Below are 57,671 nucleotides of genomic sequence, written 5' to 3'. Positions count from 1 at the left end.
CGTACGAAGGCCGAGTGGGAGTGGATGAAGTGGCTGCCGCACGTGCAGCACCCGGCGATCGTCGACGGCATCGGGCAGATGCGGATGATGGCGGGCTCGCTGGCCGAGGTCGAGCAGATGCTGGACGAGCAGTTGCGCGACCGGCAGCGGTTCACCCGCAACGCGCCGCCGCCCGCCGACCAGCCGCACGTGGTGATCCTGATCGACGACGGCGACGTCACCCGCGAAGAGCAGATCATCCTGGAGGAGGGCCTGGTCGGCGTCACGCTGCTCGACCTGTCCGAGTCCCTGGGCAACCTCACCGCCCGCCGCGGCCTTCGGCTGGTGATCGAGGACGGCAAGCTCGGCGCGCGCAGCGCCAGCGGCGTCGAGTGGTTCGGCGGCCCGGACTGGCTGAGCGTGGTCGAGGCCGAGGCGCTGGCCCGGCGGATCTCGCCGTACCGGATCGGCGGCGTGGACGCGGGCGGCAGCGACGAGGACCCGCTGTCGATGAGCAACAACCCGCCGCTGCTGGAGTTCCTGGGCATCCCCGGCGACCCGATGACCTTCGACGTGCAGGCGGCGTGGCGGCCGCGACCGGTGCGCGACCGCTACCGGGTGCCGTTCGGCATCGGCGAGTTCGGTCAGCAGGTCGAGCTGGACATCAAGGAAGCGGCCATGGAGGGCATGGGCCCGCACGGCCTGTGCATCGGCGCGACCGGTTCCGGCAAGTCGGAGTTCCTCCGCACGCTGGTGCTGGGCATGCTGGCCACGCACTCCTCGACCTCGCTCAACATGATCCTGGTCGACTTCAAGGGTGGCGCGACGTTCCTCGGCCTGGACAAGGCGCCGCACGTCGCCGCGACGATCACCAACCTGGCGGGCGACCTCACGCTGGTCGACCGGATGAAGGACGCGATCGCCGGTGAGGTGTCGCGCCGCCAGGAAGTGCTGGCCAAGGGCAACTACAAGAACGTGTGGGACTACGAGAAGGCGCGCGAGAACGGCGCCGACCTCGACCCGCTGCCGGCGTTGTTCATCTGCATCGACGAGTTCTCCGAGATGCTGACCGCGAAGCCGGACTTCATCGACATCTTCCTCCAGATCGGCCGCGTCGGCCGGTCGCTGCAGATGCACATGCTGCTGGCCTCGCAGCGGCTGGAGGAGGGCAAGCTGCGCGGTCTGGACACGTTCCTGTCCTACCGGATCGGTCTGAAGACCTTCTCCGCCGCCGAGTCGCGCGCCGCGATCGGCGTGCCGGACGCCTACGAGCTGCCGCCCATCCCGGGTTCGGGGTACCTGGGCGTGCAGGGCTCGCCGCTGACCCGGTTCAAGGCGCTGTACGTGTCCGGCCCGTACCGGCCGGCCGGCTTGCAGGTCGCGGGCCCGTCCGCGCCGGTGACCAGCGACAAGCGGCCGCGCTACTTCGTGCCGGACTACATCGAGATCCCCAAGGAGCCGGTCCGGCCGATCGAGCCGGTCAAGCAGGAGAAGAAGGAGGACGACTCCAACGAGCCGTCCGAGCTGGAGGTCATCGTCGAGCGGCTGGTGGGCCAGGGCCCGCCCGCGCACGAGGTGTGGCTGCCGCCGCTGAACGAGCCGCCGTCGCTGGACACGCTGCTGCCGCCGTTGCAGGCGACCGAGGACCGCGGTCTGACCGCGCCCGGGTTCTTCTCCAACGGCAAGCTCCAGGTGCCGCTCGGCGTGGTGGACAAGCCGTTCGAGCAGCGGCGCGACCTGCTGTGGGCGGACTTCTCCGGTGCGGCCGGTCACGGCGCGATCGTCGGCGGTCCGCAGTCGGGCAAGTCGATGATGCTGCGGACGCTGATCACGTCCATGGCGTTGACGCACACCCCCGAGGAAGCGCAGTTCTACTGCCTCGACCTCGGTGGCGGCACGCTCGCCTCGTTGGAGAACCTGCCGCACGTCGGTGGTTTCGCCAGCCGGTTGGACGTGGACAAGGCGCGCCGCATGGTGGCCGAGCTGTCCGGCCTGATCTCCGAGCGCGAGCAGCGGTTCCGCGCGCAGGGCATCGACTCGATGGTCGAGTTCCGCAACCGCAGGCGGCGCGGCGAGATCCGCGACGACAACTTCGGTGACGCGTTCCTGATCGTGGACGGCTGGATGAACTTCCGGCAGGAGTTCGAGGCGCTGGAGCCGATGGTCCAGGCGCTGGCCGCGCAGGGTCTGTCCTACGGCGTGCACGTGGTCGTGGCGGCGAACCGGTGGGCGGAGATCCGGCCCGCGATGAAGGACCTGCTCGGCACGCGGTTCGAGCTGCGCCTCGGTGACGTCAGCGAGTCCGAGGTGGACCGCAAGGTCGCGGTCAACGTGCCCGCGGGCCGCCCGGGTCGCGGCCTGTCGCCGCAGAAGCTGCACTTCCTGACCGCGCTGCCGCGCGTCGACGCGTCGTCGGACGCGGAGAACGTGGCGGCGGGCGTGCAGGACATGATCGCCAAGGTCCGCGCCGCCTGGCGGGGCAGGCACGCGCCGCAGGTCCGCCTGCTGCCCGACCTGCTGCCGTACCAGGAGTTCATGGCGCAGGTGCAGCAGCAGCGGCCCAACCGCGGCCACCTGGTGCCGATCGGTGTCAACGAGGACGAGTTGGCGCCGGTGTACCTGGACTTCGACGCCGACCCGCACTTCATGGCGCTGGCCGACGGCGAGTCGGGCAAGACCAACCTGCTGCGCGCCGTCGTGCGCGGCATCATGACCAGCTACACCTCGTCCGAGGCGCTGATCATGCTGGTCGACTACCGGCGCACCATGCTGGGCTTCATCGACACCGACCACCTGCTGTCCTACGCGGTGTCGTCGGCGCAGCTCACGGACATGATCAAGGACGTCCGCGGCTCGATGGTCAACCGCCTGCCCGGCCCGGACGTCACGCAGGAGCAGCTGAAGAACCGCTCCTGGTGGAAGGGTCCGGAGCTGTTCGTGGTGGTGGACGACTACGACCTGGTCGCGCCGCAGGGCGGGCAGAACCCGTTGGCGCCGCTGGCGGAGTTCATCCCGCAGGCCAAGGACGTCGGTCTGCACATCGTCGCCGTGCGCCGCATGGGTGGCGCGTCGCGCGCGATGTACGACCCGATCCTGGGCAAGCTGAAGGAGATCTCGGCCCCGATCATGGTGGGTTCCGGTTCGAAGGAGGAGGGCGCGATCGTGGGCAACCTCAAGCCGTCGCCGCAGCCTCCGGGCCGGGGCACGCTGGTCACCCGCAAGCTGGGGCAGCAGCGCATCCAGCTGGCGTGGATCGACCCGGACTGAGTTGGATGGCCGCTGCTCCGCAGACGGCGACGTGGAAGGCCTCGCTCCGGCGGGGCCTTCCGCGTTTCCCACCCGAGTGGACGGTCCTCATTCGACACCCGCTGACCTCGGCGTTGTCGGTGCCCTGGCTTAAGCTTCGCCCCGCACTCAAGGGGGTGGCGTGGAGACTGGGTTCAAGGTGCTCGGGCCCCTGGAAGTCTGGCACGGCGGTGACCAGGTCGCGTTGCCGACCGGCAAGGCGCGGGTGCTGCTGGCCTGCCTGCTGCTGCGCGCCGGCCGCGTGGTGCCGGTGGACCTGCTGGCCGACCGGCTCTGGGACGACGGGTCGCTGAACCCGGCCCGCACCAGGGCGACCCTGCACATGGTGGTGACCCGGCTGCGCCAGGCGCTCGGCCCGGCGAACGTGGTGCGCACCGCCACCGGCGGGTACGTGGCGGACGTGCCGCCGCGAGCGCTGGACCTGCACCGGTTCCGCGACCTGGCGGCCGCCGGGGAGTACGCCGAGGCGCTGGAACTGTGGCGCGGCGCGCCGTTGTCGGACGTCCGGTCGGACGTCCTGCACCGGGAGGAGGTCGCGCCGCTGTTGGAGGAGCACCTGGTGGTGCTCGAACGCCGCATCGACGCCGACCTGGACGCGGGCCGGGCGGGCGAGCTGGTGGCCGAGCTGCGGACGCTGACCGGGCAGCACCCGTTGCGCGAGCGGTTCTGGGGTCAGCTGATGCTCGCGCTGTACCGCTCGGACCAGCAGGCGGCGGCGTTGGCGGCGTTCCGCGCGGTGCGCGCGATGCTGGTCGAGGAGCTGGGCGTGGACCCGGGCCCGACGCTGACCGACCTGTACGACCGGATCCTGCGCGACGACGTGCCGGGCGGCCCGGTGGTCGCACCACCGCGCCAGGCGCTGCGCCACGTGCCGCCGGCGGTGTCGCCGTTCGTCGGCCGGGAACGGGAACTGGCCGCGCTGGACGAAGCCGCGCGCGAGCCGGGCGCGGTGGTGCTGCTGCACGGCACCGGCGGTGTGGGGAAGACCGCGTTGGCGTCGAGCTGGGCGAACCGGCGGCGCGACCGCTTCGGCGACGGCGACCTGCACGTGAACCTGCGCGGGTTCGACGCCGCCGGACGTCCGGTCGAGCCGGCGGGCGCCGCCGAGGCGTTGCTCGTGTCGCTGGGCGTGCGGCCGGAGGACGTGCCGTCCGGGCTGGAGGCGCGCACCGCGTTGCTGCGCGCCACCCTGGCGGGCCGCCGGGTGCTGCTCGTGCTGGACAACGCGGCCGACAGCGACCAGGTGCTGCCGCTGCTGCCCGGCACCCCCACCGTCACCGTCCTGGTGACCAGCCGCAACCAGCTGCGCAGGCTCACCGCGCACCACGGCGTGCGCCGGATCGCGCTGCGCGAGCTGTCCGCGGCCGAGTCGACCGAGCTGCTGTCCTCGGTGCTGGGCCGTGACCGGATGAGCGCCGACCCGGTGGCGGGCAGGCAGGTCGTCGAGCGGTGCACCGGGCTGCCGCTGGCGTTGCGGGTCTTCGCCGAGCGGGTGGCCCGGTTCCCGGGCACGCCGCTGGGCGCGTTCGCGGCGGAGCTGGCCGACGAGCGGTCGCGGCTGGACCACCTCAGCGCCGACGACGGCGACGACACCGACGTGCGCTCGGTGTTCTTCTGGTCCTACCGCGCGTCGACCCCGGACGTCGCGCGCATGTTCCGGCTGCTGTCGGTGCACCCCGGTCCCGACATCGGCGTGTTGGCCGCCGCCGCGCTCGCGGGCGTGCCCGGACCGGCCGCGCGCCGCCAGCTGGAGCGGTTGGCCGCCGACCACCTGCTCGACTCCCGCACGCCCGGCCGGTACGAGTTCCACGACCTGCTCCGGGCGTACTCCAGGGAGTTGTCCGACACCGAGGACGACCGCACGGGCGCCCTGCGCGCCCTGGTGGAGTGGTACGTCCGCGCGGCCGAGGCCGCCGCCGCGCGGACGCCGTCCTACCGGCCGCGAGCCGGTGCCGCGCTGCCCGCCGAGGCGGCCGAGTTCGACATCGGCCCGGTGGCCGACCCCGGCGAGTGGGGGCGGTACGAGCTGCTCAACCTGGCGGCCGTGACCAGGGTCGCGGCCGAGCGCGGGTGGCACGAGCAGGCCTGGCGCATCAGCGACGCGGTGTGGTGGATCGTGGACCTGCTGCCCAGGGGTGACGACCTGGTGCAGATCTTCCTGACCGGCCACGACTCGGTGCGCGAGACGTCCCTGAGCCACCTGAGCGGCATCGCGACCAACCACCTCGCCTGGATCTACTCGCAGGTCAACCGGCACGACGCGGCGGTGGAGGCCTACCAGCGCGGTCTCGCGATCGCGGTGCGGGACGGCGACCGGCGGCTGGAGGGCGTGATCGAGGCGAACCTCGGCGGCGCCTACAGCCGGATCGGCCGGTACGAGCAGGCCGTCGAGCACCTCTCGCGCGGGCTGGCCGTCGCGCAAGGCCAGGACGACCACCACCGCCAGGCGGCGGCGCACTTCAACCTCGCCTACGGCCTGCTCCGGCTCTACCGGTACGAGGAGTCGCTGGAGCACGGCCGCCGGGCGCGCGCGCTCTTCGAGGGCCAGGGTGACGAGTACCACTCCGCCCGGACCACCAGCGTCACCGCGGCCGCGTGCCGGGCGATGGGGCGGTTCACCGAGGCGGAGTCGTTGCTGCGCGAGGGGATCTCGGCGCTGACGGCGTTCGCGGACCCGCTCGGGCAGTCCTACCTGTTCGACGAGCTGGGCACCGTGCTGCTGTGCCTGGACCGCCGTGCGGAGGCCCTGGAGTCGTGGCGGCGGGCGCTGGCGATCTACGACGAGTACGAGCGCGACCTGGCCGGGGTGGTGCGGTCGTGGCTGGACGACCACGAGCGGTGCGGCGCCGACACCGCGGGGCCCTCAACGGGGAGGAGCTGAGGACACCCGCGGGTCCGTCGTCACCGCGGCGTGGGGCCGGGCCGGTGAGCCGCCCCCCGACGGCCCACCACGCTCCCGGGCCGGCGCCCCCCTCGATCGGACCTCCGGCTCCGCGCCCGCTGGGGTCGCGGCGGTGAACGTGTCCACTGTGCGCGAAGCGCCTCACATTCGGCTCACGGCCGGCTCACCCGGATGCCGGGTGCGGGCGGAATCGGCGCGACACCGAACGGTGAATTCCGGTACACCTGCCCCCGTCCGTGCGGGGGCCGCCGGGTCGCGCCGAGTCGCGTCCGCGCCGAAAGTCGTAAACTGACACGTCCGGGGGGAGGGGTAATGGCGACTGGTTCCACGCCACCGGCGCTCCTTCGTCAGGCTCGGCACGGTGGCCGTCGGCGCGGTGGCCCGCGGCACGTCCCGCGGCACCGGGGCGGGCGGTCGGTGTGACGGCGCTGCGGTTCAACGTCCTCGGCCCGCTGGAGGTGTGGCACGGCGACGGGCAGGTCCCGATCCCGGCCGGACGGGCGCGGGTGCTGCTGGCGACCCTGCTGATGCACGCCAACCAGCCGGTGTCGGTCGACGTGCTGGTCGACCGGCTGTGGGAGGGCGGCGTGCCGAACCCGGACCGGGTCAAGGCCACGTTGCAGATGGTGGTCCGGCGGCTGCGCCAGGCGCTGGGCGACGCCAACGTGGTCCGCACCACCACGAACGGGTACGTCGCCGAGGTCGAACCCGGTTCGCTGGACCTGCACCGGTTCCGCGAGCTCGCGGCGAACCGCGAGTACGCCGAGGCGCTGGCGCTGTGGCGGGGCGCGCCGCTGTCGGACGTGCGGTCGGACGTGCTGCACGCGGAGGAGGTCGAACCGCTGCTGGAGGAGCGGTTGGTCGTCCTGGAACGCCGGATCGAGGCCGACCTCGCGGCGGGCCGCGCCGGCGACCTCGTGCCCGAGCTGCGCTCGTTGACCAGGGCGCACCCGCTGCGGGAGCGGTTCTGGGGCCAGTTGATGCTCGCCCTGCACGGCAGCGACCAGCAGGCCGAGGCGCTGGCCGCGTTCCGCGCGGTGCGCGAGCTGCTGGCCGACGAGCTCGGCGTGGACCCGAGCGAGTACCTGCGCGCTGTGCACCGCACCGTCCTGGTCGGTGACGCCGAGCCCGCGCCCGCGCTCACCCCGTGGACCGCCCTGTGCCAGCTCCCGCCCGACACGGCGGACTTCATCGGCCGCGACGACCTCTACGCGGAAGCGTCGGCGCTGCTCACCTCGGACCCGACCGGGACGGCCGTGCCGGTGCTCGCGATCACCGGCGCGCCGGGCACCGGCAAGAGCACCCTGACGATCCGGATCGCGCACGCCCTGCGGGCCAGCTTCCCGGACGGCCAGCTGTTCGTCCGCCTCGACGGCGCGGGCAACGCGCCGCGCGACCCGGCCGAGGTGCTGGCCGAGCTGCTGACGGCGGTCGGCGTGAGCCCGTCGGCGGTGCCCGACCGGTTGGAGGCGCGTGCCGCCGCGTTCCGGTCCCACCTCGCCGACCGCGCGGTGCTGCTGGTGCTGGACGACGCCGCGGGCGTGGACCAGGTGCGGCACCTCCTGCCGGGCACCGCCAGCAGCGCCGTGCTGATCAGCAGCAGGCACCAGCTCGGCGGCCTGCCCGGCGTGCGGAGCCTGCGGGTGCCGCCGCTGGCCGCGCCGTCCGGCCTGGACCTGCTGGCCCGGATGATCGGCGAACGCCGGGTCGCCGACGAGGCGGAGGCCGCCGCGGCGATCGTGGAGGCGTGCGGCGGCCTGCCGCTGGCGCTGCGCATCGTGGGCGCCCGGCTGGCCGCGCGGCAGTCGTTGCCGCTGGCGAAGCTGGCCGTCCGGCTCGCCGACGAACGCCGCAGGCTGGACGAGCTGGCCACCAGCGACATGGAGGTCCGGGCCAGCCTGGAGCTGAGCTACGAGGCGTTGCCGCCGGACGCGGCGCTGGCGTTCCGCAGGCTGGGGCTGCTCGGCGCGTCCGACGTGGCGTCCTGGGTGGCCCGGGGGCTGACCGGGCTCGACGACCCCGAGCACGCGGTCGAGCAGCTGGTCGAGGCCAACCTGCTGGAGGACGTCGGCCGCGACGCGACCGGCGAGCCGCGGTACCGGCTGCACGACATCCTCGCCGTCTACGCCGCCGAACTGGCCCGCGCGGAGGAGGTCGAGTGCATCGACGAGGCCCTGCGCTGCTACGTCGAGGCGTTGCTGACCCTGGCCGACGCCGCGTCGCACCGCCTGCCGTCCGTGGTGGACGAGCTGCCGCCGGACCCGATCGAGCCGTCCCGGCTGCTGCCCGCCGCGGAGGTGGTGCGGCTGACCGCGGACGGCACGAGCTGGTTCCTGGCCGAGCAGGTGCACCTGGCCCAGGCGGTGGAGATCGCCGCCCACCGCGGTTGGGTCGCGCTCGCCGTCGCCCTGATCGAGCGGACGATGACGCACCTCGACGTCTACATCCCCCTCGACCGGGTGATCGAGCTCTACCGGTTGGTCGGCGACACCGCGGCCGAGGCGGGTGCGGACCGGCTGCGGTGGCGGATGGCGCTGGGCGAGTCGACCCAACGGGTGAAGCGGGCTTTGGACGAGTCGTTGCTGGCCGACATCGCGGCGTGCGCCGAGGGCTTCCGGGCCATCGGCGACCTGTCCGGCGAAGCCATCGCGCTGGCGGCGGTCGTCCACTACGGCTACCTGCACAGCGGGACCCCCGACATCGACCTCGCCCGCCGGGCGGCCGAGGTGGCCGAGCGCAGCGGCGTGCACAACGTCTACTGCTCGGTGCTGCGCGAGTACGCCTCGATGCTCGCCGCGTCCGGCCGGTACGCCGAGTCGTTGCCCCACTTCGCCGAGACGCTGGAGCTGACCCGCGCGTTCGAGGACCCGCTGCCCGCGGTGGGCGTGCTGTACCGGATCGCCCGGTACGCCATGGACAACGACGACCTCGACCGCGCGGTCGAGACGTCCGACCGGGCCATCGAACTGCTGCGGGGCGTGGACGACATGCGCGCGGTCGGGTACGTGTCGAGCCTGGCCGCCAGGGTGCGGCTCACCGTCGGCCGCGCCGCCGACGCGCTGCCCCTGGCCGAACGCGCCTACCGGATCTTCGTCGAGGTCGGTGAGAGCATCGGCGCGCCGGACGCGGTCGCCTCGATCGCCGAGGCCTGGCTCGGCCTCGGTCGGCCGGGAGAGGCGTTGCGGGTGCTGGAGCCCGCGCTGCGCCGGTACCACGACGTCGGGGCGGCGGAGGCGGTCGAGCGGATGCGGAAGGCCTTCGACCGGGCGCAGGAGGCGATCTCAAGACCAGCCGACGAACCGTCGGTGTCGTGAGGTATGCATATGCAGGCCCGCCCCGGCCGACGAGGGGATGACGGATGAGCTTGCACGTGGCGGTGGACTTCGGCACGTCCAGCACCTGCGTCGCCATGTCGCTGCACGGCCGGGAACCGCAGGTCGTCGTGGTCGACGGCCAGCCGATCGTGCCCTCCGCGGTGTTCGCCGCGGCGGACGGCACCCTGTTCGTCGGGCAGGAGGCCGAACGCCAGGCGGCGGTGGACCCGTCCCGCTACGAGCCGCACCCCAAGCGCCGCGTCGACGAGGGCGAGTTGCTGCTCGGCGCCAGCGTGCTGCCGGTGGTCGACGTCGTGCGGGCCGTGCTGACCAGGGCCGTCGACGAGGCGCGCCACGTGGCGGGCGGCGCGCGGGTCGACCTGCTCGTGCTCACCCACCCGGCCGACTGGGGTGCGATCCGCACCAGGGTGCTGCTCCAGGCCGCCCGCGGGCTCGGCCAGGAGCTCCGCCTGGTGCCCGAGCCGGTCGCGGCCGCGGTGTTCCACTCGGCGACCCACGCCATCCCCGACGGCGCGGCGCTGGCCGTGCTCGACCTCGGCGGCGGCACGGTCGACGCCAGCGTGGTGGCCCGCCAGGGCGGCACGTTCCGCGTGCTGGCCACCAAGGGCGACCCGGCCTTCGGCGGCGCGGACGTCGACCAGGCGCTGCTGGAGCACGTCGGCTCGCTCGTCTCGCCCGGCGACCCGCAGGCGTGGCGGCAGCTCGTGGAGGGCCGGGAGCTGTCCGACCGCCGCAAGCGCCGGGTGCTGCGCCAGGACGTGCGCGGTGCGAAGGAGACGCTGTCCCGGCACGCCTACACCGACGTGCCGATGCCGCCGCCGTTCCCCGACGCCCACGTCACCCGCACCGACCTGGAACGGCTGATCAGCACGCCGCTCAACCGCGCCGCCGCGCTGCTGGTGACCGCGGTGCGGGACGCCGGGCTCGACCCGCGCGGGCTCGCGGGGGTGTTCCTGGTGGGCGGGTCGAGCCGGATCCCGCTGGTGGCGCGCCTGGTGCTGGAGCAGTCCGGCGTGGTGCCCACGAGCATCGACCAGCCGGAGACCGTGGTGGCCCGCGGCGCGCTGCGGGCGGTGAGCGTGGACCCGTTGCGCACCGGCGCGCTGCCGGCGGGCCAGGGCGAGGTCACCCGGAAGATCACCGACGACCAGACCCGCAAGATCACCCGGCGGATCACCCCGCCGCCCTCGCCGCCGGGCGGGTTCGCGCAGCCGTCGTTCTTCCCCTCGCCCGTGCCCGCGCCGCCACCGCCGCGCCGCAGCCGGGTGCCGCTGCTCGTGGTCGCGGTCGTCGCGGTGGTCGCCGTCGTCGGCGGTTCCGTGGCGTACGCGCTGAGCCGCAACGGCGGCACGAAGGGCGGGGCGACCACGCCCAGCGCGTCCGCCACCACCACGTCCGGCGAGGCCGAGGGCAAGATCGTCGCGCAGTACGACTACCGCTTCGTCGCGCCGACCGGGTGGCAGCAGACCGGCGGCCAGGTCGAGGCCCGCCGGGTGCTGCTCAAGCCCGAGTCGCCGGAGTCCAACCTGGACGTCATCGCGGTGGAGGAGCGGTTGCTCAACTACAACGCCACCGAGGACCGGGCGCGGGCCGAGACCGAGCTGCGCGGCCAGTACGACCAGCGCGCCAACGTGTCCGACTTCGACGCTTCCGCCGACTTCGCCACCAAGGATGTCGTTTACTACCGGGAGGCGACGGACTCGGCCACCATCGACTGGTACGTGCTGTTCCAGGACGACGTCCAGGTCAGCGTCGGGTGCCAGTACGCGCAGGACGGGCGCGACCGGGTCCGCCCCGCGTGCGAGCAGGTCGTCCGCACGCTGACCGTGACCAGCTGACCTTGTGGGGAATGTGATGACCGGCACTCCGGAGGCGTTCGCCCGGTTCCGCGCCGACCTCGACGCGGCGGTGACCAGGGGACGGCGCGCGGCGGCGGCCGCGGGCGCGAAGGCCGCGGCCCAGCGCGACCGGAACCGGGAGTTGGCCGACCGGGCGAAGGCCAGGCAGGTCCAGCCGGACCGGCACGCGCCGACTTCACCGGACGTTCAACGGGTCGCCACCGGTTTCCGCCACCACCGCGGCCTGCCCGTGGAGCAGTTGCCTTCGGGCGCGGAACTGCTCACCCCGGAGAAATCGCGAGAGCAAACGGACGCGAATGCAAATTCAGTTCCGCCGCGCCCGGTGCTCGGTTCCCGCGCGGTTGCGGGTCCGAGTGGGCAACTGCCGCCCGACAGGGGCGATGACGAGGACTTTTCGCAAGCGCGAATCCTCTACTGAGCGCCATCCGCCACCCGGTGCGTTTACAACCGCAACGACTTCCCAAGAAGTCGCGACAGCGTGGAACCGGTCATGGCAAGGTCTGCGTCGTAAGAGGCGTACGAAGCAAGAACGCCTGATCTCATCGACCTAGGGGGCTCACCCAATGGCTGGTTACTCCACCGGACATCCCGAACTGATCGGTGCCGCCAAGGACATCGTCAGCACCAACGAGGGCATCCAGGGCATCCTGGGCCAGCTCGGGAGCACGATCGACGGTCTGGCCCCCGCCTGGAAGGGTGGCGCGGCCGAGGCGTTCGCGAAGCTGATGGAGCGCTTCCGCGAGGACGCCGACAAGCTGCAGAAGGCCCTCATGGACATCGCCGAGCAGATGGACCAGGGCGCGGCCACCTACCTCGCGCAGGAAGAGGAGCAGGCGGCGGAGATGTCGAACATCACCAGCCGTCTCGGCATGTGACCAGACGCATTCGTCTGAACGTTCTGCCAACAAGCACCTTTTTCCGCTCTTTTTCTGACTTCACTTCCAAGGGGAGACCATGGACATCAAGGTCGATTTCAGCGCCCTGAGCAGCGCGGCGGGCGACATCACCGGCCAGGCCGGCAAGGTCGATTCCGAGCTGGACAACCTGAAGAGCCGCCTCCAGCCCGTCATCGCGCAGTGGGAAGGTGGCGCTTCGGCCGCCTACCAGGACGCGCAGAACCGCTGGGACCAGGCCGCCGCCGGCCTCCAGCAGGTGCTGGCCCAGATCGGTTCCGCCGTCGCCTCCGCGACCGAGGCCTACCAGGCCGCCGAGCGCAAGAACGAGGGCCGCTGGGGCTGATCTGCCTCGCGACCCATCGCGGGCCCCGGGATCCTGGTGGATCCGGGGCCCGCGGGCGTGTTCCGGCCCGGTTCGCCAGGGGCGTTCGAGCCGGGTCGGGAGGGGTGGAGGGGGGTCGTTTTGACCCACGTCCACCCCAACCGGTATCTTCCTACGTTGTTGTGCGGTAACTGGTGCGCTCTACGCGTGCCTCGTGTTCTGGTCCTCTGCCCACCTGGGGTCTCTGGCCTGAGCAGCCGCCGCAATGACCCCAGACGCAAGTGACGACGAGGTAGACCCGTGCGCACGTACAGCCCGAAGCCCGGCGAGGTGACCCGAACCTGGCACGTGATCGACGCCCAGGACGTGGTGCTCGGTCGGCTCGCCACCCAGGCCGCGACGCTGCTGCGCGGCAAGCACAAGCCGACTTACGCCCCACACGTTGACACCGGTGACTTCGTCATCGTCATCAACGCGGACAAGGTGGCGTTGACCGGCAAGAAGCGTGATCAGGAGTTCGTGTACCGGCACTCCGGTTTTCCGGGCGGCCTGAGCCAGCGCTCGTTCGGCGAGGTGCTCGACACCCGCGCCGACCGGCTGGTCGAGAAGGCGATCAAGGGCATGCTGCCCAAGAACCGCCTCGGCCGCGCGATCGCGGGCAAGCTCAAGGTCTACACGGGCCCGAACCACCCGCACGCTGCGCAGCAGCCGCAGCCGTTCGAGATCAAGAAGGTCGCCCAGTGACCGAGCAGCAGACCGAGGACATCGACGTGACGACCCCTGAGGCCGAGCTCGACGCCGTCGAGGCGGACGCCACCGAGGCCGAGGCCACCGAGGCTCCGGCCACCGAAGCCGAGACCACCGAGGCCGACGCCCCGGAGGCCGACGGCACCGAGGTCGAGGCGACCGAGGCCCCCGCGGCTGAGGGCACCGACGCCGAGACCGCCGAAGTCGAGGCCACGCCCGTCGTGCGGCACACCCTCAACGCGGGTGCGCACCACCTCGCGCAGACCGTCGGCCGGCGCAAGCAGGCCATCGTCCGCGTGCGGCTCCTCCCCGGCACCGGCAAGTTCACCCTGAACGGGAAGTCGATGGACGACTACTTCCCGAACAAGGTGCACCAGCAGCTCATCCGTGAGCCCCTGGTGACGACGGAGAAGCCGGAGACGTTCGACGTCATCGCGACCCTGCGTGGCGGCGGCACCACCGGCCAGGCCGGTGCGCTGCGCCTCGCGATCGCGCGTGCGTTGATCGCGGTCGACTCCGAGGACCGCCCGGTGCTGAAGAAGGCCGGCTTCCTCACCCGTGACCCCCGGGTCAAGGAGCGGAAGAAGTACGGTCTGAAGAAGGCCCGCAAGGCGCCTCAGTACAGCAAGCGCTGACCTTTCCAGGTCAAGCGAGCACCATCCTGCGGGAGCAGTCAGTTCTTCGTCGAACTGCTGCTCCCGCAGTGCTTTCTCCCCGGTTGTGTGTGCACATGGAGGTCACGGCGATCATGGCTCGGCTGTTCGGCACCGACGGCGTACGCGGTCTCGCCAACGCGGACCTGACCCCGGAACTCGCGCTGTCCATCGCCGCGTCGGCGGCACGCGTGCTGGCCGAGCACGACCGCTCGCACCGCCCGGTGGCGGTGGTCGGCCGCGACCCGCGGGCCAGCGGCGAGATGTTGGAGGCGGCCGTGGTGGCCGGCCTCACATCGGCGGGCGCGGACGTGCTGCGGGCGGGCGTGCTGCCCACCCCGGCGGTCGCCTACCTGGTGTCGGCGCTGGGCGCGGACGTCGGCGTGATGATCTCCGCCTCGCACAACCCGATGCCCGACAACGGCCTCAAGCTGTTCGCCGCGGGCGGGCACAAGCTCCCCGACGCGGTCGAGGACGAGATCGAGCAGAAGCTGGGCGACCGCGACCACCGCCCGACCGGTGCGGGCATCGGCCGCGTCCGCGACATCGAGGACGCCGAGGGCCAGTACGTGCAGCACCTGCTGAAGGTGACGCCGCACCGCCTGGACGGCCTGAAGGTCGTGGTGGACTGCGCGAACGGCGCCGCGTCCGTGGCCGCGCCGGACGCCTACCGCCGTGCGGGCGCCGAGGTGGTCGAGATCCACACCGCGCCCGACGGGCTGAACATCAACGACGGCTGCGGCTCCAACCACGTCGGCCTGCTGCGTGCCGCGGTGGTCGAGCACGGCGCCGACCTGGGCATCGCCCACGACGGTGACGCGGACCGCTGCGTCGCCGTCGACGCCGACGGCAACGACCTCGACGGCGACCAGGTCATGGCGGTGCTGGCGCTGGGCATGCAGGAAGCCGGCGAGCTGACCGACAACACGCTGGTCGCCACCGTGATGAGCAACCTCGGCCTGCACCTGGCGATGCGCGAGCACGGCATCGACCTCAAGACCACCGCCGTGGGCGACCGCTACGTGCTGGAGGAGCTGCGCGCGGGCGGGTTCGCGCTGGGCGGCGAGCAGTCCGGGCACGTGATCCTCCCGGCGCACGCCACCACCGGTGACGGCCTGCTGACCGCGTTGCGCCTGATGGCGCGGATGGCGGAGACCGGCAAGCCGCTGGCCGAGCTGGCGGGCGTGATGCACCGGCTGCCGCAGGTGCTGATCAACGTGGTCGTCGGCGACAAGGCGGCGGTGGCGAAGGACGCGGCGGTCAACGAGGCGGTCGCCGCCGTGTCGGCCGAGCTGGGCGACACCGGCCGGGTGCTGCTGCGACCGTCGGGCACCGAGCAGCTGGTGCGGGTCATGGTCGAGGCGGCCACGCACGAGCTGGCGGAGTCCGCGGCACAGCGGCTGGCTGGTGTGGTTTCCTCGGTGCACTGACACGAGTCGTTCGGGGGTCCGGGGATGGGCAGCATCGGTTTCGTCGAGATGGCGATCATCGCGGTGGTGTTGATCGGCATCATCGTGGGGATCGTGGTGTTGGTGAAGAAGAGCGGCAGCAAGCAGGCCCCTCACCCCTACCCGGGTCAACACCCCGGTCAGCCCTATCCGGGCCAGCCGTACCCCGGTCAACCGCACCCCGGCCAACCGTATCCCGGTCAGCCGCACCCCGGTCAGCAGTTCCCGGGTCAGCAGCAGTTCCCGGGCCGGCCGCCGCAGGGCGGCCCGTACCCGGGTCAGCCGCCGCACGGCCAGAACCCTCCCCACGGTCACCAGCCGCCCCAGCCGCCGACCGGTCCGCCGCCGCAGTAGGGCCGGAGTCCGCGCACCGGCGTTTACACCTGCAAGGACCAGGCCGGAACCGCCGTCAGGCGGCTCGTCGGCCTGCCACGATGGGAACCGCACGCCGAAGCGTCGCGTCGAAAAGGGCGAGTCGTCGAGTTGGGTCGTGGCCTCCGGGCCACGGAGGGGAGTGGAGCGCCGTGGCCGGTTACGGCACCAGTACCGAGGCAATGCAAAAAGCCTCGAAGGGCATTTCCGATGCGGCGAGGGAGACGGCTGACGGGTTGAAGGACGTCGGTCAGACCCAGACGATCGCCCGTGATTTCGGTGAAGCGCACCAGCAGCACTTCACCAATTACAAGGCGGGGATCGACAACTTCGGCAAAGGCATCGTGAACATGGCGAGCGTGCTCGGCGGATTCGCCGGGAAGATCGCTTCCGGCGCTTCGACCTACGGCGACGTCGAATCCACCAACGCCGGTGACTTGGGGAGCCAGTACTGATGGCCGGTCCGAGCTGGAACGACGTCAAGGCCGTTCTCGACGACCCGAACGTGTCGGAGGACAAGAAGGCGGAGCTCATGCACGCCTACGTGTCCGAGACCGCGCCCTGGAACATCCCCGACGAGGCGAACACCTACAAGGACCGCTACGACACCTCCAGCCTGTGGAACTGGGGTGACGGCGCGTCCCGCGACGACGGCCTGAAGAACCGCTACGACGAGGCCAAGGCCGAGGGCGAGACCAACAGCTACAACTCGGAGGAGCAGACCAAGGCCGTCAACGAGGGCCAGGACCAGCTCGACGCGACGCGGCCGCCGACCTCGTCCGGCGCGGGCGTGAAGCTGTCCGACGAGCTGTTCGACGCGGGCAAGGCCGGGCTGAAGGTGTTCGAGAAGTTCGAGGGCATCTGGAACAACCGGCCGGGCGACTGCATCGGCAACACCACGGCGATCAACTACGCCGAGCAGATCCAGAAGCCGTACGACGAGCAGCGCGGGATCAACTTCCACAAGCTGCTCATGGAAGCCGACGAGTTCAGCACCGCCAAGTCCAAGATCGACGACATGAAGTCGGACGTGGACGGGCAGCTCAAGGGCCTGTACGGGGAGTGGGAAGGCCAGGCGGCCACCAAGTCCCACGAGCACTACACCGGCCAGATCGTGCCGAAGGTGACCGAGCTCGCCGACGCGTTCGACGGCGCGGCCAAGCTGACCCGCACCGCGGTCAAGGGCGTCTACCAGCTGTGCAAGAGCAAGGCCGACGAGGTCCTCGGCATGTACCGGGAGCAGATCGGCCAGGCGGACACGTACATGGCCGAGAAGGTCGTGTCGTTCGCTCGCGGCGAGGGCGACTACTCCAAGGACCGCGTGCTGGAGATCGCCGGCTGGGTCGACTCGAAAACCGGCAGCAACATCGCCGACCGGATCCACTCCGACGACTGCAGCCTGAACGACGAGAACCGCGACTACGCGATCAACCAGTGCAAGAAGTGGATCCGCGATTCGTTCAACCGCGAGTTCTGGCAGCTCTACGAGCAGTTCAAGACGTGCTGCACGGAGACCAAGTCCTCCGTTGACGCCCAGTGGGAGACGCTCGCCAACTACATGGCGGAGTTCGAGAACCCGTTCCCGGCGCCCGCGAGCGAAGAGGGTGGCGACAAAGGCGGGGACAAGGGCGGCGACAAGGGTGGCAACACCGGTGGCGGCACGGGTGGTGGTACCGGCGGCGGCACGGGTGGCGGCACCGGCGGTGGCGGCAGCGGTTCCGGTGGTGGTGGCGGCACGCCGCCGATGCCGGAGATGCCCAAGCCCGAGAACCCGCTGGACAAGGACGGCGACGGCAAGCCGGACGAGCTCAAGGTGCCCGGCGACACCGACGGCGACGGCAAGATCGACGACCTCGACGGTGACGGCAAGCCGGACGACCAGAACGGCGACGGCAAGCCCGACGGGCTCAAGGGCGAGGAAGAGCCGCCCGAGACCGTCACCATCAAGAGCGGCGACAACGAGATCAAGATCACCGAGCCGGACGAGAACGGCCACGTGCAGATCACCGTCGACACGCCGCAGAGCGAGCCGAAGACCTACGACGTCGACTTCAGCAACAACCCCGACGCGCTGAAGGCCCTGATGGGCCAGAACGGCGGGGCGGCGCTGGCGGGCGCGTTGGCCGGTGCGACGTCGACCACCGGCGCGGCCGTGCCCGGTGCCGCCGGCGGTGCGACCCCCGGCTCGACCGGCGCCGCGTTCGGCGTGGGCAACCAGGGCGAGGGCGCCGCGAACGGCGCGATCCCGATCGAGGCGGGCGCCGACGGCAAGGCGTTGATCGAGGCGGACGGCCTGTCCATCACCGCCGAGGTCGACCCGTTGACCGGTGAGATCAACCTGACCGTGGACAACGGCGACGGCACGCCGGAGGAGTACGGCGTGGAGTTCGGCGAGGACACCGCCGACTCCGGCGCGGGCGAGACGCCGAGCATCCCGGGCATGGACAACGCCGTGCCGCTGCCCGCCGAGGGCGAGCCGTTCGCCCCCGGTGAGGTCACCGCCCTGCCCGCCGACGCGGAATCGCTGGTCGGTCAACCGGAACCGCCGGCGGGCGCGGCGGTCGCGGGCGGCTTCACCGAGCCCGAGTTCGCCGCGGTGCCTGCCGCCGACGCGGGCTTCGCCGGCGGTGGCGGTGGCTTCGACGGTGGCGGTGGCGCGGCCGGCGGTGGTTTCGACGGTGGCGCGGCCGGCGGTGGTGTCGCGGGTGGCGGCTTCAGCGAGCCGCAGGCCGCCCCGATGCCCGCACCGGACAACTCGGGCTTCACCGGCGGCGTCGCCCCTGCCGCGAGCGGTCCCGTCTCCGGCGGCTTCACCGAGCCGGCCGGGTTCCAGGCACCGGCGGCCGCGTCGTCCCCGTCGTTCCAGGCCACCGGCTTCCAGTCGCCGGCCCCGTCCGAGGGCGGTTTCGGCGGTGGTTTCGCCGGCGGCTCCGGCAGCTCCGGCGGTGGTTTCGGCCAGTACAACACCGAGGGCCTCACGTCGGCGTCCGGCGCGTCGGTGCTCGGTGGCGGTTCCGGCTTCAACGGCGCGGACTCGGTGCTGGGTGGCGGCTCTTCCTCGTCCGGTTCGGACAGCACGTGGAGCAGCCCCCCGTCCAGCTCCGCCGACCAGGGCCTGGCGTCGGACACCTACGCCGCGCAGGCGGGCCAGGCCGGTTCCGCGACCCTCCCGTCGATGGGGGAGTCGCAGACCCCGGGCCAGCCCGGCGGTTCCGCCGTCGGTGGCGGCATGATGGGCGGCGGGATGATGGGCGGCGGCATGGCCGGCGGTGGTCAGCAGGGCGGTGGCGGCGACAACGAGCGCAGCAGCCCCGGGCAGTGGCGCACGACCGGGTCGCTGTTCGACGACGACGTCAGCCTCAGCCGCGTCCAGGGTGTGCTGGGTGAGGAGAGCCGATGAGCGTCGCGTCGGAGCGGTTGGCCGCGGCGATGAGCCGCATGGACCAGATCTCGCGGGAGCACGTCGATCGGCGTGAGCTGCGGGAGCGTCGCACGCGTGAGGCGCAGGAGCAGGCGCGCGACAGCTTCTCCAAGCAGGGCCAGGTCGCGCAGAAGATCGTCGAGCGGATCGAGGAGAACGAGAAGGCCCAGAAGGCCGCAGGTGGGTGGAACACCAAGGCGGCGACGGAGAAGAAGAGCGGCGAGTTCAAGTTCGGTGCCGAGGACGACGAGCCGACCTACGAGACCCCGCCCCCGGTGAGCACGTCGTGGACGACGCCGGCCCCGCCGCCCCCGGTCCAACCCCCGGCGGCCGCGCCCGTCCCGCCGCCACCGCCACCACCGGCCCGCCCGGCACCACGCCGACGCGCGCCGGTGGACGATGACGACGACTTCGGCGGCCAGAGCTGGCTGACCTGACCGGTCCTCCGGCCCCTCGACCCACCCGTCGATCACGAAGGTCGTCGGGCGCACGTCGAGGGGCCGGGGGAGTGCCGCTCAGCCGGCGGGCGCGCGGACCAGCGGGCCGCGCTGGAAGGTCAGCACCGCACCCTTCACGTCGCCGTCCAGCAGCGCGTCCCACTTCTTCTCGCCCTTGAGCGTCCGCAGCAGGAACGCCGTCATCAGCGCCCGCGCGAACTTCTGCGCCGCCCGCTCACCCTTGCCGTCGAGCAGCAGCTCGCTCCAGTGCCGCCCCTCCGCGAAGCCCAGGTGGCTGGTCTTCGGCAACGTCCGCAGCTGCACCGGTCCCTGCCAGGCCTCCGCGATCGCCTCCGCGTGACCGACCGGCGGCGCGATGCGGTCCTCCCCGCCGGCCAGGTGCAGCCCGGGCACGGCCACCCGCCGGGCGGCGTCCAGCGCCGACGGCCGGGTCTCCGACGCGGCCAACGTCACGACGGCCCGCACGCGCGGGTCGTCCGCGGCCGCCAGCACCGCCGCGCCTCCACCCATCGAGTGACCCGCCACCGCGAGCCGGGACGCGTCGACGCTGATCCCGCCGTCGCCCAGCCGCACGCCCGTGCACACGTCGAGGGTCGTCCGCAGGTTCCCGGCCAGCAGCCGCGACGACATCAGCGGCCCGCGCTGCGTCCCGGGTGCGGCGGCCACGAAACCCCACGACGCCAGGTGCCGCAGCAACGCCCGGTATCGCTCGACCGGCTGCAACCAGCCGTGACCGAAGGCCACCGCGGGCAGCCCCAGCCCGGCCGCGGGCGTGTAGACCAGGCCCGGTAGGCCGACCAGCGCCAGGTCGCCGCGCAGCACGGGGTGCTCGCCGGGCCTGCTGAGCTGGTCGAGCACCTGCTTCGCCGAGTAGCCGCTCACCACGCGAACGGTAGTCGATCGTGGTCGCACCGCGCACGCTTCGATTGGTCTACACCAATTACGCTCCTGACCTGCGCAAACGTGGCGAAGTGGCCCGTTCGGGTGACGGCCCTGGTCTAGTTACGCTAGGCGGCGTGTGCGGAATCGTGGGATATGTGGGACACAGGTCGGCGCTGGACGTCGTGCTCGACGGACTGCGACGGCTCGAATACCGGGGTTACGACTCGGCGGGCGTCGCCGTCCTCGACGGTGCCGGCGGCCTGGCCGTCGAGCGCAAGGCCGGTCGCCTGGCGAACCTGGAGGCCCGCCTGGACGAGGTCGGCCGCGACGCCTTCACCGGCACCGCCGGCATGGGCCACACCCGCTGGGCCACCCACGGCGCCCCCATCGACCGCAACTCCCACCCGCACTGCGACGTCACCGGCCGCGTCGCCGTCGTCCACAACGGCATCATCGAGAACTTCGCCGCCCTGCGCGCCGAGCTCGAGGCCGACGGCGTCGAGATGGCCAGCGACACCGACACCGAGACGACCGCGCACCTCATCGCCCGCGCGTACGACGACGGCGACACCAAGGGCGACCTGGTGGCCAGCGTCCGCACGGTGGTCCGCCGCCTCGAAGGCGCGTTCACCCTCGTCGTCACCCATGCCGATCACCCGGACGTGGTCGTCGCCGCACGCCGTTCGTCGCCGCTCGTGGTGGGCGTCGGCGAGGGCGAGACGTTCGTCGCCAGCGACGTGTCGGCGTTCATCGAGCACACCCGCGAGGCCGTCGAACTCGGCCAGGACCAGCTCGTGGTGATCGACCGCGACGGCTACCGGGTCACCGACTTCGACGGCGCGGACGCCGCGGCCAAGCCGTTCACGGTCAACTGGGACCTGTCGGCCGCCGAGAAGGGCGGCCACGAGTACTTCATGCTCAAGGAGATCGAGGAGCAGCCGGAAGCGCTGGCCAACACGCTGCGCGGGCACTTCCGCGACGGCCGGATCGTGCTGGACGAGCAGCGCCTGTCCGACCAGGACCTGCGCGACGTGGACAAGGTCTTCGTGGTGGCCTGCGGCTCGGCCTACCACTCCGGCCTGGTCGCCAAGTACGCCATCGAGCACTGGACGCGGCTGCCCGTCGAGGTCGAGCTGGCCAGCGAGTTCCGCTACCGCGACCCGGTGCTGGACCGCGACACGCTCGTCGTCGCCGTCTCCCAGTCGGGTGAAACGGCCGACACGTTGGAGGCCGTCCGGCACGCGCGGTCGCAGAAGGCCCGCGTGCTGGCGGTGTGCAACACCAACGGCGCGCAGATCCCGCGCGAGTCCGACGCCGTGCTCTACACGCACGCGGGCCCGGAGATCGGTGTCGCGTCGACCAAGGCGTTCCTCGCCCAGATCGCGGCGAACTACCTGGTCGGCCTGGCCCTGGCGCAGGCGCGCGGGACGAAGTACCCCGACGAGGTGGCGCAGGAGTTCCACCAGCTGGAGGCCATGCCGGACGCGGTGCAGAAGGTGCTGGGCACCGTCGAGCAGGTCCGCGCGCTCGGCCGTGAGCTGGCCGACTCCAAGGCGGTGCTGTTCCTCGGTCGGCACGTCGGCTACCCGGTGGCGCTCGAAGGCGCGTTGAAGCTCAAGGAACTGGCCTACATGCACGCGGAGGGCTTCGCGGCGGGCGAGTTGAAGCACGGCCCGATCGCGTTGATCGAGGAGGGCCTGCCGGTGGTCGTGATCATGCCGTCGCCCAAGGGTCGGGCGGTGCTGCACTCGAAGCTGGTGTCGAACATCTCGGAGATCCAGGCCAGGGGTGCCCGCACGATCGTGATCGCTGAAGAGGGTGACGAGACCGTTCGCCCGTTCGCGGATCACCTGATCGAGATCCCGGCGGTGTCGACGCTGCTCCAGCCGTTGATCTCCACGGTGCCGTTGCAGGTGCTGGCCGCGGAGATCGCGCGCAGCCGCGGTTACGACGTGGACAAGCCCCGCAACCTCGCGAAGTCCGTCACCGTCGAGTAGGGCAGGCTTGACCCCATGCGGGGTCTGTGGACGACGGATCGGGTCAGGGCGGCGGAGGAACGCGTCATGGCGGTCGTGCCGCCCGGCACGCTCATGCGCCGGGCGGCGTTCGGCGTGGCGGTCGTCGCGGCGGAGCTGCTGGCGGGCGGGCGGCGGGTCGGCCTGCTCGTCGGCACGGGTGACAACGGTGGTGACGCGCTGTGGGCGGGCTACTACCTCCGCAAGCGCGGCGTCACCGTGTCCGCCGTCCTGCTGACACCTGATCGTGTGCACGCCGAGGGCTTGGCCGCGTTCCGCCGGGTCGGCGGTCGGGTGGTCGACCGCCTGGCCGACGTCGACCTGGTGATCGACGGGATCGTGGGGCTGTCCGCCCGCGGCCCGTTGCGCCCGGACGCCGCCGAGCACGTGGCGCACCTCGACGCGCCCGTGCTGTCGGTCGACCTGCCCAGCGGCATCGACCCGGACACCGGCGCGGTCTCCGGTCCCGCCGTGCGCGCGCACACCACCGTGACGTTCGGCTGCCTCAAGCCCGTGCACGCCTTGGCGGACTGCGGCGACGTGCGGCTGGTCGACATCGGGGTGGGCGGCGAGCTGCACGGGCCCGACCTGCTCGAACTGGACGTCGCCGACGTCGGCGACGCGTGGCCGGTGCCGGGGCCGGAGGACGACAAGTACACCCAGGGCGTGACCGGTGTCGCGGCCGGTTCGGCGACCTACCCCGGTGCCGCGGTGCTGGCGACCGGCGCGGCGTTGCTGTCGACGTCCGGCCTGGTCAGGTATGCCGGTGCGGCGGCCGAGGGCGTCCGGGCGCGGTGGCCGGAGGCGATCTGCACCGGGTCGATCACCGACGCCGGCCGCGTGCAGGCGTGGGTCGTCGGTCCCGGCCTGGGCACCGGTCTGGGCGCGGAGGCGGTCCTCCGGAGCGTCCTGGAGGCCGGTGTCCCGGTGTGCGCGGACGCCGACGCGATCACCATGCTGGCCAACAACCCGGACCTGTGGGACGCCCGCGACCCCGACGCGCCGCTCGTCCTGACACCGCACGACCGCGAGTTCGAGCGGCTCGCCGGACCAGTGGGCCCTGATCGGGTGACGGCCGCCCGCAAGGCCGCCGAGCGGTTCAACGCCGTGGTGCTGCTGAAGGGCCACGCCACCGTCGTCGCCGGCCCCGACGGCCGCGTCCTGGTCAACCGCGCCCGCTCGTCGTGGGCCGCGACCGCCGGCTCCGGCGACGTCCTCTCCGGCGTCCTGGGCTCCCTCCTGGCCGCCGGCCTGGACCCGGTCCTGGCCGCGGGCTGCGCGGCGAAGGTCCACGTCATCGCCGCCGACCTGGCCGCCGACGGCGCCCCCATCCCCGCCACCGCGCTCCTGCGCTCGATCCCCGACGCCATCCGCGCCGTCCGCCCCCTCTGACCCCCGCGAGAGTCCTACCTCCAGCCCGCGAGAGTCCTACGTCCACGCACCCCGAATTCAACGCTCACCGGCCGTCCGAGCGTTGAACTCAGGGGTCCTGAACGTAGGACTCTCGCGACGCGAACGTAGGACTCTCGGGTTCTGGAGGTTCGACTCGCGCGTTCGCGGCGGTCGGGGCTGTGTCACCATGAGCGGCGTTATGGCTGCTCCTCGCGCTGAGGTCGTGATCGACCTCGACAACCTCCGGCACAACGTCGCCCACCTCGACGCCCTCGCGCCGAACGCCGACACGATGGCCGTCGTCAAGGCCGACGGCTACGGGCACGGCGCCGTGGAAGTGGCCAGAGCCGCCGTGGAGGCAGGCGCCACCTGGCTCGGCTCCTGCTCGCTCGCCGAGGCCCTCGCCCTGCGCGCGGCCGGGCTCACCGCGCCGATCCTGGCCTGGCTCGACCCGCCCGGCACCGACTACGCCCCCGGCGTCGAGCAGGACGTCGACCTGGCCGCGTCCTCGCTCACCCAGCTGGAGGAGATCTCGGCGGCGGCGGACAAGGCCGGCAAGACGGCGCGCGTGCACCTCAAGATCGACACCGGCCTGTCCCGCAACGGCTGCCCGGCCGCCGAGTGGCCCGAGCTGGTCGAGCGGGCCGCCAAGACCCACAACGTCGAAGTTCACTCGATCTGGTCACACCTGGCCGTCGCCGACGAGATCGGCCACCGCGCCACCGACGCCCAGGCCGAGCGCTTCGACGACGCCTACCGCGAAGCCCTGGCCGCGGGCCTCGACCCGCACCGGCACATCGCCAACTCCGCCGCCCTCATCACCCGCCCGGACCTGCACCTCGACCTCGTCCGCCCGGGCATCGCGATCTACGGCCTCAACCCCGTCCCGGTCCCGACCGACCTGCGGCCCGTGATGACGTTCCGGTCCGCGGTCGCCCTGGCCAAGCGCATCCCGGCCGGGGAATCGGTGTCCTACGGGCTGAGCTGGACCGCCGCGAGCGACACGAACCTGGCCCTGGTGCCCGTCGGTTACGCCGACGGCGTGCCGCGCAGTTTGTCGAACCGGATGGACGTCTGGCTCGCCGGACGCCGCCGCCCGGTGGTCGGCCGCGTCTGCATGGACCAGGTCGTGGTCGACTGCGGTGACGACGCGGTGGCGGAGGGGGACGAGGTCGTGCTGTTCGGACCCGGCCGCGACGGCGAGCCGACGGCCCGCGAGTGGGCCGACACCACCGGCACCATCGACTACGAGATCGTCACCGGCATGTACCGACCGCGCGTCACCCGGACGTATGTCGGGACACGCCGATGAACACCGTGTGGAAGGCCGTCGGCTGGGCGGGCGGCATCCTCGGCGCGGCCGCGACCGGCGTCGCGGTGGGCGTCGCCGCCAACCAGAAGAAGGTCTCGAACGACCGCCAAGCCGACGACCCGCTCGCCGACGAGCCGCTGGGCCGCCTCACCCCCACCCGCGAGTCCACCGTCGCGGCGGACGACGGCGTGCCCCTGTCGGCCGAGGAAGTCGACCCGGTCGACGGCGGCCGACCCGAGGTCACCGTCGTCCTCGTGCACGGTTTCGCCCTGGACCGCCGCTGCTGGCACTTCCAGCGCCGGGACCTGGCCGCGCTGACCGAGCCGCGCGTCCGCCAGGTCCTCTACGACCAGCGCAGCCACGGCCGCTCCGGCCGCTCCACGGCCGAGGGCAGCACGATCGAGCAGTGCGCCAAGGACCTCGACGCGGTCATCCGCACGATGGCGCCCGAAGGCCCGTTGGTGCTGGTCGGCCACTCCATGGGCGGCATGACGATCATGGCGCTGGCCGAGCAGCGGCCCGACCTGTTCGCCGACCGCGTGCGCGGCGTCGCACTCGTCGGCACGGCGGCGGGCGCGGTCGGCGGCGCGGGCCTGCCTAAGTCCGTGCTGTCCCGCCACAACCCGGTGACGCTCGGCGTCGGCAGGCTCGCCGGCCTGCAACCGGGCCTGGTCGAGTGGGTCAGGCGCCGCGCGTCCACGCTGACGTGGAGCGGGATCCGCGCGCTGGCCTTCGGAACCGGCAAGGTCAGCCCGTCGTTGGTCGACCTGATGGAACAGATGATCAACCGCACGACGGTGCAGGTGCTCACCGAGTTCCTGGAAACCCTCGGCACCCACAACCGCTACAAGGCGCTGGCCGGCCTGCGGCACTGCGAGGTGCTCGTCATCAGCGGCGACGCGGACAAGCTGACGCCGTTCTCGCACGCCGAGCGGATGGCCGAGGAGATGCCGCACGGCGAACTGGTCCGCGTGTCCGGCGCGGGCCACATGCTCATGTTGGAACAACCAGACCTGGTCACCGGACACCTGGTCGGTGTGGTTCGGCGCAGTGCCGCCGAACCGTCGGAAAGCAGGCGGCGGTGGTGGCGACGAGCGTGAGCGTGACGCTCCCCGAGGTGCACGACACCGAGGAGTTCGGGCGCAAGTTGGGTGGCCTGGTGCGGGGCGGTGACCTGCTGCTGCTGTCCGGCCCGTTGGGCGCGGGCAAGACGGCGCTGGTGCGCGGCCTGGCCGACGGCCTCGGCGTGGCGGGCCGGGTGAGCTCGCCGACGTTCGTGATCGCCCGCGTCCACGACCCCGCCCCGAACGGCCGCGGCGTGCCCCTCGTGCACGTCGACGCCTACCGGCTCGGCGGCAACCTGGACGAGCTGGACGACCTCGACCTCGACACCGACCTCGTGGACGCCGTCGTGGCCGTCGAGTGGGGCGAGGGCGCGGCCGAACGGCTGTCCGAGGACCACCTGCTGATCAGGCTGGAACGCCGGGACGACGACGTGCGAATCGCCCACCTCCACCCCCACGGCACCTGGGTCGACCGCGCCCTACCCGCCTGACCCCCACAAAAACCCAACAGCACTCCCCACCCCTCCACTGCCACGCCCTTCCCCAAAAAGAAGGGGTTCGTGTCATCCCGCCGACCTGGCGCAGCCCTACCGCGCGTGTCAAGGGGGCGCTGTCCGGTCTTGCCCGGTGTGGGTCCCTTGCCGCCCCCTTGACACGTGTGGTTGCCCTTGTGGAGGTCGGCGGGATGACACGAAACCCGACCCACGACGCAGCCGCACTGGACCGCCAAACCCCGTCATCCTGCTGATCTGCCCGTCCGGCGAGGACGCTCTTGATCTTTTAACCTCCCCCTGGCCCGACCAACCCCCTGCCCAGCCCTCTGCCCAGCCCCCACCTACCGCTCCGAAATCCCACGCACCACACCAAGCTCCACCAAATCCTGCGGCCGCAGCCTCAAGTCGTCGGCGAGCCGACGCACGTCCTCGCGCTTCAGGATCGCCGCCGCCAACTCCGGTGCGATCACCGAGAAGTAGGCGTCCGGCGTGATCCACGTGTGCTCCGGCGACGACAGCGCCAACGCCCCACCCGACCCACCCTCCCCGATGACCAACGTCGTGATCGGCACACGTGCCTCCGCGACCGCGGCGAACAGTTCCGCGATCGCCGCCCCCACACCGGCCCGCTCGGCCGCCGCGTCGTTCGCCGCGCCCGGCGTGTCGACCAACGTCAGCACCGGCAGTGCCAACCGCGACGCCAGCCGGATCAGGCGGGCCGCGGTGCGGAAGCCGGCCGGGGTGTTGGCCGTGCCGGTCTGCGCCGCGAACGCGATCGCCCGCCCACCCCGCCGCCCGATGCCGCACAGCATCCCCGCATCCACCCCACCCGCCCGGTCGCCACTGATCGGCACCCGCGAGTCGAAGTAGTCGTCCAAGTACTCGCCCGCCCGAGGACGCTCCGGAGCGCGCGCTCGCAGCACCGCGCTCCACCCGTCCTCGGGCAAGTCCTCAGCACCCAGCGCACGCGGCACCTCGGCCGGCACGGCGTCACCACTCGTCAGCACGTCGAGGACCCGCCTGACCGTCGCGTCCACCTCGTCCGGCCGCACCACCACGTCGACCGTGCCGGCCGCGAACTGGCCCTCCGCCGTGTACGCGGGGTCGTCGCGGTCACCGGCCGGCCGCACCCGGCTGCCCGCGAACCCGACCTGCGCGCCGGACACCCCGACCACGACGTCCGCACCGGCGCCCAGCGACGCCCACAGGCCACCGGTGGTCGGATCCCCGAGCACGGACACGTGCGGCAGACCGACCTCACGATGTGCCGCGCACAGCCGCGCCACCCGCTGGAGCTGCCGCAACGACAGCATCCCCTCCTGCATCCGGCTGCCGCCGGTCGCGATCTTCGACACCACCGGCAGCCACGCCGACCGCGCCTCGGTGAACGCCCCCTCGATCAACGCGCCGGTCGCCGTGCCCACCGAACCACCCAGGAACCGGAAGTCGAACGTGACCTCCACCGCGTGCGGCAGCCGTCGCCACGACACCGACTCGACGCCGCCGGACCGCTCCCGCGCCCGGTCGAGCTGCGCCTCGTACCCCGGCCAGCCGAGGGGGTTCACCGCAGCTCCCGCTTCAGCACCTTGCCCATGTCGTTGCGCGGCAACGCGTCCACGTACCGAACCACCCTCGGCCGCTTGTGCGGCGACAACAGCCGCGCCACGTGATCGCTCAACACCTCGGGCGCAGGCGGCTCGCCGTCCGCCACGACCCACGCCACCACCCGCTCGCCCAGGTCTTCGTCCGGCTCGCCGGTCACCGCCGCCTCGGCCACCGACGGGTGCTCCAGCAGGGCGTTCTCGATCTCACCGGCGCCGATCTTGTAACCACCGCTCTTGATCAGGTCCGTGGCCCGGCGGCCGACGATCCGCACGTACCCGTCCGGCTCGACCACGGCCAGGTCGCCGGTGCGGAACCAGCCATCCCGCAACGCCTCCCGCGTCGCGTCCGGCCGGTTCAGGTACCCCAAGAACAGGTTCGGCCCGCGCACCTCAATCTCCCCGACCCCATCCCCACCCCCCTCCCCAAGCCCTTCCCCAACCACCCGCAGCTCGACCCCGTCCAACGGCACCCCCACCGTCCCGGGCCTCCGATCACCGTCCACGCGAACGCTGGTGTTCATCAACGTCTCGGTCATCCCGTACCGCTCGACCACCCGCTGCCCGGTCAGCCGCTCGATCCGCTCGTGCACGGACGCGGGCAGCGCGGCCGATCCCGACACCAGCAGCCGCGCCTTCCCGAACGCCTCGGCGTGCTCGGGCTCCGCCGCGATCCGGTGGTACATCGTGGGCACGCCGAACATCATCGTGCCGCCGCCGCGCAACGCCTCGGCGGCCTTCGCCACGCTGAACGACCCGAGGTGGTGCACGGTCCCACCGCGCCGCAACGGCCCGAGCACACCGACACCGAGGCCGTGCACGTGGAACAAGGGCAGGCCGTGCACCACCACGTCGTCCTCGGTCCACGCCCACGCCTTCGCCAACGCGTCCAGGTTCGTGGCCAACGCCCGCCTCGGCAGCACCACCCCTTTGGGTGGCCCCGTCGTGCCGCTCGTGTACACGATCAACGCGGGCGCCTCGCCTCCCGGCTCCGGCAGGTCGACCGCCGGCCCCGACGGCAGCTCGTCGTCGATCACGAGGTCGGGTGCGCTGTCGGCGAGGATGTGGGCGAGCTCGCGCTCCCCGATCTTGGGGTTCAACGGCACCACCGGCACACCCGCCAGCAACGCACCGACGACCACCACGCACGTCTCGGCCGTCGATCGGGCCCACACCGCGACCCGCCGCCTGCCGACCAACCCGTGCGCGACCGCACGCGCCTCCCGCGCCAACTGCTCGTACGTCAGCTCCCTCTCCGGGAACCGCAACGCGGTTTTCAACGACGACAACGACGACGACGCTGAGGTCAGCGCTGGCAGCAGCATCCCCTTACAGTGACCGCCCCCGCCGCCGCACGCATCACAAGTGTGGTTCGAGCCACGCCATCAGGTGGACCTTCGGCCGAGCGCCGACGCTCTGCGCCACCAACCGGCCGTCCCGGTAGAGCTGGAGCGTGGGCGCGGACATGATCCGCTGGTCGCGCGCGGTGCGCGGGCTCGCGTCCAGGTCCACCTTCACCACGCTCAGGTCGTCGCGCTCCCGGTCGATCTCGTCCAGCACCGGTTCCAGCATCCGGCACGGCCCGCACCAGTCGGCGCGGAACTCCACCAGCACGTTCCCGGCGGCCACGGCCCCGGTGAACTCGTCGTCGGTCAACGTCCGCACGTCTCGCTCCTCTGCTCGGCTTCCCTCTGCCCGGCTTCCCGCTGCTCGGCTTCCCTCAGCTGCGCACCCACCCGATCGCGAACGGCACCCAGCCGGGTGATGCAGTCGTCCAGCTCGGCCAACTTCCGCCGGTACACCTCGACCGACGCCGCGCAGGCGTCGCCGGTGGAGTGCCCGTCCCGCAGGCACTGGACGAACGGCCGGGTGTCCTCCAGGGCGAACCCGATGCCGGTGAGCGAGCGGATCTCGTGCACCAGCCTCAGGTCGTCCTCGTCGTACTCCCGCTGCCCGTTCACCCCGCGGCGCGCGGGCAGCAGGCCGAGGGACTCGTAGTAGCGCAGCGCCCGGGTGGTGGTGCCACCCCGCCGCGCCAGTTCTCCGATGCGCACGTGACCGATCCTCCGACTTGACGTCGACGTCAACACAAGTGTGGTTCACGCCACCCGATACCCTTGGCAGTTGTGCTGGTGCTCGCCTTGGACACCGCGACCCCCGCCGTCACGGCCGGTGTCGTGGAACTGACGCCCGATTCGCCGCCGCGCCTGCTCGCCCAGCGGGTGACGGTGAACTCGAAGGCGCACGGCGAGCTGCTCACACCACACCTCCAAGCGGCGTTGGCGGAGGCCGGCCACCGGCTCTCCGACCTCGACGCGATCGTGTGCGGCTCGGGGCCGGGGCCGTTCACCGGCCTGCGCGTCGGCCTGGTCACCGCCGCCGCCCTCGGCCAGGCCCTCAACCGGCCCGTCTACCCCGTGCCGACGCCGGACGCCATCGCGCTGGACGCCGTCGCGCTCGACACCGCCACCGGCAAACCGCTGCTCGTGGCCACCGACGCGCGGCGCAAGGAGGTGTACTGGGCGGCCTACGACGCCGCCGGCCGGCGCACCGACGGCCCGCACGTGGACCGGCCCGCCGACCTGGTCGCGAAGCTGCCCGCGCTGCTGCCCGCGGTGGTCGAGGCCGCCGGTGAGGGCGCCGAGATGTACGCCGACGTGATCGGGCTCCCGGTGGTCGAGGCGCGTTACCCGTCACCGGTGTCCCTGGTCGCCGCGGCGGCCGACGAGCTGCTGGCCGGCGCGCGTCCCGCCGCGCTCACCCCCCTCTACCTGCGCCGTCCCGACGCCGTGGAGCCGGTCGGCCGCAAGCGGGTGACCAAGGCGTGAGCCCCCGCACCGTCACGGTCGCGCCGCTGCGCCACGAGGACGCGGCCCGCTGCGCGCAGATCGAGCAGGCGTTGTTCCCCGGTGACGACCCGTGGAGCGAGAACGCCTTCCGCAGCGAGCTCGACAACGGCAACTTCTACGTCGGCGCCTACTTCGACGGCGCCCTGATCGGCTACGCGGGCCTGGGCCTGACCGACTTCGAGGCGAACGTGCACACCATCGCCGTCGTGGCCGACCACCAGGGCAGCGGCGTCGGCAAGACCCTGCTGCGCACCCTGCTCGCCAAGGCCGACGAGCTGCGCCTGCCGGTGTTCCTGGAGGTCCGCACGGACAACGCGCCGGCGATCGGCCTCTACCTGGCGCACGGCTTCGAGCACCTGAACGTGCGCCGCCGCTACTACCAGCCGTCGGGCGCCGACGCGTACACCATGGGAAGGCCCGCGAACCGTGACTGACCGGCTCATCCTCGGTATCGAGAGCTCGTGCGACGAGACCGGCGTCGGCATCGTCCGGCTCGGCCCGGACGGGTCGGTGGAGCTGCTCGCCGACGAGGTCGCGTCCAGCGTCGAGGAGCACGCCCGCTTCGGCGGCGTCGTGCCCGAGGTCGCGTCCCGCGCGCACCTGGAGGCGATGGTGCCGACCATGCGCCGCGCCGTGGAGCGGGCCGGGATCGAGCTGCGGGACGTGCACTCGATCGCGGTCACCGCCGGGCCCGGGCTCGCCGGAGCGCTGCTGGTCGGTGTGTCGGCGGCCAAGGCGTACGCGGCCGCGTTGGACAAGCCGCTCTACGGCGTGAACCACCTCGCCGGGCACGTCGCTGCGGACACCCTCCAGCACGGGCCGCTGCCGAAGCGGTGCGTGGCGCTGCTGGTGTCGGGCGGCCACTCGCAGCTGCTGCTGATCGAGGGCCTGGCGGAGAAGATCACCGAGATCGGGTCCACCGTGGACGACGCGGCGGGCGAGGCCTACGACAAGGTGGCCCGGCTGCTCGACCTGCCGTACCCGGGCGGTCCGCCGATCGACAAGCTCGCCAAGCAGGGCAACGGCTGCGCGATCGCGTTCCCGCGCGGGCTGACCGGGCCGCGTGACGCGAAGTACGACTTCTCGTTCTCGGGGCTGAAGACCTCGGTGGCGCGGTGGGTGGAGAAGCAAGAGCGGGCGGGCGAGGAGATCCCGCTGGCCGACGTCGCCGCGTCGTTCCAGGAGGCGGTGGCCGACGTGCTGACCGCCAAGGCGATCCGGGCCTGCAAGGACCTCGGCGTGGACACCCTGGTCATCTCCGGCGGCGTGGCCGCGAACTCGCGCCTGTCGAGCTTGGCGGCCGAGCGCTGCGCCGAGGCGGGCCTGGAACTGCGCGTGCCGCGCCCCCGCCTGTGCACCGACAACGGCGCCATGATCGCCGCCCTCGGCGCCCACCTGGTGGCCGCGGGCGCCAAGCCCTCCGCCCTGGACCTCTCCACCACCCCCGGCCTCCCGGTGAGCACGATCCAGATCCTCTGACCCCCGCGAGTCGAACCTCCGGGCCCCGCGAGTCGAACCTCCAGGACCCGAGTTCTGCGTTCACGTCAGCTCGGACCGGACCTGGAGGTTGAATTCGGGGTACCTGAACGTTCGACTCGCGAGACGTGGGGGTTCGACTCGCGAGGCGTCGCGGTCAGCCCTTCGGCGTGGCCGGTGGCGAAGGCGGTCGCGTACTCCTCGGCGCCCAACACCGCACGGGCCGCGGCGGCGATGCGGTCGACGTCGCCGCGCTCACCGGCGGGCAGCGGCACGCCCACCGACGCCCGTGCCGCCGTCGCCGCGCCCAGCAACCGCGCCGCCTGCGCGGCGTCACCCGCCAGCGCCCGAGCGCCCGCCATCCCCTCCAACCCCAACGCGATCGCCCGCGGGTCGCCCACCTGCCGGGCCAACGCCAACCCCTCCGAGTGCAGCGCCGACGCCCGCTCCACGTCACCCCGCAGCTCGGCCACGAACCCCAGCTCGGCCAACATCAACGTCCCGCTCGCCTCGAACCCGACCTGCCGGTGCCACGACCGCAGCCGGTCCCAGTGCGCCTCCGCCGCGTCCAGCCGCCCTTCCCGCCGCGCGCCCAGCGCCAACCCCGTCTCCGCGTACACCTCACCCGGCCTGAACCCGTGCTCGGCCGCCGCACGACGAGCCTGTTCGTGCAGCTCACGCGCCTTCCCGTAGTCACCGTCGGTCAACGCGACCCGCCCGAGCCAGGACAGCTTGTACGACACCTCCGGCCACGACCGCAGCTCCTCGGCCACCCGCAGCCCGTCCCGGTGCACGGCCTCGGCCCGCTCGTTGTCACCGGCCAGCTGCGCGAGCACCCCCAGCCCGAACGACGCCTTCAACTGCCCCCACCGCTCGCCCGACGCGGTGAACAGCTCGGCGGACCGCGACGCCGACGCGCGCGCCTCGTCCACCCGACCGCGGGCCAGGGCCTGGCTCACCCGGTCGCTGTGCGCGGCGGCCACGCCCCACTCGTCACCCAGCTCCTCGAACGCCTCCAACGCCTGGTCGGTCAGCCTCTCGGCGGTCGGCATGTCGCCTACGGTCGACAACACGTAACCCAGGAACCACCGAGCCCGAGCCCGTTGTAGACAATCCGCAATGTCCTGTGTGCCGGATACCGCGGACACCGCGGCCGCGTCGACCGCCTCACCCAGCAGCACCCCGAACCCGACCCGCCACGCCACCGTCACCGGATCGGTCGCGGTCATCAGCCGCCGCGCCTCCCGCAACCGCCCGCGCAGGAACCAGTACCAGGTCAACGCGCCGGTCAACCGGGCCGCGCCGGCCGGTCCCAACGCCTCGTGCGCGGCCCGCAGGTTCGCGGTGTCGGCATCCAGCCGCCGCAGCCACCCCAGCTGCCGCGCCGTGCGCAACTCCGGGTCGGCCCGTTCGGCCAACCCCAGGTAGAACTCCGCGTGCCGGCGCCGCACGTCCTCGAACTCGCCCGCCTCGCGCAGCCGCTCCCGCCCGTAGTCGGCGACCGACTCCAACAACCGGAACCGCGGCTCGCCACCGTGCTCGGGCGCGACCACCAACGACCGGTCGACCAGGCGGGTCACCACGTCCAGCACCTCGTCCGCCGCCACGGCGCCACCCGCGCACACGGCCTCGGCGGCGTCCAACGCGCACCCGTCCACATGCACGGCCAGCCGCCGCAGCACGACCCGCTCGGCGTCACCGAGGAGGTCCCAGCTCCAGTCGATCATCGCGCGCAGGGTGCGCTGCCGGGCCGGCGCGTCCCGGTGCCCGGTGGCCAGCAGCCGGAACCGGTCGTCCAGCCGATCGAGCAGGGCGGTCACGCCCAGGCCGCGCACGCGCGTCGCGGCCAGCTCCAACGCCAGCGGCAGCCCGTCCAGCCGCCGGCAGATCGCCTCGACCACCGGCGCGTTGTCCGGCGTCAGCGCGAAGCCGGGAGCGGCGGCCGCAGCGCGCGCTGCGAACAACGTGACGGCGCTCGCCACGTCCAGCGGCGGCACGGCCCACACCGTCTCGAACGCCAGGCCGAGCGGCTCCTGGCTGGTGGCGAGCACGCGCAGCCCGGGCGCGGACCGCAGCAGCCGGGAGACCAGCGCGGCGACCGGGTCGACCAACCGCTCGCAGTTGTCCAGCACCAGCAGCACGTCCCGCCCGCGCAACGCCTCCACCAGGGACGCGTCCTCGCGCACGCCGAGCACGTCGGCCACCGCGCCCGCCACCTGCTCGGCCCGGGCGGCACCGGCCAGCTCGACACCGGCCAGCTCGACCAGCCACACCCCGTCCGCGGCCGACACCCGACGGGCGACCTCCAGGGCCAGGCTGGTCTTGCCGACGCCACCGGGACCGGTGAGCGTCACCAGCCGGGCGTCCCGGGGCAGGTCGCACAGGTCCCGGACCGCCTCGTCCCGCCCGACCAGGTCCGCCACCGGCACCGGCAGGTTCGTGCGCGCCGCGGCGACCGGACCGAGCGCCGGGTCGTGCCCGAGGATCGCGCGGTGCAGGGCGGCCAGCTCCGGGCCGGGCTCCAGCCCCTGCCCCTCGGCCAGCAGCCGCCGCAGCTCGGCGTAGCTCTCCAACGCCTCCACCTGCCGCCCGGCGCGGTAGAGGGCACGCATGTGCAACCCGCGCAAACGTTCGCGCAACGGGTGCCGCGCCACCTCGGCAGCCAGGTCCGCCTCGACGGCCGGGTCCACGTCACCTGATTCGACCTCGGCGAACTCCTCCAGCGCCGCCAACCGCTCCTCGGCCCACCGCGCCGCCACCGGTGCCAGGAACGGCGCGTCGGCGAACTCCTCCAGCGGCTCGCCCCGCCACAACGCCAACGCCTCGCCGGACCGCCCGGCCGCCACCAGCTCCCGGAACCGCAGCACGTCCAAGGTGGACGAGTCCACCCGCACCGCGTACCCGGCCGGCCCGTGCGCGACCAGCTCACGGCCACCCGGCTCGGCCGCCCCCAACGCCCGCCGCAGCTGCGAGACCTTGGTCTGGAGGGTGTTCACCGGGTTGCCGGGCGGCTCGTCGCCCCACAGGTCGAACGCCAACCGGTCCGCCGACACCGGGCGCCCCTCGTGCGCGAGCAGGTCCGCCAGCAGCAGCCGGACCTTGGCCTCCGGCACCCGGACGACCTCACCGCCCTCGGTCCACACCGCGAGCGGCCCCAACACCCCGAATCTCACGCCCGGACCGTAACCGGCCCGCGCACGGGCGACCCCCAGCGGACCCGCAGCGAACCGTGCGCGCCCCCAGCCACCGTGGAGATCACACGAAGGAGTGAAGAACACATGACTGACAAGACCCCGTTGACCGTGATCGGCCTCGGCCCGATGGGCCAGGCCATGGTCGCGAAGTTCCTCGGCGCAGGCCACCCCACCACGGTCTGGAACCGCACCGCCGCCCGTGCCGACGCCGTCGTCGCCCTCGGGGCCACCCGCGCCGCCACCGCCGCCGACGCCGTGGCCGCGAACCGGCTGCTGATCCTCAGCCTCACCGACTACGCCGCCATGCACGACATCCTCGACGGCGTCGACCTGGCCGGCCGCGTCGTGGTCAACCTCAGCTCCGAGACGCCGGACAAGACCCTCAAGGCCGCCGCGTGGCTCGCCGAACGGGGCGCGGAGCTGCTGGTCGGCGGCGTGATGGCGAACGCGGAGATGGTCGGCCACCCGGCCGCGTACGTCTTCTACAGCGGCCCGCGCGAGGTGTTCGAGCAGCACGCCGACACCCTCGCGGCGATCGGCAGGCCCGACTACATGGGCGAGGACCACACCCTGGCGCAGCTGCTGTACCAGGCGCAGCTCGACGTCTTCCTCACGTCGCTGGCCGCGATGCTGCACGGCATCGCCCTGGTGAAGTCGGCGGGCTTCACGGCCGAGCGGTACGCGCCCTACCTGGCCGACAACCTCTCCACCCTGTCGATGTACGTGGAGGAGACCGCGCGGCAGATCGACTCCGGCGAGCACCCCGGCGCCCTGGCCGACGTGACCATGATGGGCGCCACCGCGGCGCACGTCGTGGGCGCGAGCGAGTCCGCCGGCATCGACGCCGGGCTGCCCAGGGCGGTCCAGTCCCTCTACGACCGCGCCATCGCGGCGGGGCACGGCAAGGACGGCTGGACCGCCCTGATCAACGTCCTGCGCGGCTGATCACACCCGGCTGGTCACACCTGGCTGATGAAACTCAGCCGATCAAATGGAGTGCAGGCCGGGGTTGCGGTCCTCGACCACGAACGACTTGAGCGTGGTCGCCTCGGCCCCGGCCGTGCGCACGTACGGCAGCGCGCGGAAGTCGGCCCGCATCTCGCCCGCGGTGAACTTCGTCCGCACGTACCCGCGCCGCCTGCTGTGCAGCTTGATGTGCGGGTTCAGCCGCAGCTGCACCTGGTCGACGGTGTCGTTGCCGTCGCCGCCGGAGGTCACCGACGTGCACACCAGCTCGGTGCCGACGGTGCGCGACGACGCCGGGTCGTTCCAGTCGGCCTTGATGTCGGCGGCGTAGGCCGCGTGCACGTCACCGGTCAGCACGACCGCGTTGCGGACCTTGGCGTCCACCCAGCCGCGGGTGACCCGGTCGCGGGAGGCCAGGTAGCCGTCCCACGAGTCCATGGACAGCTCCTTGTCCGGCCCGTCCTTGCGGTCGCGCTCGGCGAAGAACACCTGCTGGCCGAGCACGTCCCAGCGCGCCCGCGACCGGCGGAACCCGTCGAGCAGCCACTCCTCCTGCTCGGCGCCGGTGATGGTGCGGGTGGGCAGCCCGGCCTCGGTGCACGTCTTCCACCCGTCGCCGCACGCCTGGTCGTCGCGGTACTGGCGGGTGTCGAGCATGTGGAAGTTGACCAGCCCGCCCCACTGGACCCGCCGGAACAGCCGCATGTCGATGCCGTTGGGCCGCGCGCCGCGCCGCAGCGGCATGTTCTCGTAGTAGGCCTGGAACGCCGCCGCGCGCCGGTCGAGGAAGTTCGGGTCCGGCTGCTCGGGCACCTCGTCGGCCCAGTTGTTCTCGGTCTCGTGGTCGTCCCAGATCACCAGCCACGGCGCCACCGCGTGCGCGAGCTGGAGGTCCTCGTCGGTCTTGTACTGGGCGTGCCGGAGCCGGTAGTCGTCCAGCGTGCGGGTCTCCGGGCCGAGCACGGTGCGCACGTCCGCCGCCTTGGCCGCGTACTCGTACTGGTAGTCGCCCAGGTGCAGCACCACGTCCGGGTGGTCCTCGGCGAGCCGCCGGTAGGCGGTGAAGTAGCCCTCGCCGAAGTGCGAGCACGACGCGAAGCACATGGTCAGGTCCTGTCCCAGCACCCACGGCTCGGGCGTGGTGCGGGTGCGGCCGACGGGGGAGACGTGACCGTCGACCCGGAACCGGTAGAAGTACTCGCGGCCGGGGCGCAGGCCGAAGGTCTCCACGTGCACGCTGTGCGCGGACTCGGGGCGGGCCACCCGCACGCCCCGCCGCACCACGCGCCGGAAGCGCTCGTCCTCGGCCAGCTCCCAGTGCACCGGGACGACCCGGTTCGGCATGCCGCCGAGGCCGTTCTCGTCGAGCGGCCGGGGCGCCAGGCGCGTCCAGAGCACCATGCCGTCGGAGCTGGGGTCGCCCGAGGCGACGCCGAGGGTGAACGGGTTGTCGAGCTTCGCGAAGCCCGCGCCGGTGGTCGCGAGCGCCACACCGGCCGCACCGCCGATGAGCAGGGAACGTCGGGTCACCGTGGTCATGCGGGACACCGTTGTCGACCAGGTTGGCGACCAGGTGAACGCCGGTGTTACACGAGTGGACGACTTCACCCGCCCGGTAGCGGGGGGCCGTTGAAGCGTTGGCACTCGCATGGGTAGAGTGCTAGATGCACGGCACCAGCAACCGCCCCGACCCCCGCGACGGCGGGGTGGCAGGAGCCGTAAACGCAACCTGCCAACGCTTTCGACGACCGTGGAGGTCAGCCCGGTGAGCGTGAACATCAAGCCGCTCGAGGACAAGATCGTCGTCCAGGCCAGCGAGGCCGAGACCACGACCGCTTCCGGCCTCGTGATCCCGGACACCGCGAAGGAGAAGCCCCAGGAGGGCAAGGTCCTCGCGGTCGGCCCCGGCCGGATCGACGACAAGGGCAACCGCGTCCCCGTGGACGTGGCTGTCGGCGACGTCGTCATCTACTCCAAGTACGGCGGCACCGAGGTCAAGTACAACGGCGAGGAGTACCTCATCCTCTCCGCCCGCGACGTGCTGGCCGTCATCAACTGACGCTCGGCTGACACGCAACACGCCCCGGCGAACCCCTCCCCGGGGCTCCCGGGGCGTTTCGCATCAAGAGAGGTAAGCAATGCCCAAGCAGATCAGCTTCGACGAGGACGCTCGTCGGGCCCTTGAGCGCGGTGTGAACAAGCTCGCGGACACGGTCAAGGTGACCCTCGGCCCGCGCGGCAGGCACGTCGTGCTGGACAAGAAGTTCGGCGGGCCCACCGTCACCAACGACGGCGTGACCATCGCCCGTGAGATCGAGCTGGACGACGCGTTCGAGAACCTCGGCGCGCAGCTGGCCAAGAGCGTCGCCACCAAGACCAACGACGTGGCGGGCGACGGCACGACGACCGCGACCGTGCTGGCCCAGGCCATGGTCCGGGTCGGCCTGCGCAACGTCGCCGCCGGCGCGAACCCGATGTCGCTCGGCGTCGGCATCCAGGCCGCGGCCGAGGCCGTCGTGGACGCCCTCAAGGCCAAGGCCACCCCGGTCAAGGGCCGCGACAACATCGCCCAGGTCGGCACCGTCTCGTCCCGCGACGAGTCCATCGGCGCCCTGCTCGGCGAAGCCATCGAGAAGGTCGGCGAGGACGGTGTGATCACCGTCGAGGAGTCCTCCTCGATGGCCACCGAGCTCCAGATCACCGAGGGCGTGCAGTTCGACAAGGGTTACGTGTCGGCGCACTTCGCCACCGACCTCGAAGCCCAGGAGACGGTGTTCGAGGACGCCCGCATCCTGCTGCACCGCGAGAAGATCTCGGCGCTGGCCGACCTGCTCCCGATCCTGGAGAAGGTCGCCGAGGCCGGCAAGCCGCTGGTCATCATCGCCGAGGACGTCGAGGGCGAGGCGCTGTCCACCCTGGTGGTCAACGCCCTGCGCAAGACGCTGCGCGTGGTCGCGGTCAAGGCGCCGTACTTCGGCGACCGCCGCAAGGCGTTCCTGGACGACCTGGCCACCGTCACCGGCGCGCAGGTCATCGCGGCCGAGGTCGGCCTGAAGCTGTCCGAGGCCAACCTCGACGTGCTGGGCTCGGCCCGGCGGGTCGTCGTGTCCAAGGACAACACGACCATCGTCGACGGCGGCGGCACCAAGGCCGACGTGGCCGGTCGCGCGGAGCAGCTGCGCCGCGAGATCGAGTCCACCGACTCCGACTGGGACCGCGAGAAGCTGCAGGAGCGGCTGGCCAAGCTGTCCGGCGGCATCGCGGTGATCAAGGTCGGCGCGGCCACCGAGACCGAGCTGAAGGAGCGCAAGCACCGCATCGAGGACGCGGTGAACGCGACCAAGGCGGCGGTCGAGGAGGGCATCGTGCCCGGCGGCGGTTCGGCGCTGGTGCACGCGGCCAAGGTGCTCGACGGCGGCCTCGGCCTGTCCGGTGACGAGGCGACCGGTGTCGCGATCGTCCGCGAGGCCCTGGGCTCGGCGCTGTTCTGGATCGCCGCGAACGCGGGTCTCGAAGGCGCGGTCGTGGTGAACAAGGTGCGCGAGCAGGAGTGGGGCTTCGGCCTCAACGCCGCGACCCTCGTCTACGGCGACCTGCTCGAAGCCGGGATCATCGACCCGGTGAAGGTGACCCGGTCCGCGGTCACCAACGCCGCTTCCATCGCCCGCATGGTGCTCACCACCGAGAGCGCCGTCGTGGAGAAGAAGGAAGAGGAGACCGCCGCCGGCGGCGCCGGTCACGGGCACGGTCACGGCCACTGACGGGCGACCGGCTCGGCCGGTGCTTCGCAGTGCGAACGGGAGGGGCGGCACCCACGAGGTGCCGCCCCTCCCGCGCGTGCGGCCTCAGGCAGGCGTCAACTGCCTCTTGCGCGCCTTGATGATGCTGTCCCGCTCGGACTCCGAGAGACCGCCCCAGATCCCGTAGGGCTCTTGGACCGCCAAGGCGTGCCGCCGGCACATCTCCAGCACCGGGCACGACAGGCACACGGCCTTCGCCCGCGCCTCCCGCCGAGCCCGCGCAGGTCCGCGCTCCCCGTCCGGGTGGAAGAAGAACGCGCTGTCCATCCCGCGGCACGAGCCGCGCATCTGCCAGTCCCACAGATCCGCGTTGGGACCGGGAAGCCTTCGGGTGTCCGCCATCGAGACCGCCTCCTTGGCCCATGGACGAGAACTGCTCCATTCGGCTTAACGATGATCCACCGTAGAACCGCGCCAATACTTGTTCAAGGGGGTGCGACGGCTTTTGCCGGCAATTCATACGATGGGTGATCGATTGGCGTTCAAACCCGGAGTTGCCGGTGACGCCTGGTGAACGGACGATGTCAGCGTGATGACGCCCCCCGACCACACCGGGACCGTGCCGGAAGGCGAACGGGAAACCGTTGCGGCAGAGGACGATCCAGCGCACTCGGTGACCCTGTCGGTGGCCGCCGTCGCCCGGCGGCTCGGCGTCGCGCCGGCCACCCTGCGCACCTGGGACCGCCGGTACGGCCTCGGACCCAGTGATCACACAACCGGGCGACACCGCAAGTACGCGCCGCCGGACGTGGCGCGGCTGGAGCTGATGCAGCGGGCCCTGCTGCGCGGTGCGTCGTCCGCCGAGGCGGCCAAGTACGCCCTCGCGGGCCAGGTCCGCGCCCCGCTGGCGGTCGTGCCCACGTCGTTGACCGGCGGTGAGCTGGACGGCGGGTCCGCGGCGGCCGGCGGGCGCGGGTTGAGGTTGCAGTCGGCGAACCAGCGGGCCAGGGGCGTGGGTCGGGCGGCGCTGGCGCTGGACTCGGCGGCGGTGCAGGCGCTGCTGGCCGACGCGATCGAGGCCGACGGCGTGATCGCGACGTGGGACGAGGTGGTGCGGCCGGTGATGGCCGCGATCGAGGCGAGGTGGGAGCAGTCGGGGACCGGTGTGGAGGTGTCGCACCTGGTGGAGGGCTGTGTGCTGGCCGCCGTGGTGCGCGCGACGCCGATCGTGACGAGCCCGCGCAACCACCGGCCCGTGCTGCTGGCGTGCATGCCGGACGAGCGGCACGAGCTGCCGCTGTACCCGTTGGCGGCGGTGTTGGCGCAGCGCGGCGTCGGTGTCCGGCAGCTGGGCGCGGCGCTGCCGGCGGACGCGCTGGCCTCGGCGGTCCGGCGGACCGCGCCGGCCGCCGTGGTGCTGTGGGCGCAGCTGCCGCGCTACGCCGATCCGGGTGTGGTGACGGCGTTGCCGAGGACGCGTCAGCAGGTCCGGGTGTTCGCCGGGGGACCGGGCTGGGAGCGCGGCGTCGTGCCGCAGCCCGCGGAGCGGATCAACAGCCTCGCCTCGGCCGCGGACGCCGTCGAACGCGCCGTCTGCTGACCTGGGCGTTGAACTCGGGTGTCCTGAACGTAGGACACGGCTGTTCTGAACGTAGGACACGCGCGTTCTGGAGGTAGGACACGCGCGGGCTGGAGGTTGGACTCACGAGGGGGCGGGCGGGTTGTCGGAGTTGCGGGAGGCGGCGTTCGGGGATCGACCCGAGGCCGAGGTGTGGGCGGCGTTGGCCGGCGGGGTGCGGGAGCGGTGGTTGGCGGCGGTCGTCCTGGGCGGTCAGGGGCACTACGCGGCGGCGGCTTCGGTGCTCGGCGGGTTGATCGCGGGCGGTGGGCTGTTCGGGTCGTTGGCGGCTTCGACGCTCGCGTCGCACCGGCGCCAGCTGGGCGGCCACGCGGCGGCACGGGTGCTCGACGGCCGGGCGTTGGCGCTGGCGCCCGAAGGCGGACGCGCCGACCAGGACGACGTCGACGCCGCCGGTGCCCGGACCGACGCCCTGCTGGGGCTCGCCGCCGACGCGATCGGCGCCGGTCGGCTCGCCGAGGCGCGGCGACTGCACGCGAGCGTCGAGCCGCACGGTTGGCGCAGCCGGGTGCGGCACCGGTGGCTGGCCGCCGAGATCGCGTTGGCCGGTGGTCACGCCGAGCAGGCGGTGCACCCGGCCGAGGAGGCCGCGGCGACCGCCCGTGCGGCCGGCGCAACGCGACACATCCTCAAGTCCGACCTCGTCCTGGGGACCGCGTTGGTGGTACGGGGGACACCCGAAAGCGTCGACCGAGGGGTCGGTCTGCTACTGTGTGACCTAAATCACACTGACCGCCGAGGGCTTTTCTCGTTGTCCTGGCCGACGGCGCTTGTGCTGGCAAACGCCCAGGCAGACCGCACTATTGCGGGCACGGAAAACGTGAAGGAACGCGCGGAAAACGCTCTGAGCTGCGTGTTGCGCAGAGCCGACCCGACCGCCCGCCGGCTCGCGGACCTCTCGCCGTGGATCCCGACTTCGCTGCTCCGTTCCGGGGAACCCCCGAACGCAGACGCTCAGACGAACTTCTTGACGGATTAAGCACCGGATCGTGTCAAGGTTCGGCCTCTAGCGTCCGATAGGGGATGTGGAACGTCACTCGGCTGCAGGAAGGAGTCCCCGTGACCACGGTCCTTATTTGCGACGACCGGCGCAGTGTGCGGGAGGGTCTCACCCGCGTGATGTCGGCTGTCCCAGGGGTTAGCCGCATCGACTGCGTAGCGCACGGTGACGAGTTGTTGGCTCGGTTCTCTCGGCAGCCGGTCGACGTCGTACTGGTTGGCACCCAGCGCGCCGTCCCGACCGGGGTCGAAGCGACCCGGCGACTCGTCTCGGCCAACCCGCAGGCAAACGTCATCGTCTTCGGCGCACCGGACGACGCGGGCAGCATCGCCGCCGCGATCGCCGGCGGAGCCCGCGGCTACCTGCGCTGGGACGCCTCGCGTCCCGAGCTGGTCGCCGCGCTGGCGCGGCGCGAGCACCAGCGTGCCCGCGCCGCGCCAGCCGTCGGACCCGGGCGTCCAGCTCACCGAGCGCGAGCTCCAGGTGCTGCGCGGGATGAGCCAGGGCAAGAGCAACGGGCAGATCGGGCGCGAGCTCTACCTGTCCGAGGACACGGTGAAGACGCACGCCCGGCGCTTGTTCCGCAAGCTCGGCGTCCGCGACCGGGCCCAAGCCGTCGCGCACGGCTTCCGGCGCGGTCTCGTCTCCTGACACCCGCGGGACACCCCCGGGGCGCCCAGAGCGCTCCAGGGCTCCCGTGGTGCACGACTCAAGGCTCGGGACAGGTCCGTCGGTCACGTCGGGCGACACAGGCTCGTCCGACTCGTCAGGCGGGTCGCACCGGCACTCCTCCCTCCAGCCCGGCCCGGTGACGCACGCCGTCACCGGGCCGTCGTGCGTTCACCGCGTGTCGGCCGGTCAGGTGAGGTCCAAAGACCTCATCTGGACCCCATTGCCGAACATCCGACCGGGCGACCGGTACGGTGAGCATCACCAGTACGGGCGACGTCGATCGTCCCGTGCTGTTCTTTGTCGGTACGCCTACGCGTAACACCAGGGCAGTTGTCTGCGATGACCAACTTGGGGGACGGACTGGACGCCGAAGTGGGCGCAGCCGTCGATGGCGACCGCCTCGCGATCGAGCGGCTCCTGGCATCCATCCGACCCCTCGTGGTGCGGTACTGCCGCGCCAGAGTCGGAAGGCAGGAGAGGTCGTTCGCCTCGGCGGACGACGTGGCCCAGGAGGTGTGTCTCGCGGTGCTGACGGCCCTGCCCAGCTATCGCGACCAGGGTCGGCCGTTCTTGGCGTTCGTCTACGGGATCGCCGCGCACAAGGTGGCCGACGCGCATCGCTCCGCAGCCCGGAACCGGTCGGAACCGGTCCCGGAGGTTCCTGACGCCCCCGAGACGGAGGCCGGCCCCGAACAGCGCGCCATGCAGGGCGAGCTGTCGGAGCGGATGGCGGTGCTCCTCAAGGTCCTGCCGGAGAAGCAGCGGGAGATCCTGCTGCTTCGCGTGGTCGTCGGCCTGTCGGCCGAAGAGACCGCCGACGCGGTCGGCTCCACGCCGGGCGCGGTACGGGTGGCGCAACACCGCGCCCTGGCCCGCCTTCGCAAGACGTTGGCAGCGGAGGAGGTGGTCTGAGTGGCTGACCAGCACGAGAAGGGCAACGGAGAAGTCGTGCGCGGACGAGATGAGAGACCGCCGCAGTCTGAAGACACCCTGGTGGACGACGCGCTGGTGGACGACATCGGGGTGGACGACACCGGCGCGGACGACACCGGGGTGCGGCCGGGGGACGACCTCGCGGGCATCCGGGCTGACGACGCGCTGCTGGACGCGCTGGGCGGGCGTGACGGCGAGCCGTCCGGGTCGCTCGTGGACGACGAGCTGAACGCGCTGCTGCTGGCCTGGCGGCACGAGGTCGACAGCCCGCCGATGGGCGAGTTGGTCGACACCGACACCGCGGTGGCCACGATCGCCGCCGCCCGCCCCCAGCCGCGGGGCAGGCACCGCTTCCTCATCCCCCTCGCGAGCGCCGCCGCGGTGCTGGCGATCGCGTTCACCGGGATGAGCCTGGTCGCGCGGGACGCCCAGCCGGGCGACGCGCTCTGGGGCCTGACCAGGGTCCTCTACTCCGAGCACGCACGGTCGGTGGAAGCCGCCGTCGCGGTTCGCGACGACCTCGACACCGCCCGCGCCGCGCTGCGCGACGGCCGGTACAGCGAGGCGCGCGACGCGCTGATCGCGGCGGGCGAGATCCTGCCGTCGGTCTCGCCGGACGACGGCAAGCACGACCTGGCCCAGAAGCACGAGTCGCTCTTGCAGGAGCTGACCAGCACCACCCCGTCGCCGAACACGCCGACGACCGTCGACCCGTCCACGACGCACGCGTTGCCGTCGACCTCGGCCAGCGTGCCGTCGCTCACGCTGTCGACGACGCCGGAGCCGACCACGACGACCGTGCCGACGACCACCACGACGACGGTCCCGACCACGGACGGCACGGCGCAGCCGCCGCCACCCACCTCGGGTGAGTCGCCGGCCGGCGAGACCCGGGGCGAGTCGGTGCCGGACACCTCCGACGGCAGCCGGCAGACGCCGGAGAGCTGACGCCGCCGAACGCGCTTGTGACGAAGCCCGCCCTCGCACCGGGGGCGGGCTTCGTCACACCTTCAGCGGGCGCTCTCGGTCGCGGTGACCCCGTCGGCGTAGCCGCGGCAGTACTCCCAGCTGACGTAGGCCGCCGGGTCCGGGTCGTACGCGGGCTCGTGCGGGCGCATCCGGCCGTCGGACAGCAGCTGCTCCAGGCTCGACCGCAGCAGCGCCCAGTCGTGGTAGTGCGGCTCCTCGCACTCGCCGCAGTCCACCACGATCCCTCTGACGCCACGGGGATCCAGGAGGGCCTGGTACACGGCGAGGTCGCTGAGGTCGCCGATCAGCTCGGCCCGCTCGGCGTCGTCCATCGGCGGGTGGTCGTGGTCGTGGTCGGGTTCGCCGAGCACCCGGGCCGGGTCCTCCGGGTCGCCCGCGAACGGGTCTGGTGGCAACGCGTCGTGCGGCACGACCCCGCACGGTACCGGGCGGACCCCCGACCACGTCCAGATACCATGACCTGAACCCATCGCCGCTGCGTGGAACCGATCCGCGGCGGCGGGATCGCCGTACTACGGAAGGCAAGCCAGCCGCCATGACCAGCGAGCTCAACGCTGACGGAGTCCCGCCCAAGTTCGCCATGCTGGGACTGACCTTCGACGACGTACTGCTGCTGCCCGCCGAGTCCGAGATCGTCCCGAGCGGCGTGGACACCAGCACCAAGCTGTCGCGCAACATCACCCTGCGCGTCCCGCTGGCCTCGGCCGCGATGGACACCGTGACCGAGGGGCGGATGGCCATCTCGATGGCCCGCCAGGGCGGTATCGGCGTGCTGCACCGCAACCTGTCGCTGGAGGAGCAGGCCCGCCAGGTGGAGACCGTGAAGCGGTCCGAGGCGGGCATGGTGAGCGACCCCGTCACCTGCACCCCCGACGACACGATCCGCCACGTGGACGAGCTGTGCGCGCGCTACCGGATCTCCGGTGTGCCGGTCACCGACACCAGCGGCAAGCTCGTCGGCATCATCACCAACCGGGACATGCGGTTCGAGGTCGACCACTCGCGCAAGGTCAGCGAGGTGATGACCAAGGGCCCGCTGGTCACCGCCCAGGTCGGCGTGTCGGCGGAGGCCGCGCTGGGTCTGCTGCGCAGGCACAAGGTGGAGAAGCTGCCGATCGTGGACGGCGACGGCAAGCTGCGCGGCCTGATCACGGTCAAGGACTTCGTCAAGACCGAGCAGTACCCGAACGCCTCGAAGGACCCGGACGGCAGGCTGCTGTGCGCCGCCGCGATCGGCGTCGGCGAGGACAGCTTCGCGCGGGCGATGGCGCTGGCCGAGGCGGGCGTCGACGTGATCATGGTCGACACCGCGCACGGCCACCAGCGCAACGTGCTGGAGATGGTCGCCCGGGTGAAGAAGGAGCTGGGCGAGGAGGTCGACGTGGTCGGCGGCAACGTCGCCACCCGCGCGGGCGCCCAGGCGCTGGTGGACGCGGGCGCGGACGGCGTGAAGGTCGGCGTCGGCCCCGGCTCGATCTGCACCACGCGCGTGGTCGCGGGCGTCGGCGTGCCGCAGATCACCGCGATCTACGAGGCCGGCCTGGCCTGCGCGCCCGCGGGCGTGCCGGTGATCGGCGACGGCGGCATCCAGTACTCGGGCGACATCGCCAAGGCCATCGCGGCCGGTGCGAGCGCGGTCATGCTCGGCAGCCTGCTGGCGGGCACCGCCGAGGCGCCGGGCGAGCTGGTGCTGGTCAACGGCAAGCAGTTCAAGACCTACCGGGGCATGGGCTCGCTGGCCGCGCTCCAGGGCCGCGGCGAGGGCAAGTCGTACTCGAAGGACCGCTACTTCCAGGACGACGTGCTGTCCGAGGACAAGCTGGTGCCCGAGGGCATCGAGGGCCGCACGCCGTTCCGCGGGCCGTTGTCGACGGTGGTGCACCAGCTGGTGGGCGGCCTGCGCGCGGCCATGGGGTACACCGGCTCCAGGTCCGTCGCCGACCTCCAGCAGAAGCAGCTGGTGCGGATCACGGCGGCCGGGCTCAAGGAGAGCCACCCGCACGACATCACCATGACCGTCGAAGCACCGAACTACACGACCCGCTGAATCGGCTCCGCCTGGGCTAGTGTGCCCAGGTTCCGCTGGTTCCCCTCAGGTTCATCAGCTCCACGGAAGGACGACAAAGGTGCGCGATCTGGTCGAGATCGGCATGGGCCGGACCGCGAGGCGGGCCTACGAGCTGGACGACCTCGAGATCATCCCGTCCCGGAGGACCCGGTCCTCGAAGGACGTCTCGACGGCGTGGCAGATCGACGCCTACCGGTTCGAGATCCCGCTGATCACCCACCCGACGGACGCGATCGTGTCGCCGGGCACGGCGGTCGCCATCGGCGAGCTGGGCGGGCTGGGCGTCCTCAACGCGGAGGGCCTGTGGGCTCGGCACGGTGACGTGGAAGAGGCCCTGTTCCGGCTGGTGCAGGCCGTGGAGGACACCGACGACCCGGCCGCGCCGGTCCGGGTGCTCCAGGAGCTGCACGCCGAGCCGGTGCGGATGGACCTGATCGCCGAGGCGATCAAGCAGGTGCGCGAGTCCGGTGTCACGGTCGCGGTGCGGGTCAGCCCGCAGCGGGCGGCCGAGCTGACCCCGGACCTGCTGGCGGCCGGCGTGGAGATCCTGGTCGTGCAGGGCACGATCATCTCCGCCGAGCACGTCTCCCGCGACGGCGAGCCGCTGAACCTGAAGTCGTTCATCGCGGACCTCGACATCCCGGTGATCGCGGGTGGCGTCGGCGACTACCGGACCGCGATGCACCTGATGCGCACGGGCGCGGCGGGCGTGATCGTCGGCTACGGCTACACGCCGGGCGTGACCACGACGGACTCGGTGCTCGGCATCGGCGTGCCGATGGCCACCGCCATCGCCGACGCCGCCGCGGCCCGACGGGACTACCTGGACGAGACCGGTGGCCGGTACGTGCACGTGATCGCCGACGGCGGCGCGCTGACCAGCGGCGACATCGCGAAGTCGATCGCCTGCGGCGCGGACGCGGTGATGCTGGGCGAGCCGCTGGCGGCGGCGTCCGAGGCGCCGGGCCAGGGCCTGTACTGGACTGCGGCGTCGGCCCACCCGTCGGTGCCGCGCAGCCACGTGTCCACCGGTGTGGACCAGGTCGTGGACCTGCGCAAGCTGCTGTTCGGCCCGTCGGTGGACCCGCGCGGCGTGACGAACCTGTTCGGCTCGCTGCGCCGGGCGATGGCCAAGACCGGCTACTCGGACCTGAAGGAGTTCCAGAAGGTCGGCCTCACGATCAGGGGCTAGGAAGCACCCGATCAAGCCCCTGCTCCAGGCGGGGGCTTTTTCGCGCTCGCCGACGCCCGGGCGGAACGAGCACTAGCCTGTTACCGGAAGTTACGCCTAATCTGCCAGGCATGGGTGAACTCGCCGGTAACAACACCGACTACGACGTCGTGGTGGTGGGGTCGGGCTTCGGCGGCAGCGTCGCCGCGCTCCGGCTCACCGAGAAGGGCTACCGGGTGGCCGTCGTCGAGGCCGGCCGCCGGTTCGCCGACGACGAGTTCGCCGAGACGTCCTGGGACCTGCGGCGCTACCTGTGGGCACCGGCGCTGGGCTGCTACGGCATCCAGCGCATCCACGCCCTGCGCAGCGTGATGATCCTGGCCGGGTCGGGTGTCGGCGGCGGGTCGCTGGTGTACGCGAACACGCTCTACCGGCCGCTCAAGCCGTTCTACTCCGACCGGCAGTGGGCGCACATCACCGACTGGGAGGCCGAGCTCGCCCCGTTCTACGACCAGGCGAGCCGGATGCTGGGCGTGGTGGAGAACCCGACCACCACGCCGTCGGACGTGGTGATGCAACGCGTCGCCGAGGACATGGGCGTCGCCGACAGCTACCACCCGACGCCGGTCGGCGTGTTCTTCGGCGAGCCGGGCAAGCGCGCCGAGGACCCGTACTTCGGCGGCGCGGGCCCGAGCCGGACCGGCTGCACGCAGTGCGGCGCGTGCATGTCCGGCTGCCGGGTCGGCGCGAAGAACACCCTGGTCAAGAACTACCTCTACCTGGCCGAGCGCAACGGCGCGCGGGTGCTGCCGCTGACCACCGTCACCGACCTGCGCCAGGCGCCGGACGGCACGTGGGCGGTCGGCACCCGCCGGACCGGCGGCAAGCTGCGCAAGGGCCGTCGCACGATCACCGCGGGCCAGGTCGTGCTGGCCGCGGGCACCTGGGGCACCCAGCAGTTGCTGCACCGGATGAAGGCCGACGGCGCGCTGCCGCGGCTCTCGCCCAAGCTCGGCGAGCTGACCAGGACGAACTCCGAGTCGATCATCGGCGCGGCCCGGTTCACCGTGGACGAGGAGCGCAACTTCAGCCAGGGCGTGGCGATCACGTCGTCCATCCACCCGGACGAGCAGACCCACATCGAGCCGGTGCGCTACGGCAAGGGCAGCAACGCCATGGGGCTGCTCCAGACGCTGGCCACCGACGGCGCGAAGGCCACGCCGCGCATCCTGCAGTTCCTGTCCCAGGCGGTCCGCCACCCGCTGCGGCTGGCCCGGCTCATGTCGGTGCACCGGTGGAGCGAGCGGACGGTGATCCTGCTGGTGATGCAGAGCCTGGACAACTCCATCACCACGTTCACCAAGAAGGGCCTGTTCGGCCGCAAGCTCACCTCGAAGCAGGGGCACGGTCAGCCGAACCCGACGTTCATCGAGGCCGGTCACGAGGCGAACGTGCGCGCGGCCGAGCACATCGACGGCATCCCGGGCGGCACCTGGGGCGAGCTGTTCAACATCCCGCTGACCGCGCACTTCATCGGCGGCTGCCCGATCGGCTCGGACCCGGAGAGCGGCGTCATCGACCCCTACCACCGGGTCTACGGCTACCCGGGCCTGTCCGTGGTCGACGGCGCGGCGATCTCGGCGAACCTGGGCGTGAACCCGTCGCTCACCATCACCGCGCAGGCCGAGCGCGCGTTCTCGGTGTGGCCCAACAAGGGCGAGCCGGATCAGCGCCCGGAGCAGGCCGCGGGCTACCGGCGAGTCGCACCGGTGGCGCCGAGGAACCCCGCCGTCCCGGCCGAGGCCCCCGGCGCGCTGCGGCTGCCGATCGTGGAGGTCAAGTCGACCTGATCGCCCTATGGTGGGTCGTGTGGCCACGAAGCCGTTCGCGTCCAGCGCCGACCTCGAACCCGAGGACGAGCGGTTCGTCGAACTCGCCGACGGCGTCTACACCCTCACCGCCGGGGGCGACCCGAACGTCGGCGCGATCGAGGGCGAGGACTTCCTGGTCTGCATCGAGGCCCGCGCCACGCCGAAGGCCGCCCGCCGCTGGCTCGACCTGCTCCGCGAGCGCACCGACAAACCCGTCCGCCACCTGGTGCTGAGCCACTACCACGCGGTCCGCACGCTGGGTGCGAGCGCGTTCGACGCCGCCGAGATCATCGCGCACGAGAACACCAGGGCGTTGATCGCCGAACGGGGCAGGCAGGACTGGCTCAGCGAGTACGGCCGGATGCCCCGGCTGTTCGAGGAACCCGCGGGCATCCCCGGCCTCACCTGGCCGACGGTCACGTTCTCCGACCGCCTCACCATCCCGCTCGGCGGCGACCGGGGCGAGCTGGAGCTGCGCTTCTGCGGCCGCGGCCACACCGCGGGCGACATCGTGGCCTGGCTGCCGCAGCAGCGCATCCTGTTCGCCGGTGACCTGGTCGAGTCGCGGGCCGCCCTCTACACCGGCGACGCGTTCCACGACGAGTGGGCCACGTCCACGCTCGACCGGGTCGCCGCCCTGGGCGCCGAGCAGCTCGTCGGCGGACGCGGCGCGCCCGCCCGCGACCGGACCGAGGTCGACGTGGCCATCGCCCAGTCGCGGCACTTCCTGAACACGCTGCGCCGCACGGTCGGCACGGTGCACATGAGCGGCGGCACGGTGAAGGACGCGTTCGAGGCCGCGCACACCGCCCTGGCCCCGCGCTACGGCGGGTGGCCGATCTTCGAGCACTGCCTGCCGTTCGACGTGCAGCGGTACTGGGACGAGTGCGACGGCGTGGACTGGCCCCGGATCTGGACCGCCGAGCGGGACCGCGAGGTGTGGGCGGCCCTGCAATGACCTCGGTCGCGCGATGACACCGGTGCTGGTGGTCGGCGCGGGTCCGGTGGGTCTGACCGCCGCGCTCCTGCTGGCCCGCGCCGGCGTGCCGACGACCGTCCTGGAGGCCTCCGCCCGCCGCGAAGCGATCGGCAGCCGGTCCATCTGCGTCCACCGGGACGTGCTGAACGTCCTCGAACGCGTCGGCGTCGGCCGAGCCGTCGTGGACGCCGGCGTCACCTGGTACCGGGGCCGGACCTACTACCGCGACCGCGAGGTGCTCACCCTCGAACTCCCGCACGCCGAGGGCGGCTTCCCGCCCTTCGTCAACACCCCCCAAACGACCGTAGAGCACATCCTGCACGCGAAAGCGCAGGCCAACCCCCTGATCGACCTCCGCTACGGCCACCGGGTCGAGCGCGTCCGGACCGACCCGATCACCGTCGAAACCACCCGCGGCACGTTCGAGGGCACGCACTGCGTCGCCGCCGACGGCGCCCACTCCACCGTCCGCGACCTGCTCGGCATCCCGTTCGAGGGCCACTCGTTCACCGACCGGTTCGTCATCGCCGACATCCGGGTCGACCTGGGCCACCCCGAGCCGGAGCGCCGCTTCTACTTCGACCCGCCGCTGCCGGGCATCCCCGGCCGCCAGGTCCTCGTGCACCCGCAACCGGACGGCGTCCACCGCATCGACTGGCAGGTGCCCGAAGGCTTCGAACTCACCGCGGACCACATCCGCGCCATCACCGGCGACCGCCCGTACGAGGTGCTCTGGCAGTCCACCTACCGCTTCCACCAACGCCGTGCGACGAGCTTCCGCGTCGGGAACGTCCTGCTGGCGGGCGACGCCGCGCACGTGATGAGCCCGTTCGGCGCCAGGGGCCTCAACTCGGGGATCTGCGACGCCGACAACGCCGCGTGGAAGATCGCCCTCGACCGGGCGGGCGACGCGGGCCCGCACCTGCTCGACTCCTACCACCGGGAACGCGCCGCCGCCGCCGACGAGAACCTCCGCATCACCGGTGACACCATGCGCTTCCTGGTGCCCCGGACCGAGGCCGAACGCGCGTACCGCCACCACGTCCTCGCGAACGGCCTTACCGACCGGATCGACTCCGGCAGGCTCTTCGAGCCCTTCGCCTACCGCGACTCGCCCCTGACCACCAACGGCGACGGCGAACTCCGCCCCGACAGCCACCGCTACGGCCCCGGCTTCACCGTCGAGGGCGACGCCCTGGTCCGCCCCGACGGCCACACCGCCGCGGTGGCCACCGACCTCGCCGAAGCCCTCCGCCGCGCCAAGGGCTTCACCGCCGCCGAGGCGTCACCGTGAACCCCGCCGGCTTCAGCGTCAGCATCTCCGCCACCTGCAACCGGTAGTCGTCCGACGCCACCAGGTCGTACCGCCGCAACACCGTGGCCAGCGCCAACGTCGCCTCGTGCACCGCGAACTGCCGTCCGATGCACGCCCGCTCCCCGGTCCCGAACGGCTTGTACACGTGCGCCGGCCGCGCCTTCACCCGCGCCGGCTCGAACCGGTCCGGGTCGAACTCCTCCGGCGACGCCCACACCGCCGGATCCCGGTGCACCAGCGGCAGCAGCACCAACGCCCACTGCCCGGCCCGCATCGGGTACCGCCCGCCCAGCACGGTGTCCGACCGCGCCTCCCGCGCGAACCCCGGCGCCGTCGGCCACAGCCGCAGCGCCTCGTCCAGCACCCGCCGCACGTACCGCAGCTTCGTGACCTGCTCGAACTCCGGGACGTCCGCCGAGCCCCACACCGCGTCGACCTCGGCGCGCGCCTTCTCGACCACCTCGGGGTGCCGCGACAGGTAGTACAGCGCGAACGACAGCGCACCGGACGTCGTCTCGTGGCCCGCGATCAGGAAGGTGATCACCTGGTTGCGGATGTTCACCTCGTCCAGCTCGCCCGAGGACAGCATCAACCCGAGCAGGTCCGACCCGCCCGAGCCCCGCCGCGCCCGGACCACCTCGTCCACCACCTCGGCCAGGTAGGCCAGGTCGCGCTGGTAGCGCTCCTCCGCCGCACGCCCGAACAGCCTGCCCACCAGCGGCAGCACGAAGTTCTTGCGCTGCGCGTACCGCAACGAGCCGATCATCGCCCGCACGAACGGGTGGGTCTCGGTCCGCGAGAACGACTCGAACGAGTACCCGAACCCGACCCGCCCGATGGTCTCCAGCGTCAGCTTGGTCATGTCGGCGGAGACGTCGACGGTCCCGCCCCGGTCCCACCGCTCGACCAGCTGCGCGGTCACGTCCACCATCGTCGGGTGGTAAGCGCGCATGGCGCTCTGCGTGAACGCGGGCAGCAGCACGTCGTGCGCCGCCTTCCAGTTCGGCTCCTCGTTGTACGCGGTGAACAGCCCGTCACCGCCCACGTCCCGCAACGCCTCCACGCCCAGCGCCAGGTGCTTGGCGAACCGCGACTCGTCGGCCAGCTCCGCGGCGAGCCCGGCGCCTCCGACGAACACGATCTCCTGGTCCAGGAACCGCCGGGTGAAGATGGGCCCGAGCTCCCGCCCCAACCGCATGGTGTCCTGCACCGGCGTGCGCGGGTTCGTGCCGAGCACGTCACCCAGGAACGGCACCCGCCACTTCGGGTGCGGGATCACGGCGCCGGTCATCGCTTGCTCCGGTTCGCCGCGCTCATCCGCCGCATCACCTCGTCGTTCGACAACCGCCGCTGCAACCCCGACGAGAACGCCGGGAACGCCCCACCGAGCACGCTCGCCACCCGGAGTTCCGGCGGAGCCACGTTCACCTCCGCCCGGTCGTCCTCGATCGCCCGCACCACCCCGACCGCGACCTGCTCCGGTGACACGGTCCGCATTCCGGCCGGCGGCTTCGCGCCCGTGTCGGCGAACATCCCGGCGTCCCGCACGAACCCGGGCTGCACGATCGACACGCCCACCCCGGTGCCGTGCAGCTCCTCCCGCAACCCCAGCGCGAAGCCGCGCAGCCCGAACTTCGTCGCGTTGTAGAGCGAGGCGTAGGCCGACGCCACCTTGCCCGCCAACGACCCGACGAACACCAAGCGCCCGTGCCCCGCCGCCACCATCGACGGCACCAGCACCCGGGCCAGCTCGATCGGCGCCTCCAGGTTCACCGCCAACGCCCGCTTCACCTGCTCCGCGGTGAAGTCCGCCAACGCCCCGTTGGCCGGCAGTGCCGCATTGGCCACCAGCACGTCCACCGCTCCGACCTCGGCGACCAACCGCGCCACCCCGTCGACGTCGGCCAGATCGGCCGCCACGGCGCGCCCACCGACCTGATCGGCCAGCCGCTCAAGCTCGGCGACCTTCCGCCCGGTCAGCACCACCTTCGCCCCACGTCCGGCCAGCTCACGCGCGATGGAGTGCCCGATCCCTCCCGTCGCGCCGGTCACCAACACGGTCGATCCCGAGACCCGCATGTGTCCTCCGATACTGTTCGTTCGAACGAACAGTATCGCGGATCAGCCCATGGCGGAGAATGAACGACATGACGACCAGGCAGCGGATCATCGGGGCCGTGCTGCGGATCATCGGTGACGACGGTGTCGCGGGCGTGACCAACCGGCGCATCGCGCAGGAGGCGGGCGTCTCGCTCGGTTCCGTCACCTACCACTTCGCCACCCAGCAGGACCTGCTGCGGGAGAGCCTGCGGCACTTCGTCACCGAGGAGACCAAGCGCTTCGGCGAACTGGCGACCGAGAACGACACCGAGTGCGCCGACCTCGACCAGGTGGTCGAGATCGTCGGCCAGGTCGCCGAGGCGACCGGCACCGACAGCGAGCGCATCGCGCCCTACGAGCTCTACCTGCACGCCGGCCGCGACCCGGAACTGCGCGCCGCCGCCGCCGAGTGCTTCGCGGCCTACGACAAGCTCGCCGAAACGGTCCTGGCGTCCATCGGGGTGAAGGACGCCGACCAGGTCGCCAGTGCCGTGGTCGGCATGGTGATGGGCCTGAAACTGCGCGCCCTCGCCACCGGCTCCGGCACCGAGGACCTGGTCAACGGCCTGCTGATGCTCGCCAGGGGTGCCCTCAAAGAGTGATGCCGGTGAGCACCAACGTGCGCTCCTCGGTGAAGTCCTCCATCGCCGACCGCACCCCTTCCCGCCCGGTGCCCGACCCCTTCACCCCGCCGTAGGGCATCTGGTCGGCCCGGTAGGACGGCACGTCGCCGATGATGACCCCACCGACCTCCAACTCCGCCGCCGCCTCGAACGCCACCGTGACGTCACGCGTGAAGACACCGGCCTGCAACCCGTACTCCGTCGCGTTGGCCTGCTCGAAGGCCTCCGCCACCGAGTCGACCACGGCCACCGCCAACACCGGCCCGAACACCTCCTGGTGCCACAACTTCGCCTCCACCGGCACGTCCTGCACCACCGTGGGCTCCACCGACGTCCCCGACCGCCCACCACCGACGTGCAGCACGCCCCCACCCGCCACCGCTTCCGCCACCCACTCCTCGACCCGCCGCGCGTTGTCCTCGTCGATCAACGGCCCGACCTCCACCTCGGGGTCGTGCGGATCCCCGGTCTTCAACCCCCGCACCGCCGCCACCAGCCTCGGCACGAACTCCTCGGCCACGTCCCGGTGCACCAACACCCGCTGCACCGCGATGCACGACTGCCCACCCTGGTAGTTGCCGAACGTGGCGATCCTCGACGCCGCGAAGTCCAGGTCCGTCCAGTCCGGGCACACGATCGCCGCCGAGTTGGACCCCAACTCCATCACCACGTGCTTGCGCGGCGCGGAGTCCATCAACGACCACCCCACCGCCGTCGACCCCGTGAAGGAGATGACGGGCAACCTCTCGTCCGTCACCAGCGCCTTCATGTCCGATCCCCGCACCGGCAGCACGGAGAACGCGCCCTCCGGCAACTCCGTCTCCGCCAACAGCTCACCCAACAACAACGCCGACAACGGCGTCGCCGACGCGGGCTTCACGATCACCGGCGCACCCACCGCCAACGCCGGCGCCACCTTGTGCGCCACCAGGTTCAACGGGAAGTTGAACGGCGCCACCGCCAGCACGGGCCCACGCGGCACCCGCCGAACCACCGCCAACCGCCCCTCACCGTTCACATCCGTGTCCAACCGCTGCAGGTCACCGGTAAACCGCCGCGCCTCCTCAGCCGCGAACCGAAACGTGTTCACCGCCCGCTGCACCTCGACCTCGGCCCACTTCAACGGCTTGCCGTTCTCCGCCGTGATCGTCTCCGCGATCTCCTCGGCCCGCTCGGCCAACCCCTGCGAAACCCGCAACAACGCCCCCGCCCGCACGTGCGCGGGCATCCGACGAAACTCCTTCGCCACCCCCACCGCCGCCGCCACGGCCCGCTCCACCTGCTCCGGCCCGGGCACCGCCACCGACGCCACCTCGGTCCCGTCGAACGGATGGTGAACCACCACGGCTGAGACGCCCTGCTCGGCGTGACCAGCAATCCAACAGGGCCGTGGCTGAGGCGTGAACGCGTCCATGACCAACACCGTATTCCCGACCCACCACCTTCGACCTATTGATCTTCGAACACCCCACCCCAACGGACCACCCCCACCCCCCAACGGCCCCCCACCCACCACCGAGACCCACACCCCCAACCCACCCACAACGCCCCCACAACGGCCCCGCCGCCGACCCACCGAGGCTCGATTTGACATGGGTTCGGGTGCCATAGGCTGGACGAAGCCGGG

General features: G+C 72.2%; 47 protein-coding genes and 1 pseudogene (1 of these 48 running past the window's edge). 36 read left to right on the top strand and 12 right to left on the bottom strand.

Annotated elements, in window-relative coordinates:
* From eccCa to ACYVLT_RS28030, 14 genes are all read left to right on the top strand, one after another.
* A protein-coding gene (gene eccCa, locus ACYVLT_RS28095; protein ID WP_461123218.1) for a type VII secretion protein EccCa crosses the window boundary here: on the top strand, positions 1-3,246 show its 3' portion. Its footprint begins 759 nt before the window's first position; only the last 3,246 of its 4,005 coding nucleotides appear in the window; its start codon lies beyond the left edge, outside the window; the stop codon is at positions 3,244-3,246.
* A gap of 160 nt (positions 3,247-3,406) precedes the next feature.
* Positions 3,407-6,166 (top strand): AfsR/SARP family transcriptional regulator, encoded by a 2,760-nt coding sequence (locus tag ACYVLT_RS28090; RefSeq protein WP_461123217.1) that lies wholly within the window; start codon positions 3,407-3,409, stop codon positions 6,164-6,166.
* Between the two features lie 440 nt (positions 6,167-6,606).
* The gene (locus ACYVLT_RS28085; RefSeq protein ID WP_461123216.1) at positions 6,607-9,501 is read left to right on the top strand and encodes an AfsR/SARP family transcriptional regulator; all 2,895 of its coding nucleotides are present in this window, start codon (positions 6,607-6,609) and stop codon (positions 9,499-9,501) included.
* Between the two features lie 44 nt (positions 9,502-9,545).
* Positions 9,546-11,360, top strand: a complete 1,815-nt coding sequence (locus ACYVLT_RS28080; protein ID WP_461123215.1) for a type VII secretion-associated protein — start codon at positions 9,546-9,548, stop codon at positions 11,358-11,360.
* A gap of 16 nt (positions 11,361-11,376) precedes the next feature.
* The gene (locus tag ACYVLT_RS28075) at positions 11,377-11,799 is read left to right on the top strand and encodes a hypothetical protein (protein ID WP_461123214.1); all 423 of its coding nucleotides are present in this window, start codon (positions 11,377-11,379) and stop codon (positions 11,797-11,799) included.
* A gap of 145 nt (positions 11,800-11,944) precedes the next feature.
* Positions 11,945-12,256, top strand: a complete 312-nt coding sequence (locus ACYVLT_RS28070; RefSeq protein ID WP_360460305.1) for a WXG100 family type VII secretion target — start codon at positions 11,945-11,947, stop codon at positions 12,254-12,256.
* 79 nt (positions 12,257-12,335) lie between these two features.
* Positions 12,336-12,620 (top strand): WXG100 family type VII secretion target, encoded by a 285-nt coding sequence (locus ACYVLT_RS28065; protein ID WP_461123213.1) that lies wholly within the window; start codon positions 12,336-12,338, stop codon positions 12,618-12,620.
* A 279-nt stretch (positions 12,621-12,899) separates the two neighbouring features.
* Positions 12,900-13,343: a 50S ribosomal protein L13 gene (gene rplM / locus ACYVLT_RS28060; RefSeq protein ID WP_033436749.1), complete on the top strand. Its 444-nt coding sequence runs from the start codon at positions 12,900-12,902 to the stop codon at positions 13,341-13,343.
* Positions 13,340-13,981, top strand: coding sequence for a 30S ribosomal protein S9 (rpsI, locus tag ACYVLT_RS28055; protein ID WP_461123212.1), 642 nt, complete (start codon positions 13,340-13,342; stop codon positions 13,979-13,981). Before rplM ends, rpsI begins: the two co-directional genes overlap by 4 nt.
* A 113-nt stretch (positions 13,982-14,094) precedes the next feature.
* Positions 14,095-15,429 (top strand): phosphoglucosamine mutase, encoded by a 1,335-nt coding sequence (gene glmM / locus ACYVLT_RS28050; protein WP_461123211.1) that lies wholly within the window; start codon positions 14,095-14,097, stop codon positions 15,427-15,429.
* 24 nt (positions 15,430-15,453) lie between these two features.
* The gene (locus ACYVLT_RS28045; protein ID WP_461123210.1) at positions 15,454-15,801 is read left to right on the top strand and encodes a hypothetical protein; all 348 of its coding nucleotides are present in this window, start codon (positions 15,454-15,456) and stop codon (positions 15,799-15,801) included.
* Between the two features lie 170 nt (positions 15,802-15,971).
* Positions 15,972-16,274 (top strand): hypothetical protein, encoded by a 303-nt coding sequence (locus tag ACYVLT_RS28040; RefSeq protein WP_461123209.1) that lies wholly within the window; start codon positions 15,972-15,974, stop codon positions 16,272-16,274.
* Positions 16,274-19,219 (top strand): WXG100 family type VII secretion target, encoded by a 2,946-nt coding sequence (locus ACYVLT_RS28035; RefSeq protein ID WP_461123208.1) that lies wholly within the window; start codon positions 16,274-16,276, stop codon positions 19,217-19,219. The genes ACYVLT_RS28040 and ACYVLT_RS28035 overlap by 1 nt, the downstream gene beginning before the upstream one ends.
* Positions 19,216-19,677 carry a hypothetical protein gene (locus ACYVLT_RS28030; protein ID WP_461123207.1) on the top strand — a complete coding sequence of 154 codons (462 nt, stop codon included), beginning with the start codon at positions 19,216-19,218 and terminating at the stop codon, positions 19,675-19,677. The genes ACYVLT_RS28035 and ACYVLT_RS28030 overlap by 4 nt, the downstream gene beginning before the upstream one ends.
* Before the next feature lie 78 nt (positions 19,678-19,755).
* Here the strand turns inward: ACYVLT_RS28030 and ACYVLT_RS28025 are convergent, their stop codons facing one another.
* Positions 19,756-20,580: a dienelactone hydrolase family protein gene (locus ACYVLT_RS28025; RefSeq protein WP_461123206.1), complete on the bottom strand. Its 825-nt coding sequence runs from the start codon at positions 20,578-20,580 to the stop codon at positions 19,756-19,758.
* A 134-nt stretch (positions 20,581-20,714) separates the two neighbouring features.
* On the opposite strand from ACYVLT_RS28025, the gene glmS reads away from it, so the two are divergent.
* From glmS to tsaE, 5 genes are all read left to right on the top strand, one after another.
* The gene (gene glmS / locus ACYVLT_RS28020; RefSeq protein ID WP_461123205.1) at positions 20,715-22,577 is read left to right on the top strand and encodes a glutamine--fructose-6-phosphate transaminase (isomerizing); all 1,863 of its coding nucleotides are present in this window, start codon (positions 20,715-20,717) and stop codon (positions 22,575-22,577) included.
* Positions 22,578-22,592: 15 nt separating this feature from the next.
* On the top strand, positions 22,593-23,987 hold the full coding sequence (locus ACYVLT_RS28015) for an NAD(P)H-hydrate dehydratase (RefSeq protein ID WP_461123204.1): 1,395 nt from the start codon (positions 22,593-22,595) through the stop codon (positions 23,985-23,987).
* A gap of 199 nt (positions 23,988-24,186) precedes the next feature.
* Positions 24,187-25,299 (top strand): alanine racemase, encoded by a 1,113-nt coding sequence (gene alr / locus ACYVLT_RS28010; protein WP_461123203.1) that lies wholly within the window; start codon positions 24,187-24,189, stop codon positions 25,297-25,299.
* Positions 25,296-26,399 (top strand): alpha/beta fold hydrolase, encoded by a 1,104-nt coding sequence (locus ACYVLT_RS28005; protein ID WP_461123202.1) that lies wholly within the window; start codon positions 25,296-25,298, stop codon positions 26,397-26,399. Before alr ends, ACYVLT_RS28005 begins: the two co-directional genes overlap by 4 nt.
* Complete coding sequence (tsaE, locus tag ACYVLT_RS28000; protein ID WP_461123201.1) at positions 26,396-26,854, top strand: tRNA (adenosine(37)-N6)-threonylcarbamoyltransferase complex ATPase subunit type 1 TsaE; 459 nt, start codon at positions 26,396-26,398, stop codon at positions 26,852-26,854. Before ACYVLT_RS28005 ends, tsaE begins: the two co-directional genes overlap by 4 nt.
* A 344-nt stretch (positions 26,855-27,198) precedes the next feature.
* On the opposite strand, the gene ACYVLT_RS27995 is transcribed toward tsaE, so the two are convergent.
* From ACYVLT_RS27995 to ACYVLT_RS27980, 4 genes are read right to left on the bottom strand one after another with little or no spacing between them, the layout of a single operon-like run.
* A complete protein-coding gene (locus ACYVLT_RS27995) occupies positions 27,199-28,422 on the bottom strand; it encodes a carboxyl transferase domain-containing protein (protein WP_461123200.1) in 1,224 nt (407 codons plus the stop codon).
* Complete coding sequence (locus ACYVLT_RS27990) at positions 28,419-29,783, bottom strand: acyl-CoA synthetase (protein ID WP_461123199.1); 1,365 nt, start codon at positions 29,781-29,783, stop codon at positions 28,419-28,421. The genes ACYVLT_RS27995 and ACYVLT_RS27990 overlap by 4 nt, the downstream gene beginning before the upstream one ends.
* Before the next feature lie 34 nt (positions 29,784-29,817).
* Positions 29,818-30,123, bottom strand: a complete 306-nt coding sequence (locus tag ACYVLT_RS27985) for a thioredoxin family protein (RefSeq protein WP_461123198.1) — start codon at positions 30,121-30,123, stop codon at positions 29,818-29,820.
* Entirely contained in the window at positions 30,111-30,512 is a 402-nt protein-coding gene (locus tag ACYVLT_RS27980; RefSeq protein ID WP_461123197.1) for a MerR family transcriptional regulator, read from the bottom strand. The genes ACYVLT_RS27985 and ACYVLT_RS27980 overlap by 13 nt, the downstream gene beginning before the upstream one ends.
* 72 nt (positions 30,513-30,584) lie before the next feature.
* Between ACYVLT_RS27980 and tsaB the strand changes: the two genes are divergently transcribed.
* From tsaB to tsaD, 3 genes are read left to right on the top strand one after another with little or no spacing between them, the layout of a single operon-like run.
* Positions 30,585-31,286 carry a tRNA (adenosine(37)-N6)-threonylcarbamoyltransferase complex dimerization subunit type 1 TsaB gene (gene tsaB / locus ACYVLT_RS27975; RefSeq protein ID WP_461123196.1) on the top strand — a complete coding sequence of 234 codons (702 nt, stop codon included), beginning with the start codon at positions 30,585-30,587 and terminating at the stop codon, positions 31,284-31,286.
* Positions 31,283-31,741: a ribosomal protein S18-alanine N-acetyltransferase gene (gene rimI, locus ACYVLT_RS27970; protein WP_461123195.1), complete on the top strand. Its 459-nt coding sequence runs from the start codon at positions 31,283-31,285 to the stop codon at positions 31,739-31,741. The genes tsaB and rimI overlap by 4 nt, the downstream gene beginning before the upstream one ends.
* Positions 31,734-32,786: a tRNA (adenosine(37)-N6)-threonylcarbamoyltransferase complex transferase subunit TsaD gene (gene tsaD, locus ACYVLT_RS27965; protein WP_461123194.1), complete on the top strand. Its 1,053-nt coding sequence runs from the start codon at positions 31,734-31,736 to the stop codon at positions 32,784-32,786. Before rimI ends, tsaD begins: the two co-directional genes overlap by 8 nt.
* Before the next feature lie 65 nt (positions 32,787-32,851).
* On the opposite strand, the gene ACYVLT_RS27960 is transcribed toward tsaD, so the two are convergent.
* Entirely contained in the window at positions 32,852-35,956 is a 3,105-nt protein-coding gene (locus tag ACYVLT_RS27960; protein ID WP_461123193.1) for a BTAD domain-containing putative transcriptional regulator, read from the bottom strand.
* A 105-nt stretch (positions 35,957-36,061) separates the two neighbouring features.
* Here ACYVLT_RS27960 and ACYVLT_RS27955 point away from each other — a divergent pair, with 105 nt between their 5' ends.
* On the top strand, positions 36,062-36,922 hold the full coding sequence (locus tag ACYVLT_RS27955; protein ID WP_461123192.1) for an NAD(P)-dependent oxidoreductase: 861 nt from the start codon (positions 36,062-36,064) through the stop codon (positions 36,920-36,922).
* Positions 36,923-36,964: 42 nt separating this feature from the next.
* Here the strand turns inward: ACYVLT_RS27955 and ACYVLT_RS27950 are convergent, their stop codons facing one another.
* On the bottom strand, positions 36,965-38,482 hold the full coding sequence (locus tag ACYVLT_RS27950) for an alkaline phosphatase D family protein (protein WP_461123191.1): 1,518 nt from the start codon (positions 38,480-38,482) through the stop codon (positions 36,965-36,967).
* 226 nt (positions 38,483-38,708) lie between these two features.
* Here ACYVLT_RS27950 and groES point away from each other — a divergent pair, with 226 nt between their 5' ends.
* Both groES and groL read left to right on the top strand, forming a co-directional pair.
* Positions 38,709-39,002, top strand: coding sequence for a co-chaperone GroES (gene groES / locus ACYVLT_RS27945; protein ID WP_033428811.1), 294 nt, complete (start codon positions 38,709-38,711; stop codon positions 39,000-39,002).
* 79 nt (positions 39,003-39,081) lie between these two features.
* Positions 39,082-40,704, top strand: coding sequence for a chaperonin GroEL (groL, locus tag ACYVLT_RS27940; RefSeq protein ID WP_461123190.1), 1,623 nt, complete (start codon positions 39,082-39,084; stop codon positions 40,702-40,704).
* Between the two features lie 84 nt (positions 40,705-40,788).
* On the opposite strand, the gene ACYVLT_RS27935 is transcribed toward groL, so the two are convergent.
* A complete protein-coding gene (locus ACYVLT_RS27935; protein WP_033428626.1) occupies positions 40,789-41,085 on the bottom strand; it encodes a WhiB family transcriptional regulator in 297 nt (98 codons plus the stop codon).
* Between the two features lie 190 nt (positions 41,086-41,275).
* On the opposite strand from ACYVLT_RS27935, the gene ACYVLT_RS27930 reads away from it, so the two are divergent.
* From ACYVLT_RS27930 to ACYVLT_RS27910, 5 genes and pseudogenes are all read left to right on the top strand, one after another.
* Positions 41,276-42,283 (top strand): MerR family transcriptional regulator, encoded by a 1,008-nt coding sequence (locus ACYVLT_RS27930; protein ID WP_461124140.1) that lies wholly within the window; start codon positions 41,276-41,278, stop codon positions 42,281-42,283.
* A gap of 208 nt (positions 42,284-42,491) precedes the next feature.
* The gene (locus ACYVLT_RS27925) at positions 42,492-43,301 is read left to right on the top strand and encodes a hypothetical protein (protein WP_461123189.1); all 810 of its coding nucleotides are present in this window, start codon (positions 42,492-42,494) and stop codon (positions 43,299-43,301) included.
* Positions 43,302-43,381: 80 nt separating this feature from the next.
* Positions 43,382-43,973 (top strand): annotated as a pseudogene (locus tag ACYVLT_RS27920) (response regulator transcription factor).
* Positions 43,974-44,333: 360 nt separating this feature from the next.
* Positions 44,334-44,906 carry a sigma-70 family RNA polymerase sigma factor gene (locus ACYVLT_RS27915; protein WP_360464418.1) on the top strand — a complete coding sequence of 191 codons (573 nt, stop codon included), beginning with the start codon at positions 44,334-44,336 and terminating at the stop codon, positions 44,904-44,906.
* Positions 44,907-45,875, top strand: a complete 969-nt coding sequence (locus ACYVLT_RS27910) for an anti-sigma-D factor RsdA (protein WP_461123188.1) — start codon at positions 44,907-44,909, stop codon at positions 45,873-45,875.
* Positions 45,876-45,937: 62 nt separating this feature from the next.
* On the opposite strand, the gene ACYVLT_RS27905 is transcribed toward ACYVLT_RS27910, so the two are convergent.
* The gene (locus ACYVLT_RS27905) at positions 45,938-46,387 is read right to left on the bottom strand and encodes a DUF5319 domain-containing protein (RefSeq protein ID WP_461123187.1); all 450 of its coding nucleotides are present in this window, start codon (positions 46,385-46,387) and stop codon (positions 45,938-45,940) included.
* Positions 46,388-46,452: 65 nt separating this feature from the next.
* On the opposite strand from ACYVLT_RS27905, the gene guaB reads away from it, so the two are divergent.
* From guaB to ACYVLT_RS27880, 5 genes are all read left to right on the top strand, one after another.
* Complete coding sequence (gene guaB / locus ACYVLT_RS27900) at positions 46,453-47,964, top strand: IMP dehydrogenase (RefSeq protein WP_360464410.1); 1,512 nt, start codon at positions 46,453-46,455, stop codon at positions 47,962-47,964.
* A 79-nt stretch (positions 47,965-48,043) separates the two neighbouring features.
* On the top strand, positions 48,044-49,177 hold the full coding sequence (locus tag ACYVLT_RS27895) for a GuaB3 family IMP dehydrogenase-related protein (protein WP_461123186.1): 1,134 nt from the start codon (positions 48,044-48,046) through the stop codon (positions 49,175-49,177).
* Between the two features lie 110 nt (positions 49,178-49,287).
* Positions 49,288-51,006: an FAD-dependent oxidoreductase gene (locus tag ACYVLT_RS27890; RefSeq protein WP_461123185.1), complete on the top strand. Its 1,719-nt coding sequence runs from the start codon at positions 49,288-49,290 to the stop codon at positions 51,004-51,006.
* A gap of 19 nt (positions 51,007-51,025) precedes the next feature.
* Positions 51,026-51,985, top strand: a complete 960-nt coding sequence (locus ACYVLT_RS27885) for an MBL fold metallo-hydrolase (RefSeq protein ID WP_461123184.1) — start codon at positions 51,026-51,028, stop codon at positions 51,983-51,985.
* A 13-nt stretch (positions 51,986-51,998) separates the two neighbouring features.
* Positions 51,999-53,300, top strand: a complete 1,302-nt coding sequence (locus ACYVLT_RS27880; RefSeq protein ID WP_461123183.1) for an FAD-dependent monooxygenase — start codon at positions 51,999-52,001, stop codon at positions 53,298-53,300.
* Here the strand turns inward: ACYVLT_RS27880 and ACYVLT_RS27875 are convergent.
* A complete protein-coding gene (locus tag ACYVLT_RS27875) occupies positions 53,275-54,612 on the bottom strand; it encodes a cytochrome P450 (protein WP_461123182.1) in 1,338 nt (445 codons plus the stop codon). The two genes, ACYVLT_RS27880 and ACYVLT_RS27875, sit on opposite strands and share 26 nt — an antisense overlap.
* Positions 54,609-55,400 carry an SDR family NAD(P)-dependent oxidoreductase gene (locus tag ACYVLT_RS27870; RefSeq protein ID WP_461123181.1) on the bottom strand — a complete coding sequence of 264 codons (792 nt, stop codon included), beginning with the start codon at positions 55,398-55,400 and terminating at the stop codon, positions 54,609-54,611. Before ACYVLT_RS27870 ends, ACYVLT_RS27875 begins: the two co-directional genes overlap by 4 nt.
* A 68-nt stretch (positions 55,401-55,468) precedes the next feature.
* Here ACYVLT_RS27870 and ACYVLT_RS27865 point away from each other — a divergent pair, with 68 nt between their 5' ends.
* Complete coding sequence (locus ACYVLT_RS27865; RefSeq protein WP_461123180.1) at positions 55,469-56,023, top strand: TetR/AcrR family transcriptional regulator; 555 nt, start codon at positions 55,469-55,471, stop codon at positions 56,021-56,023.
* On the opposite strand, the gene ACYVLT_RS27860 is transcribed toward ACYVLT_RS27865, so the two are convergent.
* Positions 56,013-57,458: an aldehyde dehydrogenase family protein gene (locus ACYVLT_RS27860; protein WP_461123179.1), complete on the bottom strand. Its 1,446-nt coding sequence runs from the start codon at positions 57,456-57,458 to the stop codon at positions 56,013-56,015. The genes ACYVLT_RS27865 and ACYVLT_RS27860 overlap by 11 nt on opposite strands.
* Positions 57,459-57,671: the final 213 nt, after the last annotated feature.

It is taken from the genome of Saccharothrix stipae (genome assembly GCF_054781895.1).
The sequence above is the reverse complement of the archived record's forward strand: the minus strand, read 5'-3'. Positions and strand labels throughout refer to the sequence as shown.

Coding starts and splice junctions, on each gene's coding strand:
- ACYVLT_RS27875 (WP_461123182.1), bottom strand. CDS start 54,612: ATGACCGGCGCCGTGATCCCGCACCCGAAGTGGCGGGTGCCGTTCCTG.
- ACYVLT_RS27990 (WP_461123199.1), bottom strand. CDS start 29,783: ATGCTGCTGCCAGCGCTGACCTCAGCGTCGTCGTCGTTGTCGTCGTTG.
- ACYVLT_RS27865 (WP_461123180.1), top strand. CDS start 55,469: ATGACGACCAGGCAGCGGATCATCGGGGCCGTGCTGCGGATCATCGGT.
- ACYVLT_RS27955 (WP_461123192.1), top strand. CDS start 36,062: ATGACTGACAAGACCCCGTTGACCGTGATCGGCCTCGGCCCGATGGGC.
- ACYVLT_RS28030 (WP_461123207.1), top strand. CDS start 19,216: ATGAGCGTCGCGTCGGAGCGGTTGGCCGCGGCGATGAGCCGCATGGAC.
- ACYVLT_RS27870 (WP_461123181.1), bottom strand. CDS start 55,400: ATGCGGGTCTCGGGATCGACCGTGTTGGTGACCGGCGCGACGGGAGGG.
- ACYVLT_RS28045 (WP_461123210.1), top strand. CDS start 15,454: ATGGGCAGCATCGGTTTCGTCGAGATGGCGATCATCGCGGTGGTGTTG.
- ACYVLT_RS28080 (WP_461123215.1), top strand. CDS start 9,546: ATGAGCTTGCACGTGGCGGTGGACTTCGGCACGTCCAGCACCTGCGTC.
- ACYVLT_RS28065 (WP_461123213.1), top strand. CDS start 12,336: ATGGACATCAAGGTCGATTTCAGCGCCCTGAGCAGCGCGGCGGGCGAC.
- guaB (WP_360464410.1), top strand. CDS start 46,453: ATGACCAGCGAGCTCAACGCTGACGGAGTCCCGCCCAAGTTCGCCATG.
- ACYVLT_RS27915 (WP_360464418.1), top strand. CDS start 44,334: ATGACCAACTTGGGGGACGGACTGGACGCCGAAGTGGGCGCAGCCGTC.
- ACYVLT_RS28070 (WP_360460305.1), top strand. CDS start 11,945: ATGGCTGGTTACTCCACCGGACATCCCGAACTGATCGGTGCCGCCAAG.
- ACYVLT_RS28075 (WP_461123214.1), top strand. CDS start 11,377: ATGACCGGCACTCCGGAGGCGTTCGCCCGGTTCCGCGCCGACCTCGAC.
- ACYVLT_RS27860 (WP_461123179.1), bottom strand. CDS start 57,458: ATGGACGCGTTCACGCCTCAGCCACGGCCCTGTTGGATTGCTGGTCAC.
- ACYVLT_RS27930 (WP_461124140.1), top strand. CDS start 41,276: ATGACGCCCCCCGACCACACCGGGACCGTGCCGGAAGGCGAACGGGAA.
- ACYVLT_RS28005 (WP_461123202.1), top strand. CDS start 25,296: ATGAACACCGTGTGGAAGGCCGTCGGCTGGGCGGGCGGCATCCTCGGC.
- ACYVLT_RS28035 (WP_461123208.1), top strand. CDS start 16,274: ATGGCCGGTCCGAGCTGGAACGACGTCAAGGCCGTTCTCGACGACCCG.
- ACYVLT_RS27880 (WP_461123183.1), top strand. CDS start 51,999: ATGACACCGGTGCTGGTGGTCGGCGCGGGTCCGGTGGGTCTGACCGCC.
- ACYVLT_RS28015 (WP_461123204.1), top strand. CDS start 22,593: ATGCGGGGTCTGTGGACGACGGATCGGGTCAGGGCGGCGGAGGAACGC.
- groL (WP_461123190.1), top strand. CDS start 39,082: ATGCCCAAGCAGATCAGCTTCGACGAGGACGCTCGTCGGGCCCTTGAG.
- ACYVLT_RS27950 (WP_461123191.1), bottom strand. CDS start 38,482: ATGACCACGGTGACCCGACGTTCCCTGCTCATCGGCGGTGCGGCCGGT.
- ACYVLT_RS27905 (WP_461123187.1), bottom strand. CDS start 46,387: ATGGGTTCAGGTCATGGTATCTGGACGTGGTCGGGGGTCCGCCCGGTA.
- ACYVLT_RS27890 (WP_461123185.1), top strand. CDS start 49,288: ATGGGTGAACTCGCCGGTAACAACACCGACTACGACGTCGTGGTGGTG.
- alr (WP_461123203.1), top strand. CDS start 24,187: ATGGCTGCTCCTCGCGCTGAGGTCGTGATCGACCTCGACAACCTCCGG.
- ACYVLT_RS27935 (WP_033428626.1), bottom strand. CDS start 41,085: ATGGCGGACACCCGAAGGCTTCCCGGTCCCAACGCGGATCTGTGGGAC.
- glmM (WP_461123211.1), top strand. CDS start 14,095: ATGGCTCGGCTGTTCGGCACCGACGGCGTACGCGGTCTCGCCAACGCG.